We start from the raw sequence: 57,671 nt of genomic DNA on the forward strand, positions 1-57,671 counted from the left end.
TTGGAAGTGTACCTATAAAAATTAATACGGAATAGTTCTAAGCCTATTTCAATATCTTTGCAAAATGAAACAGCCACAGAAAATTGGTCATCGCGGCGCCAAAGGTCATTTAGCCGAAAATACTTTAGAAAGTATAAAATTGGCTTTGGAATTTGGGGTTGATGCCATTGAAATAGATGTTCATAAATGCAAGTCCGGAGAGCTGGTGGTGTTTCATGATTTCACCCTGGACAGAATTACAGATGGTGAAGGTGAAGTTGCTTCAAAATCTTTGGACGAGCTGAAAATGCTGAAGGTAAACGAAAAATTCAAAATCCCATTACTTACAGAGGTTTTGGATCTAATCCAGGGAAAATGTTGGATCAATATTGAATTGAAAGGATTGAATACCGCTGCTAAAACTGTAAGTATCATTCAGCACTATATTAAAAACCTCGACTGGAATCAGGAAGATTTTATAGTGTCCAGTTTTCAAAAAAACGAGTTATTTGAGGTTTACAAAACAAATCCCGATATACAAATAGGCGTTTTAAGCAAAGCCAGCGTAACCGAAGCGCTGCAACTGGGAAAAATGCTACACGCCAAAGCTATCCATCCCTCTTTGGGAATTATAACTCGTGAAAATGTAAAACAAACCCAGGAAGCCGGATTTAAAGTCAATGTTTGGACCGTAAATGAGCAAGCAGACATTTTAAGGATGAAGGATTTTGGGGTAGATGGTATTATTTCAGATTTCCCGGATCTTCTTATATAGATGTGAGATGTGAGATGTGAGATGTGAGATGTGAGATGTGAGATGTGAGATGTGAGATGTGAGATGTGAGATGTGAGATGTGAGATGTGAGATAAATTAAAAAATATTCGTGCATTCGTGGCTAATTAACAAGCGAAAAGGCCTGTAAAAGTCTCAAGTCCTGATTTAACGAAATAACAAATTAACAAATACCCAATTAACGATTTGACCAAACACGATATCATAATATTAGGCGGAGGTGCGGCAGGATTTTTTGCTGCGATCAATGCTGCAGAAATGGAACCGGAAGCAAAGATTCTTATCCTGGAACGCGGGAAGGAAGTTCTAACAAAAGTGCGAATTTCGGGCGGTGGGCGCTGCAATGTTACCCACGCTGAATTTATTCCCGATGAACTCACCAAAAATTACCCACGGGGTGAAAAAGAACTGCGTGGTCCATTTCATACGTTTATGACGGGGGACACCATTTCGTGGTTTGAACAGCGCGGTATTAAATTGAAAATTGAAGACGATGGACGGATGTTCCCGGTTTCAGATTCTTCAGAAACCATCATCGATTGTTTTCTTAAGGAAACACAGCGGCTGGGGATTGAAATATTAAAAAATCATTCGGTTCAAAATATTGAAAAGCTTACAGATTTCTGGAATATAAGCACCAATCACGGGGATTTTCCAGCAAAAAAAATACTTGTTGCAACGGGCAGTAATCCAAAGATTTGGAATTTGATGAAAAAATTAGGTCACAGTATTGAACCAGCTGTTCCGTCACTTTTCACGTTTAATATTAAAGATGATCGCATAAAAGAACTTCCCGGGCTGGCTACAAATGCTGTAGTTAAGGTAACTTTAAGAAATAGCGGGGATTTAATAAGTGAAGGCCCGTTGTTAATCACCCATTGGGGATTAAGCGGCCCTGCGATCTTAAAACTTTCAGCCTGGGGCGCCCGTCACTTGCACGATGTGCATTACAAATTCCAGATACAGGTAAACTGGGTGCCCGGTTTTACTTCTGAAGAAATTCTCGAAAAACTTACCAAATTAAAATTTGAGCACGCCAAACAACAAACTTCAAAATATGCCCAATTTGAACTTCCAAAAAGATTATGGCAAAGTTTGGTAACCGCTTCCGGAATTGAAGAACCTGCAATTTGGGCCGACCTGAATAAAAATCAGCTTCTGGATCTAAAGGAACAATTGATAAACAGTACTTTTAGCGTGGATGGGAAAAGCACATTTAAAGAAGAATTTGTTACGGCAGGTGGCGTGAATTTAAAGGAAGTGAATTTTAAGACCTTTGAAAGCAAGATTGCTGAAAATCTCTTTTTTGCTGGAGAAGTTTTAAATATAGATGCCATTACCGGAGGTTTTAACTTTCAGAATGCCTGGACGGGAGGTTATATTTCGGCAAAAGCTATGACTTCCAAATGATGTTGCCTCTCAGTTTTAATTTAGCCGCCAAATCTCAAAATTAAGTGCTGCCGCATAAAGCACCCAAATCGCATAAGGAATAAGCAGATAAGCAGCAGTATTGCTTATAATTTTAAACCATTTGATGGTTAAAAGTATAGCGATAAACAGGAGGCTGATATTGAGAAGTGCCAAAAAAGGTTCTTTCAGCCCAAAAAACAACAGGGACCAAAACCCGTTGAGCAATAGCTGGAAACCAAAATGATATAGTGCGGTTTGCACCCAAATGTGGTAAAAACCTTTGCTCCAGACAATTCCCGCCGAAATGCCCATTAAAATGTATAAAACGATCCAAACAGGTCCAAAAAGCCAGTTGGGAGGTGTAAAAAAAGGTTTATTAAGAGCAGTATACCAGTCATCAATGCCTGCCTGGGTAGCAACGCCACTCAGAAAACCAAAAAAAAGACAAACAAAAATTGCAATTAAACTGCGGACAAAGAGTTTTTTGGTCATTATTCTAATGATTGAACTACTAAAATAAACAATCAGACGCCTTGGGGCAAGCCCGCAAGGTATGAATTGGTAAATACTTTTAAAAATTCGAGGCAGGCCTCGAAGGAATTAAACCCTCAATGGGGATTAATTTAAAACCATGATTCCTTCCCTGTAACTAAAAAAGTATATTTGCTGAAAGTTCCTTCAGCATGATTGAAAAAGATTTTTTGCCTAATCCTTATACCAGGGAAGTTAACTCTGGAAGTGTAACCTGGGAGTCTCCAAGCAATATTGCTCTTGTTAAATACTGGGGAAAAAAAGAACATCAAATTCCGGCTAATCCTTCGGTAAGTTTTACCCTGAACAATTGCAAGACCACTACCACATTAAATTACAAAAAAAAGAAATCTCCCGGGCAGGATTTTGATGTAGAACTTTATTTTGAAGGAAAAATCAAGGAAGATTTTAAACCGAAAATAATTACCTTTTTTAAAAGAATTGAGCAATATTGTCCATTTTTGAAAGAGTATCACTTCACCATAAAAACTGAAAATTCTTTTCCCCATAGCAGCGGAATTGCATCCTCCGCAAGCGGAATGAGCGCTTTGGCACTTTGTTTAATGAGCCTGGAAAAAGGGTTGACTCTAGGAATGTCAGAAGAATTTTTTGATAAAAAAGCTTCCTTTCTTGCAAGATTGGGATCCGGCAGTGCATGCCGAAGTATAAAGGGACAAATAGTAGTTTGGGGAAAACACGATCCAATAGCATCCAGCAGTGATCTTTTTGGGGTGGAATATCCCGGGAAAGTTCATGAGATTTTTCACAATTATCAGGACACTATTTTACTGGTGGATAAAGGCGCAAAACAGGTAAGCAGTAGTGTTGGCCACAACCTTATGCACGGACATCCTTTTGCGGAAGCACGGTTTAAACAAGCCCATAAAAATCTTGAGGCAATAAGCAAAGTATTTGAAACCGGTGATCTTGATGATTTCATGAAAATAGTGGAAAGTGAGGCCCTGACGCTTCATTCGATGATGATGAGCAGCAACCCCTATTTTATCCTCATGAAGCCAAATACACTGGAGATCATCAACAAAATATGGGAATTCCGGAAAACTACCGGAATGCCTGTTTGCTTCACTTTGGATGCAGGCGCCAATGTTCACGTTCTATACCCTGAAAAACATTCAGAAAAAATTTTAGAATTCATTAAGAATGAGTTGGTTGCGTATTGTGAAAATGAACAGTATCTTTGCGATCGTATTGGCAATGGAGCCAGCAGAATTGAAAATTAAAAAAGTTTTCCTCAGGGATGAAAAAATTTTCTTTTCTTTAAGAGATGAATGGAAAATTGTTTTTCTTTATACTGGTATCCAAAATCATATAATGCTTCAGAAGAATCACTTATGAATTATTCCATTTTCCCCGGTGAATTTGGAATGCATATGAAAGATAGATGAAGATCTAATTATCCTATGGAATGCTTAATTACAACCGGGATTTAAAATACTATCTCTATGAAAGGACCTTTATTTTACTCAAAAATATTACTCTTCGGGGAATACGGAATTATTAAAGATTCCAAAGGTTTATCAATCCCATATAATTTTTATAACGGCGCATTAAAAGTGGATAAGATTCCTTCAGAGGAAGCTATCAAATCCAACGAAAGCCTTGTACGATTCGCCAAATACCTGGAAGAGCTTCAAAAAAGCAATCCTTCCCTGGTGAAATTTGATCTGGATACTTTAAAGATCGATATCGAAAGGGGTATGTACTTTGATTCCAGCATTCCGCAGGGATATGGCGTAGGAAGCAGTGGTGCTTTGGTTGCAGCCATTTATGATGAATATGCACAAGATAAGATCACCGTTTTAGAGAATCTTACCAGAGATAAATTATTAAAACTGAAGAAGATCTTTGGTGAAATGGAATCCTTTTTTCATGGAAAATCTTCCGGATTAGATCCTTTGAACAGCTATTTAAGCATCCCGATTCTTATCAATTCTCAGGATAATATTGAGCCTGCCGGAATTCCTTCACAAACAGAAAACGGAAAAGGCGCCGTGTTTTTACTAGACAGTGGCTCCATTGGGGAAACTGCTCCTATGGTACATATTTTTATGGAAAATATGAAACAGGAGCCTTTCAGAAAAATGTTGAAAGACCAATTTGTAAAACATACCGACGCTTGTGTAGACGATTTTTTACAGGGCGATGTGAAATCCTTATTCGGCAATATCAAGAAACTTTCGCACGTTGTGTTAAACAACTTCAAACCGATGATTCCTGCTCAATTTCATAAATTATGGCAAAATGGAATTGACACAAACGATTACTATCTAAAACTTTGTGGTTCCGGTGGCGGAGGTTATATTCTTGGGTTTACCGAAGATTTTGACAAGGCTCAAAAAGCTCTTAAAGATTATCGATTAGAGATCGTTTACAACTTCTAGACTCCCCTTTTTTAATGGCGGCAGCTAAAAACAAACGTTTATTGCTTAAAATGCTGAGTTTGTTTTCAGTGATTCGCGGCTACAATATTTTGATACTGATTCTGGCTCAGTACCTTACTTCAGCTTTTATTTTAGCGCCCGAATTACCACTAAGGGATGTGATCTTCGACCCTAATTTATTTTTCCTTATCCTTTCTTCTGCAACGGTGATCGCCTCGGGATATATCATAAATAATTTTTACGATAGCGAGAAAGATCTCATCAACAGGCCTAAAAAAACAATGCTCGACAGGTTTGTGAGTCAGCGCACCAAATTATCGGTTTATTTTATCCTCAATTTTGCAGCTATTTTCTTTGCCAGCTATGCTTCCTTTAGAGCAGTTGTATTCTTTTCCCTTTACATATTTGTTATCTGGTTTTATTCCCACCGTTTAAAAAGAATTCTTTTTGTTGGCAACCTGGTCGCTTCGATTTTAGCGATCATTCCTTTTTTTGTGGTTTTCATCTACTACAAAAATTTTGAAACGGTTATTTTCATACACGCTACCTTTTTATACCTGATGATTGTTATGCGGGAATTGGTAAAAGATCTTGAAAACCTGAAGGGAGATCTCATCCTAAATTATAAAACCATTCCTGTTGTTTACGGGGAAAAGTGGAGCAAATTTTTCCTTTCGGTTTTAACGATTTTATCGGTGATCCCAATTTTGCTTCTTACCACGAAATTTGATACCGGGATGATGATTTACTATTTCTATGTATGCTTGTTATTACTGGTATTCTTTGTTTTATTTCTTTATTTCAGCGCTGCAAAATGGCAGTATTTATTGCTTCATAACATCCTTAAATTCATCATTGTTGCAGGGGTTTTTAGCATTCTGCTTATTGACCACGCTGATGTTTTCACCCGTGTATTTTAACTTCCCAATGAATTAGGAAGGTTATGTTTTACAACATTGTGGATGATTTTTTGATCTCAGTTAAGAATTGCTGTTTTGATTCGTTTCTAAATAATTACAAAGCACACCAGGAAAAAACGCCGAGAGCGCAAAGAAAAAAAATGATATTTGAAAATGAACCAATTGGATCATTATTGAATTGAAAATTGGGAAAAAAATACTTGACAGTAGTGCCGAATGAAATACCAAGACTTTACGAACTTTGCGGAAACTTTGAACCCTTAGTTGTAAAGAAGTTTAAAGTTTAGAAGTTAACTGCTGAACAGAAAGCCTTTTGTTCGTAAAAAAATTTAACTACAGAAAGCTCAAGAAAAATCCGCGCAAAGAAAAGAGAACTGAAAACGCGCTGGGAAAGAGAATTTCTCTATGACCTTTGTGTAAACCTTAGGGCTTAAAGAGGGCACCTTTCTGCAATTTCCTAAAACAGAACCATTAGGAACTGCTGCAATAATAAGCCTACGGAAAGTGTCGATATTAAATATTTTTCTCTATATAGCGTATTATAATTTTTGCAATATCCTTTTTGGTTACAGCCTCAATTTGCCGTAAACCCGGAGAAGGGCTCACCTTGAGTATTAACGGGCCCTCATCAGCTTGTAACATATCTACCCCACAAACTCCCAGTTTCATTACTTTGGCTGCCTTTAAGGCACTACGTTCTTCCTCATCTGTAAGTGTTATAATTTGGGTAGTACCGCCAAGATTGAGATTGGACCTGAATTCTCCTTTTTTAGCCTGTCTTTTCATTGCACCCACAACACGGCCATCCACCACAAAAGCCCTAACATCGCTACCGCTGGACTCTTTAAAGAATTTTTGAAAAATAACCCGAACCTTCAATCCCTTAAAAGCTTCCAATACAGATACCGCGGCATTATTGGTCTCGGCAAGTACGACTCCTAATCCCTGTTTTCTCTCCAGTAATTTTATGATCAATGGAGCGTTATCCACAAAATTTAAAATCCCGGAAATATTATTTGAATCATTGGAAATTGCTGTTTTAGGCAAACCCAAATTTGCGCCTGACAAAATTTGTAAGGTTCGAAGCCGGTCTCTGGATCTATTTAATGCCAGAGATCCAACTGTTGAAAAAACCTTCATCAACTCAAACTGTCTAATGACAGCTGCTCCAAAAAAAGTATCAGAAACCCCGATTCTGGGAATGATTGCGTCCACATTTTCAATTTTCCTGCCTTTATAAAAAATATTAGGATCCCTTTTTTTAATTACAAGATCACAATTAAGGGGATTGATTACCGAAATTTCGTGGTTTCTTGCGCGCGCAGCTTCAACCAGCCTTTTCGTGGAATAAAACTTAGCGTTTCTGGATAATATTTTAATTTGCATTTTTAAAAGTTCAGGTTTTGGCCTGAGAAATAAGAAAATCTTCTATTTAAAAAACCAAGTAATACTAAGATAACGGAATTTTAGCTTTTATAAAAAGCATTTAACCTCTTTAACCTCCCTGTATTTTATATTTTCAAACATTGTTGTCCGGTAAACATTGTTGTGAAAGTTAAAAACTTTTTGAATTTTGAACTTTGAACTTTGTTAAATCTTTAAAAAATAACTTAGTCACATCTTAATCAATAAAGTATCTTTGCAAAAAATATCAGCATGAGCAGAAATGAAAAATCTTCAGGGAAATCCTCAAGTTCAAGAAAAGATGGCGGGGAACGCAAGAAAGATATTGCCCGTGGCAATGCCCCTATAAAAAAGCAATCTAAAGGAAAACCGGAAGCAAAACCTGCTTCTAAAGTTGCTTCCAAAGTCGCTCCAAAATCTGATGGAATCCGGTTAAATAAATACATCGCCAATTCTGGCATGTGCTCACGTAGAGATGCCGATATTTTTATAGCCGCCGGAAACGTGAGCGTAAATGGAAAACCTGTAACCGAAATGGGTTACAAAGTGAAATTAAGCGACGATGTAAAGTTTGATGGGATCAAGGTAAACCCGGAGAAGCCAGAATATATAGTATTAAATAAACCAAGAGGTTTTTATACCACAGGAAGTTTGGAAAAAGGTTCCAAAACCGTGATGGACCTTATCTCTAAAGCTACCAAAGGAAAAGTTGTTCCTGTTGGAAAACTGGACAGACAAGCCAGCGGACTTCTTTTATTCACCAACGATGGTACGCTCGAAAAACAATTGGGAAAACCAAAAAACGGAATACGGCAAATTTACCACGTAGAGCTTACGAAACCTGTACAACCGGAAGATCTTGATAAAATTCGGAGTGGAGTTACCCTGGAGGACGGAAAAGTAAAAGTTCAGGAAGTAAGCTTTATTGAAAACCGGCCTCACAATGAAGTAGGGATTGAGACCAATAGTGTTAAACCTCATGTGGTTCAAAGAATTTTCAAAAGCCTTGGGTATGAAGTGGAAAAACTGGACCGCGTTGTATTTGGGGGAATTACCAAAAAAGATCTGCCCCGCGGAAACTGGAGAGTGCTTACAAAACAGGAAATCATCAATTTAAAAGCTTTATAAAACAACCAATCGCTTTTATAAAATAATAACAATAATTTTTTTATACTTTTGTCCTTTAAGAGGATTGATTACCCCCTGAGCTGGGAATGGCTTCAGGGGAATTAAACCCATCCCTTGGAAGAAAAGTATTACAGGTTTTTAAAAAAGAATTCGATTTATTTTATCCATTTTTTCAAATAGAAGGTTGATAAATTCATTTATTTTTATTGATCAACTCCTTCAGATCTACTTCTGCAGGGTCATTGCTGGTATTCAAAAAATCCGCTCAAATTCCCGGGAATCTTCAAATAAATTTTATCTTAACATTAATTTATCAAACAAATCTTTTGATCCATTGATATAAACCCTAATTTTTCATTTTTAATTATATAAAATAAGGCATTGAATACAAAATACACCGACCTAATACATCAAACCTATTATTTCCCTCAGGAAGAGTTTAAATTGGAGGACAATGAGCTTCAGTTTCACGATATAGATTTGATGGCATTAGTAGAAAAATATGGTGCTCCATTAAAATTTACTTACCTGCCAAAAATTTCAGAAAACATTCACAGGGCCAAAACCTGGTTCAATAATGCTATAAAAAAGCATAATTATGAGGGCAACTATAATTACTGTTACTGTACAAAAAGCTCCCATTTTGAACACGTCCTGAATGAAGCACTTAAAAATGATATTCACATTGAAACCTCTTCAGCTTTTGATGTCAATATTGTAGAAAAATTAAAACGTAAAGGAAAAATCACCGATGAAACCTACGTTATTTGCAATGGTTTTAAACGCGACCAATATATTACCAATATCGCAAATTTGATTAATAATGGTCATAAAAACTGCATTCCTATAATCGATAATTATGAAGAGATCGACCTTCTTTCCGAAGAGATAAAAGCTCCTTATAAAATTGGGATCAGGATCGCTTCTGAAGAAGAGCCTAAATTTGAATTTTACACTTCCAGACTAGGCATAGGATACAAGAATATTGTGCCGTTTTTTAACAGAAAGGTGAAGGGAAACCCGGATGTTGAATTGAAAATGCTGCATTTCTTTATCAATACCGGAATTCGGGATACTTCCTATTACTGGAATGAGTTAAATAAATGCTTACAGGTTTATATCAATCTTAAAAAAGTATGTCCTACCCTGGACAGCCTTAATATTGGCGGTGGATTTCCTATAAAAAACTCCCTGCATTTTGAGTATGATTATGAGTATATGGTAGATGAAATCATCAACCAGATAAAACTCACCTGTGAAGATGCTGGAGTTGATACGCCACATATTTTTACGGAGTTCGGTTCTTTTACCGTTGGGGAAAGCGGAGGTGCCATTTATGAGATCCTTTACCAAAAACAACAGAATGACCGCGAAAAGTGGAATATGATAAATTCCTCATTTATCACCACCCTACCAGATACCTGGGCAATTAGTAAAAAGTTTGTGATGCTGGCCATCAATAGATGGAATGATGAATATGAACGGGTTTTACTTGGAGGGCTTACCTGTGATAGTGACGATTATTATAATTCTGAACAAAATACCAACGCAATCTACCTTCCGAAGTATAAAAAAGATAAGCCTTTATATATAGGATTTTTTAATACCGGGGCTTACCAGGAAACCATTGGTGGCTTTGGCGGATTGCAGCATTGCCTTATTCCACAACCTAAACAAATACTTATAAATAAGGACGAAAACGGGAATATTACTACCAGTCTTTTTAGTGAACAACAAACCTCTGAAGACTTGTTAAAGATATTAGGTTATAGTTCAAATAATTAGGTCAAAAAAAAATTATAACTTTAGGCATATTTTTTAAACCAAAAATTTCAAACTTAAGTAATGAACAAAAAGAATTACGCCGGGATACCAGATAAGTATGCGCGCATAGACGAAGCACAAGTGGTATTAATCCCTGTTCCTTATGACGGAACAAGCTCCTGGCAAAAAGGCGCAGATAAAGGCCCTGAAGCCTTCCTGGAAGCTTCAGCAAACATGGAGCTTTTTGATATTGAAACCCGCACCGAGGTTTACAGAAAAGGAATTTACCTGGCTCCTCCTGTTACCGAGAACTCTTCTCCGGAAAAAATGGTGGAAGCTGTACATAAAACCACCAAAAACTATATCAAACAAGATAAATTCGTAACCGTTTTTGGAGGGGAACATTCTGTGTCTATAGGAACAATACGTGCTTTTAATGAAGCTTTTGAAGATCTTACCGTAGTTCAGATAGATGCTCATGCCGATTTACGTCCGGAATATGAGGGTTCTTCCTGCAATCACGCCTGCGCTGTTCATGAAGCCAGCAAAACCACCAATCTTGTTCAGGTAGGAATTCGTTCTATGGATGTTTCAGAACTGGATCATATGGATGAAAATCAGGTTTATTTTGCACATAATCTCTATGAAGACTGGATGGATGATGCTATTGGGCAAATGACACCAAATGTTTTTATCACTATAGATCTGGATGCTTTCGATCCTTCTATTATGCCATCTACAGGAACTCCGGAACCGGGAGGATTGTTTTATTACGAAACCCTGGAATTCCTGAAAATGATGTTCAAGAAAAAAAATGTGGTAGGTTTTGATATCGTAGAGCTTTGTCCCAATGATGTGGATAAATCTTCAGATTTCCTTGCCGCAAAATTATATTATAAAATGTTGAGCTATAAGTTCAAATATTTAAATCATACCCCAGACCAAGATGACGATGAGTAAAGGCGCGATTTCCCAATTTATTGAAAAATATTATTTACATTTTAATTCCGCCGCGCTTGTAGATGCCGCAAAAGGATATGAAAAGCAACTGCAGGATGGCTCAAAAATGCTGGTTTCCCTTGCGGGAGCCATGAGTACTGCCGAGCTTGGAAAGATTTTTGCCGAAATGATCCGTCAGGATAAAGTGCAAATCATTTCCTGTACCGGGGCAAACCTGGAGGAAGATGTGATGAACCTTGTGGCGCATTCCCACTACAAACGCGTTCCTAATTACAGGGATCTTACCCCACAGGACGAATGGGATTTGCTGGAAAAAGGATTAAACCGTGTTACAGATACCTGCATACCAGAGGAAGAAGCTTTCAGAAGGATTCAGGAACATATTGTTAAAATATGGAAAGATGCTGAAGCAGCCGGTGAGCGTTATTTACCGCATGAATATATGTACAAGCTATTGCTTTCCGGTGTGCTGGAGGAATATTATGAAATAGACCTTAAGGATAGCTGGATGTATGCCGCTGCCGAAAAAAACCTTCCAATGGTTGTTCCGGGATGGGAAGACAGCACTATGGGTAATATTTTTGCTTCCTATGTTTTAAAAGGAGAATTAAAGGCGAGTACCATGAAATCCGGGATCGAATACATGACTTTCCTTGCCGACTGGTATACCGAAAATTCCAAAAGCGGAATAGGTTTCTTCCAGATTGGCGGAGGTATTGCAGGGGATTTCCCAATATGTGTAGTACCAATGTTGTATCAGGATATGGAACGAACAGATACTCCATTTTGGAGTTATTTCTGCCAGATCTCAGATTCTACCACGAGTTACGGTTCCTATTCGGGAGCAGTTCCTAATGAAAAGATCACCTGGGGTAAACTGGACATCAATACACCAAAATATATTATTGAAAGCGATGCGACCATAGTAGCGCCGCTGATTTTTGCCTATCTTCTGGATATGTAAAATTTTTCATACAAAAAGCAAGGGCTGTTTTATTTTTGTTGGTTTGCAAGAAACCTTTTCAAAAATAAACAGCCCTTTTTTATTCTTCTGAATAATTTATAGTTCGCAAAATTTTCTCTTTTCTGAAATTAAAAAGCTCATACCCAAAAAGCCCAAAAACCAGTATATATTCTAAAGCGATCAACCAGAAATTCTCCTTGAATTGTGGAGTTGAATAGGCGTAATAGCTTAAAAAGATCAAAAATGACCAAACGAACATATATCTGAACCGCGTAAAAACAGAAAGCAACAAAGGGATCATTAAATACCAGGGATGTATCGTAGTCGATAAAAAGAAATACGCAGTAATCCCCAGCAACATCGTGCTTATAAGCTGCTGTAAAGAACTGTTTTTTCTAAAGAAAGCAAGTCCCGCCAAAACAAGTATCGTGACAAGAGGCAGTACTTTCCCGGCTGTTTCAATGATGTTATAGCCTTTTACCTGGAACCCAATCCATCGTACCACATAATAGATGCTGGCATTGAATTCAAACTTCTGAAACCAAAGCCCAATGCTTCCTGAAAAACTGGAGATAAATTCTGAAGACATAAACGGAATGAATCCAATGATAACAACTATTCCCACAATGAAATAGTACCCGATTAGCCTGGTTAATCCCAATTTTTCCTGATCATTCCTGTTTCTCACAAAATACCTAAAGAGTAATGGAAGAAATAACAAAGGGATTAATTTCAGCAACACCGAAGCTGCAAAAGCAATAGCGCTCAGTATCCATTTTCTGGAATGTAGAAGATATAATGACCAAACCAGGAAAAATGCCATCACGCCTTCAAAATGCAGATTTCCTGTGAGTTCTATAATCACCAGCGGATTTAAAACATACCAGAAAATTTGATGTCCCGGCAACTCAAATTTTTCCAGCAATTTTTTTCCGAAGTAAAGAACTCCTATATCGGCCGCAATTATAACAATGCGCATTACAATTACAGAACCCAGGATACTTTTCCCAGCCAGTAAGCCTGCAAGCGCAAAAACAAGTTGATTAAGCGGAGGATAATTGGTGTAATTTCCGGCACTTAATTCTCCCATCCCTTCATCCAGAAGATTTCCCTGGGATATTGGAACATTAGACTGGGCCAAAAGGCTTTCAGGAAGATATATATAAGGATTCCATCCAGATAACAGCATTCTTCCATCCCAAATAAATCTGTAGAAATCCTGTGAAAGGTTAGGAATTGCACCAAAAAATACCAACCTCAGCAACAGGGCAACTCCGGCAAGGAACCAGAAATTTTTTTGCTCCAGTTGAATTAATTTCCAGCTAAGGAAAAACAAGGCAGCATAAAGTGAAATAAGTTTTTCAAAGTCTGTACGAACAAGTTCATAGGCAAAGGATGCATAGAACAATGCAGCTATAAAAACCAGCAGCAAAGAGATTTTATGAACCCGTAAAAATCTTTCCATAACAGCCAGGATACTTTTAACAGGTTTTTAGTCTACGATTTGCATTTTCTTCAGAAGGAAAGATGCATTCATATTCTGGCAAATCCCATCTTTAAATTTGTAATCAAAATGAAGTTCATCATTGATGATCTCGGCATCAAAATAATGATTTTGTACCTGTGGCAATTCTTCGGAAACTTCGCATAAACTAAGATCATGAGTCGCTATGATCCCGGTAGATTTCGATTTCACCAGTTTCTGGATAAATTTCCGGGAACCAATTGCTTTATCGGTGCTGTTGGTTCCTTTTAATATTTCGTCCAGAATAATAAAATATTTATCGGTTTTAATCTCCCCAACTATATACTGCAAACGCTTCAATTCTGAAAAGAAATAGGATTCATCATCGCTCAGGGAATCCGTGGTACGCATACTGGTAATAAGTTTTATGGGCTGATACTCGCAGGAAGTTGCACTTACGGGAAGTCCGATATTTGCCATAACTATCTGGAGGGAAACGGTGCGTAAAAAAGTGCTTTTCCCTGCCATATTAGCACCGGTAATAATAAAAAACTGCTCATCTTCTATTTTAAAGTCATTCGCGATAACTTTCTCAGGATCAAGCAAAGGATGTGCAAGATTGGCTGCCTTCACCACTATCCCGGATTGGGTAAGTTCAGGAAAAACATACTTTGGATGATTGAATGCGAAGTTTCCCAGGCTGTTAAAAGCATCGGTAAATTCAATTACCTCAAACCAGTCCTTTACATTTTGATGTGAAGCTTTTATCCAGGATTCAAGTTTATAGGACTTTTGAACGTCCCAAAGCAAAAATCCGTTTAACAGAACCCCCAACAGAAAATTATTCCGCTGATCTAATGCGTCTATAGCTTTTGAAAATTCCTTGAAAATGGCGGAAGCTTTCCTGCCTTCAGATTTTATTTTTTTCTTATTCTCCTTCAATATTTTTGAAGAAAATTCGGTATTCTCAAGCATTGCCAGCAATTGATGGTATTGATGGAAGGTATCCTGAACCCTGCTTACACTTCCGGAGAGCAAATTCACTTTTTTAAGGTAGATCCCGGAATATAACAATCCGGCCAGAAACCATAAAAAAAGCTGTATTCCGGTCACGTTATCAGTGAAATAACCAACCACCAATAGTATAGAAACGGCCGAAAACAATGGTGATAACCATTTAATATATTTAGGTGCAAAGCTTATATACGTATTAAACCAGTTTAGAACCTGGGTTGATTCGGTTTCGGTTTTCACCAGGTGTGCCACCGCGGTAAATTCCTGACGCCAGGTTACTTTTTCAGCTAATTCTTTAATGGCTTTCTGCTTTTCGGGAATGTTTTCAATGGAATTTTCTGTAAGAAGATGAGCCAGTCTCCTTTTGCCCTCTTTTAAAGAAGTTCGGTTTAAATACTGAAAGAAAGATCCTTTTCCGAATAAGTCTATATCCTGACTAAAGGAATGCAAGGGATCTTCAAATTCTTTTCCTGTTGGCAAATCTGAAAATTTGCGTTGCAAAACCCTTAATTCCAATTCGTTGATTTGTACAAGTTCTTTAATCTTATCGCGTTTGTGTTTAAGATCTGTATGCCGGGAAACCAGGATTAAAAAGATCACTATTGCAACGGCTGCAATTATACCCGCGATCCTGATTTCACTGAAAAAATAATATACACCGAAGGCTGCGAGCAGAAAAACCATTAAACGGATCAAGCTTGAAATATTGAGCTTTTTGTTGGCTTTTGCCAAAAGATGCTCCTGATGTTCCTTTTCTTTTGTATAAAACCCGAATGCTGTCATGAAAATAGTACTGATTTATCAAAGATTTTCCAGGTCCATTTGCAGCCTTTTATGCAGGCCCTGAATTACCAGATTATAAGAATGGTCTGTGAGGCCGAAGATAAGGGAATTTGGAAGAAATCCATCCAGCACCAGTGTATTCCAGTGCTTTTTATTCATATGATATCCGGGAAGAATGTTATTAGGGTGTTCCTCTCTTAAAGTGATTGCCTCTTCCGGATCACACTTTAAATTTACCCGTAGCGGAACTTCATCAAGAGAAGTCAGGGCAAAAATTTTCCCCATCACTTTAAATACAAGGGTATCCGGGCCAAATGGAAGACCTTCAGCAACGCCTTTTTTCGCCAGGCAATAATTTCTGAAAGTTTCTATGTCCATAAGCAGCCTTCCCTTGTCATCCCAAATAAAGCGGGTTTTTAATGCAGTTGTTTTTGATCTTTTATATTGCTTTCCAGTGCCGTATAATCGAGTTTCCAGCCGATGGTTTCTACTATTTTCTCAATTAGCAGAATAGTCTCCAGGGCTTCTTTTCGTGCTTTTTCCAGCAAGCCACTTTGGGGGATCTTATCCACAATATGCTTTTTGGCGTCGTGACTTATATCGGTAAGATCGGATGTGGTAAAAGGATTTGCCCAGCCTTCACGTTTATCGTAATATTTAAAATCGGTTTCTACGGTAAGCAGTTCAGGATCCGGAAAATTTGTGAGAATGATCCTTTTAGTATCATTATCACTGGACATTCTAATCTTGGTTAGGTCAAAACCTATATGGGCTTTTGCACTGATAAGAACAATGGCTTTCTTTTTTCCCAGAAGCAAACTCACATATTTTTCCTTCAAATTTTCATAATGGTAGATCTCTGAAAAATCGCCTTCTACGGTAATAAATTTACAAACGCTTTTTATCTTATCCATCAAAATCACCGATTGCTCATCGGCACGCTCTTTACTGCGATATTTGTTAAACCTCGCAAAAATAAAATATGCGAGAACGGCTCCGGCCGCAAGTCCTATAAATAGATATTCCATATTCAAATATAAAGAAAAGCAGCAAGAGAATTACCTCTGCTGCTTTTTGCTAATTAACCAACGATATTTACGATTTTCCCCGGAACTATGATCACCTTTTTAGGTACTCTTCCTTCCAGTTGTTTTTGTGTTCTTTCATCGGCCATCACCGTTTTTTCGATTTCCTCTTTACTCATATCCAGCGGCAATTCCATGGTAAACCTCATTTTTCCGTTGAAAGAAACCGGATATAACTTGACACTTTCCACCAAATATTTTTCTTCATAAACAGGGTAGGCTGCATTACTAACAGAACCCGAATGCCCAAGTTTCTCCCATAACTCCTCTGCAATATGCGGCGCATAAGGCGCGATTAAAACAGCAAGTGGCTCCAGAATTTCCCTGCTATCACATTTTTGAGCCGTAAGTTCATTCACACAGATCATAAAAGTAGAAACTGAAGTATTAAAGCTGAAAGCCTCGATATCTTCCGTTACCTTTTTGATGGTTTTATGAAGGGTTTTTAGAGCCTCCCCCGACCCCTCCGAAGGAGGGGAGTTATTTACATAAAAAGAACCATCCGGTCCGTTGTGATACAATTTCCAAAGTTTTTTCAGAAAACTATGTACTCCGGACATTCCTGCGGTATTCCAGGGTTTTGCCTGCTCCAGCGGCCCAAGGAACATCTCGTACATGCGTAAAGTATCTGCCCCGTATTGTTTACAAATCTCGTCTGGATTTACAACATTGTATTTGGATTTGGACATTTTTTCGACTTCGCGGGAGACTTCAAAAGCCCCTCCCGGTCTCCCCGAAGGAGAGGAGTTGGCATTGTAAACTTCACCGTTCTCCAGAATAAATTTGGCATCCTGATATTCCGGGCGCCATTTTTTAAAACCTCCAATATCCAGTTCATCTGAAGTGTTTACCAGAGCAACATCAACATGGATTGGCTGCACCGATTTATCATCAATTAATTTTTTTGAAACAAACTTATTTTCTCCTTCTACCCTATAAACAAAAGCACTCTGGCCCAGGATCATCCCCTGGTTAATCAGCTTTTTAAAGGGTTCTTCAACACTAACCATTTTGCGGTCATAAAGGAATTTTGTCCAGAAGCGGGAATATAATAAATGGCCTGTTGCGTGTTCGCTACCGCCTATGTACAAATCTACATTTTCCCAGTATTTTTGGGCTTCTTCAGATACAAAACGCTGGTCGTTGTCGGCATCCATGTAACGGAACCAGTACCAGGAACTTCCTGCCCAACCCGGCATAGTATTCAGTTCCAGCGGATACACATTCTTTTCTCCCGCTGCAGGCGGAGATACCACTTCATTTGTTTCGGTATTCCAAAACCACTTCTCTGCTCTACCCAATGGCGGTTCACCTTCTTCGGTTGGGAGGTATTTTTCTACCTCAGGCAATCGCAATGGCAAATGCGCTTCAGCTATCATTTGCGGCAATCCGTTGACGTAATACACCGGAAAGGGTTCTCCCCAGTATCGTTGGCGACTAAATACCGCATCTCTTAATCTGTAATTTGTTTTCCCTTTTCCCTGGTCAATTTTCTCGAGTTCTTCAATTGCCTTTTGCAGGGCTTCTTTGTAAGGTAATCCTGTTAGGAAATCGGAATCGGTGATCACGGTTCCCTCTTTTCCTGAAAAAGCTTCTTCAGAAATATCTATGTCTTTGAATATATTTTTGATTGGGATATTAAAATTTTTCGCGAAATCATAATCCCGCTGATCCCCACAGGGAACGGCCATTACAGCTCCGGTTCCATAGCCTGCGAGGACATAATCCCCAATCCAGATGGGAACAGGTTCTTTGGTAAAGGGATGCTGGGCATAAGCACCGGTAAAAACTCCGGAAATGGTTTTAACATCGGCCATCCGCTCGCGCTCGCTTCGCTTTGCACTTGCTTTAACATAGGCTTCCACAGCCTCTTTTTGTTCAGAAGTTGTGATCTTTGCTACCAATTCGTGTTCCGGCGCAAGAGTCATAAATGTAACTCCGAAGATGGTGTCGGGTCTCGTAGTAAAAACCCCAATTTTAAATTTTGAATCTTGAATCTTGAATTCTACCATCGCCCCTACTGATTTTCCTATCCAGTTGCGCTGACTTTCCTTCAAACTTTCACTCCAGTCTATCTTATCAAGATCGGCACGAAGACGCTCGGCATATGCAGAAATCCGCATACTCCATTGGGTCATTTTTTTTCGAACCACAGGATAACCGCCCCGTTCTGAAACTCCGTTCACAATCTCATCGTTTGCCAGTACGGTTCCCAATTGCGGGCACCAGTTCACTTCGGTTTCAGCTAAATAGGTAAGTCTGTATTGTAGTAGTATTTTTTGTTGTTCTTCAGAAGAAAAAGAATTCCACTCTTCCGCCAGGAAGGCGACAATATCATCATCACAAGCTGCTTTTACCCTGGTATTCCCTTCCGCAGAAAAAATATTTATCAATTCGGAGATTGGGCGGGCTTTATCGGCGGTTATATCATACCAGGATTCAAAAAGCTCAATAAAAATCCACTGTGTCCATTTATAATAATTGGAATCACTGGTGCGTACTTCCCTGCTCCAATCGAATGAAAACCCGATTTGATCCAGTTGCTCACGGTATCGTTTTATATTTTCTTCGGTGGTTAATGCGGGATGCTGCCCTGTTTGAATGGCATACTGCTCTGCCGGCAATCCAAAACTATCATATCCCTGCGGATGCAGCACGTTAAAACCCTGGTGCCTCTTGTATCGTGCATAGATATCACTGGCGATATATCCCAGCGGATGCCCTACGTGTAACCCGGCACCTGAAGGATATGGAAACATATCCAGCACATAAAATTTCTCTTTTGAAGAATTATTGGATGCCTTAAAAGTTTGATTTTTGGCCCAGTATTCCTGCCATTTGGTTTCAATCTCGTTAAAATGGTAACTCATTGCTCTATTTTCTGAATAGCTGCAAATTTACAATTTTAAACTTCTTACGGGAATCAATCTTATATAGAAACGTTAAAGATTTCGGGCTTTTTGCTCCATAGGAAGCAAACATTCGTAAATAAATTTGTTAACCGGGGTTGGAATTCCCAGCTGCGCACCTTCCTTTACGATAAAACCATTAAAATTTTCAATTTCAGAAGGTCGTCCATTCATAAGATCCCGTTGTGTAGAAGCGGTAGTATCATAAGGTTGGTTAGCTATTGTTTCAAAAACCTTGTTCACGTGCTCACGGGTTAATGGGATATTTTTAGCATTGGCAACTTCCAGAATCTCCATGGCGGTTTTCTGCATCAAATCGACTAAATATTCACTTTCCCGAATCCTACCAATTGGAACTCTGGTTAACCCTCCTATTCCGCTAATGCTAACTATAAAAAGGAATTTTTTCCAGACTTCCAGCTGAATTTCTTCCGGAATGGTGTTTTGAATTCCCGAGCGATCAAAAATTTCTTTTACGGAATGAATTCTTTTGCTTTGTGAATTATCGATTTCCCCAAAGATAATTTCAGGTTCAAAAGAAGCGTGTTTAATTTTCCCCGGACGCTCTATAAAACTAACGATACGGCATAAGCCCGCGATCACATTTTTTTCGGGAAGCACCTGTAGCAGCTGTTCTACATTATCGGCTCCGTTTTGAAGAGGCAAAACAATGGTATCCTCTTTAATAATCGTTTTTAGAGCAATCGCGGCATCTTTTAGTTGCCAGGATTTAACTCCCAGGATTACCACGTCCGGCGAGGGAACCTGTTGCAAATCATCGGTTGCAACTTTGGGAATTACTTTAAAATCGCCCTTTATACTCTCTATAAACAATCCATTTTGCTGAATCGCTTCCAGGTGTTTCCCCCGGCCAATTATACTAACATCATATCCTGCATCAGCAATCTTTCCGCCAAAATATCCTCCTACTCCACCAATACCATAAATCAAAATTTGCATACTTCTGTTTTCTCAAAGATATTTATAAAAGAATAAAATATAAACTTTGAGCGTTTTAAAGAATGAGTATCATTTACTTTCTTATTTTTACACAAAATCTGCACCCCTGCTATGAGTTCATCTTTTGAAAAGTATCAAAAACGCCGCCTGATATCGTCGTATTTTTCTGTGGTTATCAGTATAGGTTTGGTTTTGTTTTTACTGGGCCTGTTAGGCCTTTTGGTGTTGAATACCAAAAAAGTTGCCGATCATTTTAAGGAACAAATCGCTATGACGGTTTATTTGAAAGATACCGCAAAAGAGGTAGAGATCGAGCAACTTAAAAAAAGCCTTGCACTTGCAGAATATACAAAATCCTCTACCTATGTTTCCAAAGAAGATGCTGCCGAAGCACACAGTAAGGAGATTGGGGAAGAATTTATGGATTTTCTGGGATATAATCCCCTGCAAAATTCCATAGATCTCTATATGAAAGCCGATTTTGTTTCTCCTGAACAAATAGATGAAATTGCTACAGATATCACCTCTAAAAATTTTGTGGATGAAGTGGTATATGATAAACCCTTGATCGCTTTGCTTAACGACAACGTGAAAAAGATAAGTTTTTGGGTCCTGGTCATCAGCGGAGTTTTTACATTTATCGCGGTTTTATTGATCAACAGTTCTATTCGTCTTGCAGTATATTCCAAGAGATTTATAATAAAGACCATGCAAATGGTAGGTGCCACCAAGACATTTATCAGAAGGCCGTTTATCTGGCAAAGCGTGAAACTGGGAATCATAGGTGCCATTCTCGCACTTATAGGAATGGGTGTAGTATTGTATTATTTAAACAGCAGTTTCCCTGAACTTGAATTGCTTGCCGATGCCAAATTGTTGGTTGCACTATTTGTGGGTATTTTAATGATGGGCATATTTATTACCTGGGCAAGTACGTTTTTTGCTACTTCAAGATTTTTGAATTTAAGAACAGATGAATTGTACTATTAAGTTTTAAGAAGCCACGAATTATTTTTGTTTGGTTTTTTCTAAATAAAAGCTATATGATCAAAAAAACTAGCCACGAATACACGAATGTTTTTATTTGGGTTTGCGTATTGCAGCTATAAAATTAATACTCTTCAAAATTATTCTCAATAGCGTTTGGTATTTGAGCAGTCAATTTTTTTAATTATTCGTGCATTCGTAGCTTATGACTTTATTCCATTTTTTTCAACTTTTACTTTTTATAACTATAAAATGATAATTCTCAACATCATTTAGTTTTTGCTCGGTAAAATTCATTAAATTATTTGTGTATTCGTGGCTAATCATTCAATCCCTAATTATTTTCAAAAAAAATTAACGAACAATGGGAAATATTATTCATAAGGATGAAAGCTACCAACTGCTGGGAGTTCTTTTTGAAGTTCACAATGAATTAGGTGGAGGATTTTTGGAAGTAGTTTATTCAGATGCAATAGAATATGAACTGAAGCAAAGAGATATTCAATTTCAACGCGAGAAAAAATATCAGGTAAACTACAAAGACATTATACTACCTCATCATTTTTATGCCGATTTTGTATGTTTTAACAAAATCATTCTGGAAATAAAATCTACTACTCATATTCACGATGCACATATAGCTCAATGCATAAATTATTTAAAAATATCTGGATTGAAATTGGCGATAATTGTGAATTTTGAAGTAGATAAACTGATTCATCATAGGATAGTTCTATAGAAGAAAAACTATTATTAAAAAACACCAGATAACACCTTTTTTATGCCAATCTTCCCAATGCTTCCAACCAAATTTATAAATCATCCTCTAAAATATTCGTGCATTCGTGGCCAACTACAATTAATACCAAAAGAAAATAAAATTCGTTCTTTTATTAATGTTTTGAAAATTAAGAAGGGTTGTAGTTGATTTTGGCTATTTTTGAAGCTGATTAGCAATTATCAGTCATTATAAAAAAAGATTGCACTCAAGGTTAAAAAGATTCCCAGTTATGAGCAAAACCAAGAAACCATTACATAAACAAGACCTGAATTTTATCTTCGGAAAGAAAAATTATATCTTCATGTTTATTGGGCTTGCAGTTATTGCCCTGGGATTTATCCTGATGGCCGGAGGCGGAAGTGATGACCCCAATGTATTTAACGAAGAAATCTACAGTTTTAGAAGAATAAGATTAGCGCCAACCCTGGTCCTACTGGGATTTGCTATTGAAGTCTACGCTATTTTAGTGAACCCCAATAAAAAATAATTTAATTTGAACGAATTTGATGCAGCGATCCTGGGACTTGTTCAGGGTCTAACAGAATTTCTACCGGTTTCCTCCAGTGGCCATCTGGAGTTGGGAAAAGCAATTCTTGGCGACGACAGTATTCCCAGTGAATCACTAATGTTTACAGTAGTGTTGCACGCTGCCACGGCGTTGAGTACCATTGTGGTTTTTAGGAAGGATATCCTTGAAATTTTTCAAGGCCTTTTCAGCTTTAAATGGAATGAAGAGACACAGTTTTCCTTAAAAATCATACTTTCTATGATTCCTGCTGCCCTGGTAGGATTTTATTTCGAAAGTGAACTCGAAAGCCTTTTTGGCGGCGATATTCTCCTGGTTGGTTTTATGCTTATTATTACTGCCCTGCTTTTATGGCTTGCAGACAGAGCTAAATTCACTGGGAAACCGGTGAGTTACAGAAATGCCTTTGTGATTGGGGTCTCCCAGGCCATCGCGATTTTACCAGGAATCTCAAGAAGTGGAGCAACAATTTCAACTTCTGTTTTACTTGGCAATGACAAGAGCAAAGCAGCAAGATTCTCATTTTTAATGGTTGTACCCCTTATCCTTGGCAAAATTTCAAAGGATGTTTTAAGCGGAAATCTGGCTGAAAGCACAACGGAAACTTCCATTTTAGCAATAGGGTTTATAGCCGCATTTATTTCGGGGATTTTTGCCTGTACCTGGATGATCACATTAGTAAAAAAAAGCAAGCTATCTTATTTTGCCATTTACTGCTTTGTAGTTGGACTTATAGCAATAATCTTTGGTTATTATGCAAACTAAATCTATTACTCCCGAAGAATTCAAAGAAGGTCAAATTCTGCTCTTTGATAAACCCTTAGGCTGGACATCTTTTCAGCTTGTAAACAAAGTGCGGTGGCTTATCCGGAAAAGCTGCAACATCAAAAAGATAAAGGTAGGTCATGCGGGAACTTTGGATCCGTTGGCTTCGGGGTTACTTATTCTATGCACCGGAAAATTCACTAAAAAAATCGATGAATACCAGGCTCAGGAAAAGGAATATACCGGAACTTTTACCCTTGGTGCAACAACTCCGTCTTATGATATGGAGACCGAAGCGAATAAAACCTTCGGAGTTGATCATATTTCTGAAGAAAATATTTTTGGTGCTGCACTTGAATTTATTGGAGAGATCGATCAGGTTCCACCGGTTTTTTCAGCATTGAAGAAAGAAGGAAAACGACTTTATGAATATGCCCGCAATGGGGAAGAGGTAGTTATTCCTTCCCGAAAAGTAGAAATCAGGGAATTTGAAATTACCGAAATTCGTTTTCCGGAAGTAGATTTTAGGGTAATTTGCAGCAAAGGAACCTATATTAGAAGCCTTGCGAATGATTTTGGAAAAACCCTGGGAACCGGCGCTTATCTTTCTTCCTTAAGAAGGACAAAAATTGGCGGGTTTATTGTAGAAGATTCATTGGATATAGCATCCTTTGAAAATTTGCTACCTTAACCGAAGAATAAAACCCCTGAATCGGCAGTTGTAATTATATGGATTTTTTCGATAAACATAAAGCCCTTATTATCACTTGCTTAATATACTCTATTGTGCTTCTTGCGCTCTATAATTTCAGTTTGTCCAGCAATAATAAGAAAGCACGGGAGCTCCTTGTGGATCTTGAAAACTTTCAGGCGGAAGAACCTGTTGAACAGGAGCCAGAAAAGGAAGAAATTCCACAGGAAACCAATCGGCAGACAGCCCAAACCCACCAGGCATTTAACGAAAATACGGAAGCAAGGGAAGAAAACTTCAAAAGTCAATTGGATGAGATATTCGAAAAGAACAGCGCCTCCCAATTAGAATCCACGGAGGATGAAAGCTCGGGGACATCCGGCAGTTATAATTTTCAGGAACAAAAAAAAGAAGTTGTAAAAAGATCAGATGGAAACCAGACTACGCGTGCTACTTCAACCAAATCGGGCGGTATGGATCACAGTTCTATTTCCTTTTCACTCTTGGGAAGATCGGCCAGGGAAATTCCAAATCCCGTTTATACCTGCGATACGCCAGGAAAAATTGTTGTAAATATTTCGGTAAACGCCCAGGGAAGAGTAATTTCTACTTCCATAAATAAAAGCAGTTCCAGCACCACCAATGAGTGCCTTACAGAACAGGCGTTGAAATATGCTGCACAGGCTGTTTTTAGCAGTTTACCCGGCAGAAATTCACAGCCCGGAACAATTACTTATCAATTTAAACCATAAGCTATGAGTGAGCTAAAACGTTGCGGATGGTGTGTTGGAGATTCCCTTTATGAAGCCTATCACGATGCCGAATGGGGAGTTCCAGTTTATGATGATGCCTTGTTATTCGAATTTTTGATCCTGGAGACTTTCCAGGCCGGACTTAGTTGGATCACCGTATTGCGAAAACGAGAGAATTTCAGGGAAGCTTTTGATGATTTTAATTATCATAAAATATCGGGTTATTCCGAAGAAAAAATTGAAGCTTTATTACAAAATGCCGAAATCATTCGAAATAAACTGAAGGTTCGGGCAACCGTTTCCAATGCGCAGGCATTTATTAAAATTCAGGAAGAGTTTGGTAGTTTCAGTGATTATGTATGGGGATTTGTAGATGGAAAACCCATACGAAATATGGTAAAAGATTATAAAAAAGCTCCGGCAACTACCGAAATAAGCGATAGATTAAGCAAAGATCTCAAGAAAAGGGGTTTTAAATTTGTTGGCTCCACCGTTATGTATGCCCATATGCAAGCCACCGGAATGGTGAATGATCATGAGGCGGATTGTTTCAGGAATAATGAGGTGTCCCAATTTTCACGATAGAAAATCCAAAAAATCATTGCGGGAAATCTCTTCTGCACCAAGGCTTTCCAAATGCGCCGTGTAAACCTGGCAATCTATTAGTTTTACCCCTTCCAGTTTTAGTTGTTCCACCCATTTTATAAATCCGAATTTGGAAGCATTGCTCACGGTTGCAAACATACTTTCTCCGCAAAACACCTTTTTTTCTTTCAAATAAATTCCATAGAGTCCGCCTACCAATTCCTCATTTTGCCAAACCTCAACAGATTTCACAATACCCAGATGAAATAATTCCAGATAAGCCTTTTTCATTTCAGGGGTAATCCAGGTTCCGTTTTGCCCATCTCTTTTTACTGCTGCGCACTTGTTGATCACTGCTTCAAAATCCTGATTAAAAGAAACCCTAAAACTATCCTGCCGAACTATTTGCTTCATGCTTTTCGAGATCTTCAATTTTTCGGGAAACAGCACCATCCTCGGGTCCGGGCTCCACCACATTATTGGCTGGGAAGCTTCATACCAGGGGAAAATTCCGCGATTATAAGCATCCAAAAGCCTTTTTACCGAAAGATCACCTCCAATAGCAAGAAGGCCATCTTCATTAGCTTTTTCTACGGGAGGGAAATTTTCATATAATTTGAATACGCTCAATTTCAGGTTGTTTTAATTTTGAAAAGTTTCGTAAAAAAGAATTCTAATTTAAGGGTAAAAAATAGCCGATATTAATTTCAGCAAGAAAATTTAAATCCCTTTTGCATTAAAATAAGAAATAACCGACCATTAAAAAAGCTTAGCTTCAAATTATGAAACTAAGCTTTTTTTATTGTTTTTATGTCACATTCCAATAAAAGCGGAAAGGATTAAAGTTGCTTCCTAGAACGGAAGATCGTCATAATCTTCATCTTTTAGATCTTTAGCCGGCTCAAACTGATCTGCTGGTGGTGGTACATTTTGACCATCAGGACTTCCAGCCTGTAAATTTTCAATTCTCCAACCCTGGATAGAATTGAAATATTTTGTTTCTCCCTGTGGATTAACCCATTCCCGACCTCTTAAGTTCACTCCGATTTTCACCGGTTGACCTACCTGAAAACTATTCAGTAAATCTGTTTTATCCTGAACAAATTCCACCATAATATGCTGCGGATATTGTTCTTCTGTGGTGACAACCACTTCTCTTTTTCTAAACCCATTACTACCAAATGTTTGGGTTTCTCCTATCATTTTGATCTTACCTTGTACTTCCATGTTGTTACTTTTTTGCTAATAATAATTTCCAGGCTTTCGCCGGTTCGTCTTTCTCTAAATATAATTGTGCCTGCAAATGAATTTTTTCAGGATCACCAGATTTTAAAATTTCTGCAGCTTCCAAATCTTGATTAAAGAATGCATTGATCTCTTCTTCCAAAGGCAAAGCTTCTACATTACCCAGTTTACCGAGATCATTTCCGGTTAAAACTTTACTGCTTTTTATTTCCTGCGGAATTTGATCCACACCTATTCCCAATTTAGAAAGTGGTTTTGGTACTTCAAACATCCCCATATTTGCGCGGGTATACCAATTACCGCCCATTCTTGCCACCTGATCTATTTTATGCTGATCTATAAATCCCTCTTCATCTAAAATAGTTTCATCAAAATGCATTTTAACGACTTCGCAAATCACAAGGTTTCCGGCGCCACCTTCAGCTCCCAATTCGATGACATCTTTGATCTTACACTCGAACTGAACCGGAGATTCTGCAACCCGGAATGGTTTTACCAAATCTGATTTCAGCATTGTGAAACCAGCTTTTTCAAATTCATTCACTCCTTCGGCATACTCTGTACTTGCCAATGACATTTGCTGAACGATTTTGTAATTTACAATATTAATCACAACTTCTTTTGTCGCTTTTGCATTTAAATAGGTGTGCTTAACAGTATTATCACGACCGCGTCTGGCAGGGGAAAAAACCAAAATTGGTGGATTTGCGCTAAAAACGTTAAAAAAACTAAAGGGCGATAGATTAGGCCTTCCGTTTTCATCAATGGTACTGGCAAAAGCAATTGGTCGGGGACCAACAGCTCCCAATAGATATTGATGGCGTTTTCCAGTGCTTATTTCCTTTGGATCTATACTGAGCATTTTCAATTTTTGACAAAGGTAACGAATCACTTCAGTAATGAAAAACCCGATAACAACAATAATATTAACAGAAAACGGTTATATTTAAATTTCCTAAATGGACTCCATGAATTTTTCATCTGAACGAGATCTTGCCCGTTGGTTTATAATTATTTCTTCTTTGCTTATTGTGGGTCTTATCTTATGGAATACCTCTATATTTTTTGAACGTCTAAAAAATGACGAACGGGACAAAATGAAAATTTGGTCTTCTGCTCAGGCATTTCTTGACAAGGCCGATGATAATACCGATATTGAGCTCACTCTTAAAATCTTAAATAGCAATACCAGCATCCCCACTATTTGGGTAGATGAGAATGAAAATATAATCGACGGCTTAAATCTTACTATTGAAACCCGCAACAATCCTGAAAAACTCCAGCAATATTTTGAAGATTTAAAACAGGAAAACGAGCCCATAGAAATGGTTCTTGGGGAGAACAGGGTACATAAAATTTATTATGGCGATTCCCCGTTGCTCACCAAGATCAAGTATTATCCTATTGGACTGATGCTTATAATTTTTCTTTTTATAGGCGTGGTATATTTTTTCTACACCACCACTAAATCAAGTGAACAAAATAAGCTTTGGGCAGGAATGGCAAAGGAAACAGCTCATCAAATAGGGACTCCCCTTTCCTCCCTGATAGGCTGGACAGAAATCCTGAAGGAAGAAAATGTGAATAAGGATTATATTTCTGAAATAGAAAAAGACATTGAACGATTAAGAACCATTACCGAAAGATTTTCCAAAATAGGATCGGCTCCAATTCTTTCAAAAACGGAGATCAACAAGGCAACTAAAGAAAGTTATACCTATATAAAAAACCGAAGTTCTGATTTGATAGAATTTCAGATAAAAACTCCACATACTCCTATTTTTGTACATTTAAATGAATCGCTTTATAGCTGGACCATAGAAAATCTGGTGAAAAATGCAATTGATGCCATGCGCGGAAAAGGCAAAATAAGCATCGAAATCAAACAGGACCTTCATTGGGTATACATCTATATAAAAGATACCGGAAAGGGAATTCCAAAAAGTAAATTTAGACAGGTTTTTGAACCCGGATACACCTCAAAAAAACGGGGCTGGGGGCTGGGACTCTCCCTGGCAAGAAGAATAATTGAACAATATCACAGTGGAAGAATCAGGGTTTTTCAAAGTGAGGTAAATAAAGGAACCTCCTTCCAAATCGCTCTAAGAAAAATTTAATAATGGCTCATGATCTCCCTGAGATCTTCAGGAATAGCATAGGTGCTTTCAGAATTAAAATCATAACACACCGCTACATCTCTTCCCTCTGCACAAATTTCATGATTTTCATTCAGAATGAGATGATCCAAACCAAAACTGGAATTTTTAAGGTAGGCCAGTTTTGTTTTCACGATAGCTTTCCCTGGGTATTGCAGGGATTTTTTAAAATCACAATGCGTAGAGACCAACATAGGTCCTCGATTGGTTTTTTCATAAAGCACACCAAGCCCTGTTGCCTCCCAAAAATTAACACGGCCAGATTGCAGAAATCTTATAAAAGTGAGGTTGTTAACGTGTTGGTACATATCCAAATCGCTCCAGTCAATACGCATTTCCAGACTTAGTTTATATCCCGGGAAATCCATTACAGGTTGGCTTTGATGTCTTCAGCCAATTTCCCGAACTCCTCTTTCGTGAAATCCACCTTATTGCTAAAATCCATATCTTTCATCTTATTTAAAGGGATAAGATGCACATGAACGTGCGGCACCTCAAGTCCGATTACCGCCATTCCAACTCGTTTACAGGATACCGATTTTTCTAAAGCCACTGCGACCTTTCGGGAAAACTCCATCAAATCCTGATAGGTTTTGGGATCAAGGTCAAAAATTTTATTCACCTCTTGTTTTGGAATGCATAAGGTATGACCTTTTGCATTTGGATTGATATCCAGAAAAGCAAGAAAATCATCTGTTTCGGCTACTTTATAAGCCGGAAGTTCACCGCTTATTATCTTAGAAAATATAGTTGCCATAGTTATGATTTAGATTTTATAAAAATACTGTAAGGAACATTTAGATCACTCTCTCCAAATCTCAAGGATCTCAAATTTCATCTTCCCATTGGGAACTTCAACCTCTGCGGTATCGCCCACAACTTTTCCAAGTAACCCTTTTCCAATAGGAGAATCTACCGAAATTTTCCCGGTTTTTAAGTCGGCTTCACTTTGGGCTACAAGTTTATATTTAACTTCAGTTCCATTGTCCACGTTTTTAATTCGTACGTGAGAATGTACCAAAACCTTGGAAGTATCCAATTGAGACTCATCTATAACCCTTGCCCCGGAAACCACTTCTTCCATTTTTGAGATCCGCAATTCCAGTAAACCCTGTGCTTCCTTTGCAGCGTCATATTCTGCATTTTCACTCAAATCCCCTTTATCCCGGGCATCTGCAATAGCCTGTGATGCTTTAGGTCGTTCTACGTCTCTCAATTTGTTTAATTCATCCTTTAGTTTTTTTAAACCTTCAGGAGTATAATAAGATACTTTGCTCATAATATTATCGTTTATAAATCGTGATAATGAGTATTTAGCTCACATTCAAATTGTGTCGTCAAATTTTGTGATATTTTAAAAAATACAGCAGTATTATTGCAGAAGAATTCAGCAAACCCAATCAGGGTACATAATTGCTTTTAAATTCTCAAAGGTCAATAAATACAAAAAATCCCATTCGCGACGGGATTTATCTAAACAAATATAATAAATTTAAACGTTGAAAGCAATAATAATCTTTCCGCTTAAAAGCCCGAAAAATGATCAAAAAAATAACCCTTAGCCTACTACTTGTTGCTTTTCTTTCTTCCTGTACTCCAGATGAAAATGAGCGAACCAACAACCCATATCTTACCAACATTAGTTTTATACTGGACCTGAATCTTAATCTTCCGGAATATAATTCCCTTAACTTTCCCGGAAACAGCTATGTTACTTATAATTACGGCATCAATGGAGTGGTTGTGTATAACGTCAACAATTCCCAGTACACTGCTTTTGAATTAAGCGACCCTAACCACGCACTTTCCGCTTGCTCTACCTTGAGCGTTTCTGGGATTATTGCAACCTGCAATTGTAATGACGGAAACTCTTATAATATTCTTACCGGTGAGATCACTGAAGGTTCCGGCCAATATTCCCTGAAACCTTACCGGGTTAGAAAATCCGGGAATGTTTTGGAGGTATACAATTAAAAGAAATCCCGCCCAAACGTAACGGGCGGGAATAGCAGTTTGAAACCCTCTTTGAGGGATTAAAACTTCAAAGTTACTCCTGCAAGAAAATTGATCCCTGCCTGCGGATAATAGCCTGCCCCTTCAACAGTTGTTACTGTTCCCGGATTTGAAAAATCATCCTCATAAGTGAAGAAATATCCGTTGGAGACATATTTCACATCAAATATGTTATTGATCAATCCTGAAAACACCATCGATTTAAATAACGGAACAGTTTCCAATTCATAATAAACATTAAAATCATTTATAAAAAAGCTGTCCAAAAGAGAGGCTTCACTATCTATATTACCCATATACTGTTCCCCAACATATTTAGTAAGAAAACCAAGCTGAAGATTAGATATAGGTTGGTATACTAACATATTTGAAGCCACCACATCCGGAGAAAAGGAAATATTGGTTGTTCCCAATTCCTTTAAAGATCCATCTATAGAAGCCACGAAATCCCTGTTTTTATTGGAGCTCAGTGCCAGGTTTGGTCTTAAACTCCATTGTTCGCTCAATATAATTTCTGCATCTATCTCGAGGCCCAGCCTGTAACTGTTCCCGCTGGTGGTTCTTAAGGGTGCACCTACATCATTCAATTCTCCCGAAAGCACCAACTGATCCTTATAATCCATATAATAGATATTGGAATTCAGTTTAAATTTATCGGAAGTAAAGCGGTAACCAAGTTCATAATCATTCAGTTTTTCCGGGGTGGAAATACCCTCCTCAAAATCATTTCTTGTAGGTTCTCTATGGGCTCTTCCGAAGTAAGCAAACAACTGATTGGATTTATCAATTTGGTACGTTAATCCCATTTTCGGATTAAAAAAACTGAAATTTTCATCTACATCTATCGGAATTACATCTGAAGTGATACCAGCTGTTTTATAATTGATAAATCGGCCCTGTAAATCGACAAATAGCTGCCATTGGTTATTGATACGCCAGGTTGCTTTGGAAAAAACCGTAAACTCATCTTTGGAGGCATCGCTAAAATAATACCGATCCCCGAAATCAGAATCTGAAGCAAATCTGGCCCAGATAACCTCTCCAAAATGATCCCCTTTATAATGGCTGTAAAAAGCCCCTGAAGTTACTTCCAGCGTATTGTTTTTATAGGTCGCATTCGCATTGATGACATAAAAATCATTATCCAGCCATCTACGACGAATAAGATTGGTCCTGTTTATGGTTTCGCCTGCAACTTCTAAAGGTTCAAAACCATAGGTTGAGAAGCGGTCATTTTCGCGGTATTGTTCAAAAAAACCTCTTCCGTAGGTATAATTTAGGCCCAGATTGGAAGACCAGTTATGGTTATAACGCTGATTCCAGTGAAGTTGATAATGATCCTGTTTATAATCATCTACTTCATTATCGTGAAAACGGATATTCCCCTGGGCATCCGTAAACATTCCGGCGGAATTAAAAGTGCGGTTCTTCTCCAGAGTTTCCTTGTCTATTCCATTCCAGGCTTGGTAAGTAACTTCATGTCCTCCAAAAGCAATGGCCTTTATAAGCGTATTATCGTCTACATACGAGGCCTGCAGGAAATAGGATTTCAAATTGGAACTTGCACGATCAATATAACCATCGGAAGCGATGACGGAAAGTCTTCCGGCGATTTCCACGCGGTTATTAAGCAACCCCGTACTAAATTTAAGATTATGCCTCCTTGTATTGAATGATCCGTAGGAATTAGAAATTTCTCCATGGGCCTCTTCGGAAACCGCATCGGTAAGTAAATTCAAACTCGCACCAAAAGCTCCGGAACCGTTTGTAGATGTCCCAACACCCCGTTGTAATTGTAAATTTTGAACAGAAGACGTGAAATCCGGCAGATTGACAAAAAATGACCCCTGACTTTCAGCATCGTTAAACGGAATTCCATTTAAAGTCACATTGATTCGTGAAGCATCACTTCCACGTACGCGAAATGAGGTGTATCCCACTCCTGCTCCAGCATCGGAGGTACTAACTACAGAAGGCAGATAATTGAGCATGAACGGAAGATCCTGACCTAAATTCCTTTTCCGGAGCTCTTTTTTACCGATATTGGAATGGGTTACAGGAGAATCGGCATCAACCCGAACAGCCCGAACAAGAACTTCCTCAAGCACTTCCCTTGGTTTGGAAACAGTATCAGGATCTTGTTGGGAAAAACCAACTAATGAGATAAGAAAGGTTGCTGGTAAAATAAAAAATTGTTTCATTCGTAAGAGTTAAATTTTACGAATAAAAGGGGCTATTATTCTTTGATTAATTAATAGCTTAAAAAAATGCATAAAAAAACCCTATTAAAATCTCTCGAGCGATTTAACAGGGGGTTTCATACATTTTCGAAATCCTTGAAGATTTCGTTTCCCTTGGCAGCATTACCTGCCCAGGTTCTTTGGGTATAATCTCAGCCTCGGCCTGAAACAAATTCAGGATTTGACACCCCTTTGAGATGTGGGGCAAAAGTACTAAGCTTTTTTTGATTTCCTAAGTAAATCTTCCAATTTAAAAGAATTGGCTTAATTTTGGTGTTATTTAGATAATGAAAAATACCAAGCGATCAATAACTTTAAAGGTGCTCCTGGGATATTTACTTGTTGCCGCCCTGGCAGCTCTGGCAGTCTGGTTTATATACACCCAGGTGGTAAAGTTTTCCTCGCTGGCCCAGTCCGGGGAGCTTAACAACCAGCAACTGGTATTGGTAAGTGAAATAACCACTGAATTATCTGAAACAGAAAATATAGGAAGGCGCTTCATTCAGTCGGGAGACACTACAGATCTAAACAGGTATTCCGCACAAATAGAGCTTGTTCAAAAAAATCTGGATTCCCTGAAGCAGACCTATACAGATAACATCATGCAAACTGAGCTGGACAGTATTTCTATACTGCTGTCACGAAAAAGTGAGAACCTCAAGGAACTGTTAAATCTTCGGTCCAGGGATAGAAATACCAGTTATTACCGGGAAGTAATTCAGGAATTACAAAAAGTGGATGCTTCTTTTAACGAGAACAATTATGAAAGGCGCTTTTCCAACCTGGAACCGCACCAAAGAAGCGTTTTAATTCGCCTGCTGGAATTTTCCAAGGAAGAGACACCCGGGCAATTATCAACCTTAAGCGCAGATTCCCTGGTGATTGCCGTGAAAAATGTTTTGAGCGAACTGGAAGCACAAAACCAGCAATTCCGTGAGGTAATCAATAAAAAAGAAGATGAGTTGTTGGAGAATGATATGATCCTCAACGAACAACTAAGAAATTTGCTGAGCCTTATTGAACATCAGGAAAGACAAAATTCGCTTGCCAGGGTAGAAAATTCAGAAACCCTACTGAAGGAAGTATCCTCCATTATAATTTTTGTAGGAATAGCAAGTGTTTTGATCATTCTGTTCTTTCTTTTCCTAATTGTTCGCGATGTTTCAAAAAGTCAGCGGTATCGAATTCAGCTTGAAGAAGCCCAAAGTTTTACAGAATCATTGATGAAGCGAAGGGAACAATTCATGGCAACCATTACCCACGACCTGCGCTCGCCGTTAAATACCGTAATTGGCTATACGGAATTGATGGGGAAATCTAATCTTAGCAATAAACAAAACCGATACCTTTCCCATCTCCAAAAATCTTCAGAATACATACTTCATCTCGTGAATGATCTTTTAGATCTTTCAAAACTGGAGGCCGGAAAAATGCTTATTGAAAAGTTACCCTTCAATCCGAAGAATTTAGTGGAAGAAACCTTTTACAATACCATCCCTGAAAATGATAAGAAGTACTTAAAATTCAACTTTCTTGCTGAAGAAAATACCGATTGCCAGGTAATAAGTGATCCTTTCAGGATAAAACAAATCCTTTCAAACCTAATCAACAACGCATATAAATTTACTGATGAGGGGGAAATTACGGCTTCGCTATCCATGAGAAAGGAAATAGAGGATAGCTATTCCCTTGAAATTTCTATTAAAGATACCGGGATTGGGATCTCAAAAACAAAACAGGAGGATATCTTCGAGGAATTTTCCCAGGAACACGGGGAGATCGAGAAGAAATATGGCGGAACCGGATTGGGGCTTGCCATTACCAAACAAATTACCGATTTATTAAAGGGATCTATTCAACTGAAAAGTAAACCGGGAAAAGGAAGTGAATTCATCATTATAATTCCGGTAATAAAATTGAAGGAAGCAGAAAAACTTATCGAAATTCCCGAAATATCCAAATTGAACCTCAGCGGAAAAAATATTTTGGTGGTAGACGATGAATCTTCTCAACTGGCGCTTTCCAAAGAGTTGATAAAATCTGTTGGGATGAATTGCGATACGGCAGCCGATGGAGCAGAAGCGCTCACTAAATTAGAAAGCAGGAAGTATGACCTTGTTTTAACCGATATTCAAATGCCAGAAGTAGATGGTTTCCAATTGGTAAAGGCAATAAAAGAAAGTCCCAAATATGCTCAAACCCCGGTACTTGCCGTTTCCGGAAGAACAAATGTAAGTTCTAATGCCTACTCCGCTGCAGGGTTTTCAGGGAACATAATAAAACCTTATAAACCTTCGGATTTACTATTGGAAATTGGTAAAATTCTTCATCTGGAATTAAAAAACAACTATCCACACTTAAAGAAGGTGTCTTTGAATTCCAGCTATTCTTTGGACGAAATAGCATTGTTTGCGGGAGATGACCAGGAGGCATTGAATACGATCCTGAATGCTTTTATAAATAGCACTGTGATCAATTTAGAGGAAATAAAAAAGGCGGTGGAATATAAAGATCCGGAAAAGGCGGGCAATATAGCTCACCGAATGCTTCCTATGTTCAAGCAACTTAAAACAAAGGGGATTATTGAAAAATTGCAACTTTTGGAAGATAAACAATTTGAGAAATGTAATTTCCCTGGACTATTAAATGAAATAAAAAGTTTACTTCAGGAACTGCAAAAAGAGATCACAGTTTAATATCGTATTGTTTTAACTTGTTATAGAGTGTTTTCCGGTCTATTGATAAGTACCTGGCTGCTTTACTTTTATTACCATTTGCTTTTTCCAGGGCATCCAGAATTAAGCTCTCCTCATTTTTACTTTTAAACAAATGATAGGAATCATCAGTTTTGGTTGCTGCAGCTATTTCGTAAGGAAGTACCTTTAAGGAAATAATAGAATCCTGGGTTAGTAAAACCGACCTTTTCACCATGTTTTTGAGCTCCCTAAGATTCCCCGGCCAACTGTAATTTTGAAAAGCCTCAATAGCCTCATCACTAAAGCCTATAACATCCTTTTCGAGTTCGGCATTGGCTTCATCCAGAAAATATTCAGAAAATAACATTAAATCCTCTCGTCGTTCCCGCAATGCCGGGACCTGAATAGAAAATTCATTCAGCCTATGATAAAGATCTTCCCGGAAATTCCCTTCCTTCACCGCTTTAAAAAGATCTTCATTGGTGGCTGTAACCACCCGGATATCTACTTTAATTTCATTATTTCCGCCCACAGGTTTAATTTTTCGTTCCTGTAAGGCCCTTAACAACTGCACCTGAAGATCGTATCCCAAATTCCCAATTTCATCCAAAAACAGTGTCCCACCATTAGCTGCTTCAAAATGGCCGGTTTTATCCTGAATCGCTCCGGTAAAGGAACCTTTTAAATGGCCAAAAAATTCGCTGGAGGCAATTTCCCTGGGAATCGCACCACAATCTACAGCAATAAAAGGCTTGCCTCTCCTTTTGCTTTTATCGTGAATACTTTTTGCAACCTGTTCTTTTCCGGTTCCGCTTTCCCCCATGATCAATACAGACATGTTCGTGGGAGCAACCAAATCTATATAATCACTTAGTTTTCTTGCCGCATCACTCACTCCTTTTACAAATCCGGAAGAAATTAAGCCCTCCTTGGATTTTTCTTTCTCTTTTGATGTTGATTTAGGAGTGCTTATTTTTTCCGGCGCGACCGTGTCGGAACTGAGCGCATTTTTTATGGTTTGCAGGATCGCTTCAGGCTGAAATGGTTTTGAAACATAATCGAAAGCACCATTTTTCATCGCCTTAACCGCCATATTGATCTCGGCATAATTCGTCATTACAATTACCTGGGTATCTGGATATTTTTCTTTTACTTCCAGCAGAATCTCCAATCCGTCTTTATCTGGCAACCTCACATCGGTAAGGATCACCTCAAAGGATTGTGTCATCAATTTTTTAAAAGAATCACCGGCTGTAAAAGCAGTCTCAACCTTATAATCCCTTTTTTCAAAAAAGGTTTTAAGCATTGTAGCAAAGGCTACATCATCTTCAATTATAAGAATTGAGTTCATAATCGTATTCGTATTTGCTGTAATTAACAAATTTACGAATTATGAACCTTTGGCGCCCCACTTATTAACACAAAAAAAAGCTGCCAAATTTGACAGCCTTTTTTCATTCTAAGAACGAAAGCTTAATAAGCCTCTTTCTGCTTATACTCTTTTTTTATCCAGTTACCTTCAGCATCTGCATAAACTTTTTTCTCTTCGCCGTTTACATCTAGTTTAATTTTGTAAACCTTTTTCCCTTCTTCTTCCTTAACCCAGACTTCTTTTGCAGTAGCTCCTGCAAAGTCTGTTTCAATTGCAAGTGTTATGGCGGCAGGAAGTTCGGCAACATCTAATTTTGTATACTCATCCTGTACCGCAACAGCAACTTCTACTTCGGTCAAAACCTCTGCCGAAGCTTCATTTTCTTCCTGAGCCTGAGTGGTAGTTGCAAAAAATAATCCAATTGCGGCAAATGTTAATCCTAACTTTTTCATAATCTTAAAATTTATAGTTATTATTTCTAATATTGGTTATTGTCCATAGAGGAAAGATTATGCCAAGGATATTGCAATTGATAAAACCGGGTGGAACCCTTATAAAAGGCGCATATTTAAATTCATAAAACACTCATTAACAGAATATTATGTAGATTTTTAGAGGGATTTACAATTGGGATGTGGAAAAAATCCACATTTCTCATCTTTTAAATAGACTGGATCGATGCTTCTAAAAGATATTTCAGGAAAAACGAGACTTATTACAAAGGAGGCTTTTGCCTGGTTATCTTTTTTTCTGATTTTATCTTCTTGGAACGCAATCGCTTTAATTTTGAAGCTTTGGTTGGTCGGGTCTTTTTTCTGGGTTTTTCCTTTTTGAGGGCCTTTTTAATCAGTTGAAGGAAACGGATGGTTACCAATTCTTTGTTTTTATGCTGACTCCGGGTTTCTCCACTTTCCAGAATAATTTCTCCAGAGTTCGTAATTCTTGAAGCAAGTTTTATTGAAATTCTGGATTTTTCTTCTTCGGAAAGCGCGTGGGAATTCTCAAGATTAAAATTCAGGATGATTTTTGATGCGGTTTTATTAACATGTTGTCCACCCGGGCCTGAGCTTTTAACGGCTTTAAAAATCAATTCTGCTTTAAGGGCTTCATAATCGGGCATGTCCTATTTTACTTGATGGGAGTGTTTCAAAAGATCAGTAACTTTTTTTACCGGATTAAAAGTAGATACAGGAACTTCCACAAAAACGGTATTCCATTTTGCCATTGCACCGTTCCAAAGTCCGGGCAATTCGAGTGCTTTTAAAGGCTTTCCGTCCTTATTTTTTTTAGCGATAAAACTCGTTGCAGGATCTACAAATTCGTTTAGGTCAAAAGAGGTTCCCTCATGATTTTTTAACCCACAAACAATATCTACAGGATTAAAATGAGTTGCGTTTTCCGCGATCTTTTTTTGATCGGGATTGTTTTTATCTATTTGGGCTCCTTCAATAATTTGCAGGGAACTTTCTCCATTTTCCATTTTTACAAGAAAAGGGCCTCCCCCGGGTTCCCCTTCATTTTTTACCATTCCGCAAACCCGCAGTGGACGATTCAGTTTTTCTTTTAGATATTGAAGTTTTTGCTCTTCTGAAAGCCCTTCAAAGTCGGACTTAAATCCGAGAAACAACTCATTTTTCAGAAATTCTGAAATTTCCCTGATAAGCGCTTCTGAAGAATTTTTGGTTTCAAGATCTTTCAAAAATTTAAAACAGCGTTCCTGAAGTTTTAGCAGCTTGCCCGCAAGTACTTTTTTATATTTCGCAACTTCCTCCACCTGAGTTTCTATCACTACATTGTCTATATTTTTAATAAAAACAACAACTGCCTTGAGCTCATTCAGGTTATTGATTAATGCCCCATGTCCACCAGGCCTGAAAAATAATTTCCCTTCTTCAGTCCTGAAGGGTTCATTTGAATCGTCAACCGCTATAGTATCGGTTTTAGGATTTTGATACGAATAGGTTATTTCAAATTTAACCTGAGCCTTTTGAGCTATTCTTTTTTTAATTGAATCAAATTCAGCTTCAAATTTCTCCTTATGACCTTCAGAAACTGTAAAGTGTAGTTTTGCAATCCCATCAATGGCTGCATATTTTGAAGATTCAATTAAATGCTCTTCAAAAGCTGTGGCAACATGATCGCCATAGTCATGAAAAGGCACCAGGCCTTTTGGATAGTCGCTTAAATTAAGACCGGGAGCATATAATATAGTACGAACCAGGGTGTATTTTTTTGCATCATCAGAAAGGCTATGAAATCCCGGCTGACTTTCTATGGCATTATTCACCGCTCTTTTATAAAATGGCAGTTTTTCCATTTCGGAAAAAAATCGGTTTAAATTTTCATTTTTATGCTGGGATAAAAAATTTGAAATCGATTCTTTTTCAGCATCAAATTCTTCCAAAAACTTGTGCAGATCTTTGAACATTCGGGTTGCAGCTCCCGAAGCAGGTATAAATTTTATTATATCAAAATCAAACTTTTTAGCATCGTAATATGTTGCAAGGTCATTTATTTGAGCTTCAGAAAATTGCTGAATTCCGTTTCCAACAGTTGCGGCTGCAAGTATATTTACAGAAATATTTCCTCTTTCAAAAATCCTTAATTGCTCCTCAACTTTTCCCTCTGTTAATCCTTTATCTTCAATTTGTTTTAAGTCTTCTTCTCTGGTAATCACTTTTCTCGTTTTAATAGTTCATCAATCGCAGAAACGGCCGTTTCAAAGCGTTCATTCTCATTCCCCGTTAAAGTAATATAGGGTCTTCTATTAAGCTGTAGGGTGCTTTTAAATTTTTTGAACATTCCTTCTCTGTCATCAGGTTTATCCCTCAAATCGTCTGGAATCCACTGGTTGTCAATATTAGTTAAAAAGTAGATGTCGTACCAATTGTTTAACGCAGCTTTAAGAAGCCAGGGGTTGCAGTAGCCATGGTAATATGCTTCAGAATAAACTTTTAATTCCAGTAGATCTGTATCACAAAAAAGAATTTTATCAGCGATTTTCGCCTGCTTATTTTCCCGCTTCATCTGGCCCTTTGCAATTGGAACAAGATCCTGTGGTTCACAGGTTTTCTTTTCCTTATCCCATTTTCGCTGAAGATAATCCCGCATATATTCCGGAACCCAGGCGGTCTCATAGTGCTTTGCAAGCCTTTCGGCCAATGTGGTTTTCCAGGTTGATTCTGGTCCAAAGAGAACTGCTTTCAGACAGTTTGCAGGTTCTTGTTTAAGCTTTTCTTCCATGCGAAATAACCGTAAAAGGCGATAATTGTAAATAAAAAGTATTGAAAACTCGTGAGGGTCAACCCTTTATAGAAATATAAAGGTACAGAGATTAAATCTCCTATGATCCAGAAGATCCAGTTTTCCAGTTTTTTCTTTGCCATAAGGAACATTCCAACGAAAAATATAGCCGTGGTGAAAGTGTCCAGATATGCAGTCCAGTCTGTCCATTTATCAAAGTAATTATAAACTCCATAAACAAAAAGCAAGGTTCCCAAAAACAACCAAACCGCATTTAAATGTTCTTTTTTAGTCATAGTGGTTACCGGCGTAAAATGGATGGCATCCACTTTTCGTGTCCAAATATACCAGCCGTAGATACTCATTGCAAAATAATAGGCATTAATCATCATATCTCCCAATAGTCCCCATTGCCAAAGCAGGTAGACAAATATCAATGTGCTGATGATCCCGGTTGGATATACCAGTATATTTTCCTGTTTAGAAAACCAAACCGATAAAAACCCAAAGATTACCGCAATTATCTCCAGTATAATAAATAGGGTCCTGTAACCATAATACTGTTCAAAAAAGAAATCAAAAATCGGCTGCATAGTCGCTACGATCAGATTTTACGATTTTTATATATATCAATCCACGGTCTATGGCCTCAAAGGCTGTTTTTATTTCCTTGTTAAGAACTTTCATAACCTCATCGTAATCGCCATAAACCTGGGTGCTTAAAGGATTTTCTTTTACGATTAATCCTGAATTCCGCATTTGTTTGATAAAGTTGATAATTGCTGGTTCGTAATTATCCTGAATAGGTGTAAGGGTAAGTTCTACTGAAATTTTCATTTAATAATGGAATTAGCAAATTATACACGAATGTTTTAATTGTTATCAAAGTTAGGAATTTGAAGTTGAAGTTTTGTCATTCTGAACGAGCTTGTTTAGGACTGTCCTTGCGAAGGAGGCTTTGGGCCGACTGAAGCAATCTAATGTAGGGCGGAGTGATCAAGTTTAAGAACGTTTATGCCTTTGGTGACCCGTCCAATGAGAACGCAGGATTCTTCGCTATCGCTCAGATTGACAGACCATACTGTTCAAAAGCAGTCCCAATCACCACCATATCGGCACCCGCATCATACGATTTCATGAGTCGCTGTTGTGTGCGGATGCCGCCACCCACTATCAACGGAATATTTATCGCATCCTTAACCGCCGATATAATTTCTTCGGAAACAGCAATTTGAGCGCCACTGCCCGCTTCCAGATAAATGAGCTTTTTCCCGGAGAACTGACCTGCCAATGCAGTATTGATAATAAGATCTACCTGATTTTGTGGAATAGGCAGGGTTTGGCTGATGCGGTGTACGGCACATTGATTACCACCATCAATAAGAATATATCCCGTTGGGATTATTTCCAGGGTTGAATTCCGAAGTTTTTCTACTGATTTTACCTGCTGTTCAATTAAATACTCAGGGTTTCTGCCGGAGATCAAACTTAAAAACAATAAGGCATCGGCTTGTTCTGTTATCTGGGTGTGATCTCCCGGAAATAAAACCACGGGCAAATCTGAAAACAGCTTAATTGCCCGAACACTTTTTTGCGTTTTATCAGGGGCTACCGTACTTCCCCCAACAAAAATATGGGTGGTATCACCAGGTAATCCGGATAAAAAGCATTCTGCTTCAGATTCGAGGAATTTATCAGGATCTATAAGTACCGCCAGTTGTTTTTCTCCTCTTTCAGCAGAAAGATCCAAAGTTGTATAGATTGAAGAAGTGAGGATCATTTGTCTTTAGCTTCAGTAAGTTGTCGAGCATATACACAGGTAAATCCTGCAAATTCCAGAAAATTTAGCTTAAAACGGGATTTTTCTCCCTTAAATAATACAGTTCCGGTGGTTTCTGTGGCCTCAAAATCAAAATCGGTAATATTGATGTGCTGCAGGAAACCAAGTCCGGGTTCGGCCATAAGTTTATAAATAGATTCCTTTCCGCCCCAAACGATCGTGAGTTTTCGAATTAAAGCCTCCTCATTGGCAACCGTATGATATTCTTCTAAAGGGGTGAATTTATTGGCGATCTTGAGTATTTTATCGCGTTGCATTTCAATATCTATCCCCACTTCTTCATCACTTACAATTATACCGGTAAAATTAAAAGAATGGGTTATGGAAATATGTTTACCATCTTTTAAATGTGGTTTTCCCAAATCATCATAATAAAGGTCCTGATCCACATAACCAGCTTCGGCTAAAAGATGACGAATACTCATAAATCCACGTTGATGTATTTCAGATTTCATCCCATCAACCCGCACCTGGCAATTCGTAGTGAGTTCTATTCCTTCGCTTAGCCATGTCAAAGGCTCCTCGACCTTCCAAATGAAGACTTTAGTATGTTCATCAACTGTTATTCTTTTGTAAAGGGGCATAAATTTCTGTTAGATAATGATTACTTTTGAAACTGAAAATTTCTATAAATCAAATATAATAATATGTCTACTAAAACGGTGCCTTATACGGCCTATAAAGTGAAAGATATTTCCCTTGCAGATTGGGGAAGAAAGGAAATTGAACTTGCAGAAGCTGAAATGCCAGGCCTAATGTCCTTACGCGAAGAATTTGGTAGCGAGCAACCTCTAAAAGGTGCCCGTATTGCAGGTTGTTTGCATATGACCATTCAAACTGCAGTTTTAATTGAAACATTGACGGCTTTAGGTGCAGAGGTTACCTGGAGTTCTTGTAATATATTTTCCACTCAGGATCAGGCTGCTGCTGCTATTGCGGCTGCCGGAATTCCGGTTTATGCGTGGAAGGGTATGACTGAAGAAGAATTCAACTGGTGTATAGAGCAAACTTTATTTTTTGGAGAAGATCGTAAACCACTGAATATGATCCTTGATGATGGTGGGGATCTTACCAATATGGTGTTGGATAAATATCCTGAAATGGCTGAAGATATTAAAGGCCTTTCTGAAGAAACCACTACAGGAGTGCACCGTTTATATGAGCGCGTAAAAAATGGAACACTTCCAATGCCTGCTATAAATGTGAATGATTCTGTTACCAAATCAAAATTTGACAATAAGTACGGATGTCGCGAAAGTGCAGTAGATGCCATTCGTCGTGCTACCGATGTTATGTTGGCCGGGAGACGCGTAGTTGTTTGCGGATATGGAGATGTAGGGAAAGGTACCGCAGCTTCCTTTAGAGGTGCGGGGTCTATTGTAACAGTTACAGAAATCGATCCTATTTGTGCGCTGCAAGCTGCAATGGATGGATTTGAAGTTAAAAAACTGGAAAATGTCCTTGAAAAAGCAGATATCGTAATTACCACTACAGGAAATAAAGATATCGTTCGTCCTGAACATTTTGAAGCGATGAAGGACAAGACAATTGTAGCCAATATTGGCCATTTTGATAATGAGATTGCTGTTTCCTGGTTGAATAAAAACCACGGAAGCACTAAAGTTGAGATCAAGCCTCAGGTTGATAAATATACCATCAATGGAAAAGACATTATTCTTTTAGCTGAAGGAAGACTGGTGAACCTTGGTTGCGCAACCGGTCACCCTAGTTTTGTGATGAGTAATTCATTTACCAATCAAACCCTGGCTCAAATTGAACTTTGGAAAAATTCAGATAAATATGAAAATGACGTTTATATGCTTCCGAAGCATTTGGACGAAAAAGTAGCCAAGCTTCACCTGGAAAAAATAGGAGTAGAACTTACCGAATTATCCCAGGAACAAGCTGAATATATAGGGGTTACTGTTGATGGGCCTTTCAAACCGGAATACTACAGGTATTAGATATGAGATTTCAGATTTGAGAATGGAGAAAATCCTCTTTGATTAAATTCAGGGAGGATTTTTTTATGCTTTTTAATTATGGGTTCATAAACCACATGATAAGGAATGCAACAATAATTAATACGAGCGCAGCCAAAAAAATGAAGATCCATTTTCTGGCAGGTTGGTTCCTTCGTTGTTTCTTCAAATCATCTTTCCATTCCCCTAAATACCCTATCTGTTTCAGAATTGTTTTTGCCTTAACTATCTGAGATTCCTGTACCTGAATCCGCATTCCTTCACCTCCCATTCCTGCGATTCCAGCGGAGGAACTGGTATGTTCATCAAGTATTTGATAATTTAGTTTCTCTTCTTCAAATTTGTGTTTGATTATCGAGACCTCTGCACTATCGTGAGTTCTGTAAATAGTAGAATAATCCATATATCTTTAGTATTTAACTTTTAAGATACGAAAAAACCCTTTCAGATTACTCTGAAAGGGTTTTTTAAATATTTAAAAAAGAAATCCACAATTCCCCCATCGTGGGTTAGGGGGCTTTAAGCTTCATACGGTTCAATAGAAACGTATGACTTATTGTTTTTCTTTTTTGTGAATTTTACAAGACCGTCTACTCTCGCATGTAAAGTATGGTCTTTTCCTCCATACACATTCTCTCCAGGATTGTGTGTATAACCTCTTTGTCTAACGATGATGTTCCCGGCGATTGCGGCCTGTCCTCCAAAGATCTTAACACCTAAGCGTTTTGATTCAGATTCCCTACCGTTCTTGGAACTACCAACTCCTTTTTTGTGAGCCATGGCTTAAAGTTTTTCTAGTTAATTCTTATTTGTTCTTAAGCAATTCTTTTGCCTGCTTCACCCATTCGTCAGATTCGATCTTATCACGGGTAATACCTTCAAGAGCAGAAAGTTCTTCTCTGTCGGCTGCTTTAAGTTTGCTAATTTGCTCATAAGTATAAATACCTATGTCATTCAATTTCTGTTCGTAAACCGGTCCAATTCCGTTGATAAGTTTCAAATCATCGGCATCAGATTTTGGAGCAGTACCAACACTGTGAAGAAGTTTATCAACATTTATTTCAATGTTTCCTTCTTCAGCTCTGTTTTCAGCACGACTTACCAAATTTTCACTTACTTCAACTTCTTTTTTAGCAGAAGGAGTTGCAGCGGTTTTTTTGGTTTCTGCCTTAGGAGCAGCAGCTTTATCTTCCTTTTTAGCAGAAGAAGCTTTTTTACCACCCGGCAACGTTATACCTACGATAGAAATTTCAGTTAAGGATTGACGGTGACCATTTTTGACACGGTATCCTTTTCTTCTTTTCTTTTTAAAGACAATAACTTTGTCTCCTTTAAGGTGTCTGGTGATTTTAACATCTACCAAAGCACCGCTTATAGCTGGGGCGCCTAAAGTAATAGTATCACCATCTCCGGTAAGAAGAACTTTATCAAAAGACAAACTGTCTCCTTCTTCTCCCGCAAGGCGGTTTACAAATACTTTCTGGTCTTTTGCAACTTTAAATTGCTGCCCTGCTATCTCTACAATTGCGTACATAGCGTATTTATTGATTAATTTATTTAATAGAAAACCCGCCTTCATTTTTTTAAAGACGGGTGCAAATATACTCTTAAATAATTAATTAGCAAAGGCTTTGTAGATTTTTACAATTGCTGCTTCCTGACTTCCTTTGTGTTCCAGGAATCCTTTAATAACTGCATAAATGCCAACGTTAATACCACTGTTGTTGCAAATCCCATTATTGCAACCGTAAAAAGCACCATTCCTAAACTTATATGCCAGCTTGTATCCCAAACCGAAAGCAGTTCATTTATGAATCCCGGATTCAATTCAGTAGAATAAACTCCGAAGAAAATTGTAAAAAGTATGGTGGCAATAAAACCGGTTTTTAGCCCTATTTTAAAGCCTTTCTGATATTTATATTTATTGCCCATCTTTCTTTTTGAAGCAATAATGGCCAAAAACAAACCTATTCCCACAATAACCGGATTGAACAAGCTAAACACAGGGTTTGCATGAAGTCCAAAAAGAGAAAGTATCAAAAAATACGCTATCAAACCAATTGCAATCACAATTCCATATAAAAACGGAACACCTAACTTTTTCATTTTAAATATTTTTTGTTCGTAGTACCTAAAGTTCTTAAAAATTACGCATAACATCACTTAAGAGCCTGTTAATTTTAAAATTCTTCACTGCCAAATGTGCCAAAAAACATAAAAATATTTTTTCGTGATACTCTGTAACAATCAGGTGGTTTGGCATACTAATAGAACACATTAATAAAAAACTTTAAAAATGATCAACAAAATTAAATTAACAGCCTGTGCTTTGATCCTGGGGGTTTCGGGGATTGCACAAGAAGTTGAGTTTACAGAATATGATTTAGATAACGGACTACATGTTATTTTACATCAGGATAACACTGCCCCAGTTGTTACAACTTCAGTAATGTACCACGTCGGAGGAAAAGACCGACAAGATGGAAGAACCGGATTTGCTCACTTTTTTGAGCATTTACTATTTGAGGGAACTGAAAACATACCAAATGGGAAATGGTTCGAAATTGTAAGCAGCAATGGAGGAACAAACAACGCGAACACCTCTAATGACAGGACTTACTACTACGAAATTTTCCCTTCTAATAATTTAGAATTGGGGTTATGGATGGAGTCCGAGAGAATGATGCATCCAATAATTAAACAAAAAGGAGTAGACACCCAAAATGAGGTTGTAAAGGAAGAAAGAAGATTAAGTTATGACAATAGACCTTATGGGAATTTATTGCAAGCTGTCTCTTCCAACTTATTTGAAAAGCATCCATATAAAGATCCAAATGTTGGATATATGGAAGATTTAGATGCTGCTACGTTAGAAGAATTTAAAAATTATTTCGATAAATATTATGCTCCTAATAATGCGGTTTTAGTTGTTGCCGGAGATATAGACATTTCCAAGACCAAAAAAATGATACAGGATTATTTTGGGCCAATCCCTAAGGGAAATCCTGTAGTGAGAGACATGCCTAAAGAAACTCCTATTACTACAGAAATCAAAGCGACAGCTTACGATGCTAATATTCAATTACCCGCTACTGTTTTAGGATACAGAACTCCTTCTTTTACCGATAAAGATTCATATGTTTTAAATATGATTTCTGATTATTTAAGCAATGGTAACAGTTCAAAACTTTATAAGAAGTTGGTAGATGATAAAAAAGAAGCACTGGCTGTTCAAGCTTTCAATCTGGAACAGGAAGACTACGGAATGTATTTAATATTTGCGATCCCACAAGGAGATACTTCATTAGAGACATTGAATAGTGATATGGAAGAAGAAATAGCGAAAATTAGAACTGATTTAATTTCAGAAAAAGATTTTCAAAAACTTCAGAATAAAGCAGAGAACAACTATGTGAATTCGAATTCCAGCGTAGCGGGAATCGCAAATTCTTTGGCGAGCAATTATTTATTATATGGCAATACTGAATTAATAAATGAAGAGATAAACATTTATAGATCTATTACCAGAGAGGATATAAAAAGAGTTGCTAAAGAGTATTTAAACCCAAATCAGCGAGTTGTTTTAGAATATTTACCAAAAGCTGAAGAAGCAAAACAATAAAAATTTACAAAATGATTAAGATGAAAAATAATATAATAGCTTTTGCTGCAATATTGTTTCTTTCTGTTGGAGTGAATGCTCAAATAGACCGAACCAAACAACCGGAAGCAGGTCCTGCTCCAAAAATTAATATTGAAGAACCCGATAGTTTTACTTTAGACAATGGTCTTAAAGTAATGGTGGTTGAAAACCACAAACTTCCAAGAGTGTCGATGTCTTTAAGATTAGATAATCCACCAATACTTGAAGCAGAAAAAGCCGGAGTTTCCAGTTTATCAGGTCAATTACTTGGAACAGGAACTCAAAAAATGTCTAAAGACGATTTTAATGAGCGTGTAGATTATTTGGGAGCTAGTCTTAATTTTTATTCTAGTGGAGCAGCTGCCAATACTTTATCGAAATATTTTCCAGAAGTATTAAAACTTATGGCAGATGGAGCTATAAACCCGAAATTTACTGAAGAAGAATTTATCAAAGTAAAAGATCGTGAGATCGAAGGTTTAAAATCCAATGAAAAAAATGTCGCTTATAATGCAAGCAGAGTAAGATCTGCCTTGGCATTTGGGAAAGATCATCCATATGGAGAATTTTCTACAGAAGCAACAGTGGGGAGTTTAAATCTTGCCGATGTACAATCTTTTTACAAGACTTATTTTACACCACAAAATGCATATTTAGTGATTGTTGGAGATGTGAAATTTGAGGAGGCTAAAAAGTTGGTAAAAGAAAATTTTTCCAACTGGAAAGAAGGGACTTTGCCTGATTATACCTTGCCAAAAGTTGCTAATTTGGAGAGAACTGAAATTCAATTTATCGATATGCCTAATGCAGTTCAAAGCGAAATTGCCTTGGTAAATACTATAGATTTAAAACAAAAAGACCAAGATTATTTCCCGGTTTTAGTGGCAAATAAAATTCTTGGTGGCGGTGGAGAAGGCCGTTTGTTCTTAAACTTAAGGGAAGATAAAGGATACACTTATGGAGCATATTCAAGAACTGGAAATAATAAATATGGGGCTGCAACTTTTGTTGCAAGCGCAAGTGTTAGAAATGCTGTAACCGATAGCTCTGTGGTTGCTTTCTTAGATGAAATCTATAGAATTAGAAATGAAAAGGTTTCAGATAAAGAGCTTGCTAATGCAAAAGCTAAATATACCGGAGATTTTGTATTGTCTTTGGAACAGCCAGCTACTATTGCCAGATTGGCTTTAGATGTAGAAACTGAAGATCTTGATGAAGATTTTTATGAAGATTATCTTAAAAATATCAATGCTGTATCAGTAGAAGATGTGCAACGGGTTGCGAAAAAATATTTCCTGGCAGACAATTCCAGAATTGTTATAGTGGGAAAAGGAAGCGAAGTTGCTAAAGGCTTGGAGAATCTTTCTTACAACGGAAAAGCAATTCCGGTAAAATATTTTGATAAGCAAGCCAATCCTATCGAGAAGCCTGAGTTTAACAAAGCAGTAGATCCGGCAGTTACTGCAGAAGCTGTTTTAGATAAATATATCCAGGCAATAGGCGGAAAGCAAGCCTTAGATAAAGTAAGCAGCCTGCTAATGAATGCATCTGCAGAAATTCAAGGTCAAAAATTGGATCTTGAAGTTAAAACCACTGCAAATGGAAAATCGCTACAAGTGGTTTCTATGGGCGGAAATGCCATTAGTAAGCAAGTGTTTGACGGAACTACAGGATTTGCGGTTATGCAGGGCCAGAAAGTACCATTTACTGAAGAGCAAATAGCCGATGTTAAAGCGGAGTCCATACCTTTCCCAGAATTAATCGTGGAAGATGCCAGAGTAATGGGTATTGAAGCTGTTGAAGGAAAAGACGCTTATGCAATCGCATTAAACGATAAAACTACCGCTTATTACGACGTGGAAACCGGTTTAAAAGTGAAGTCTGTAAAAACTGTTTCCCAGGGTCCGCAAACTATGGAAGTTCCAACCGGATATAGCAACTACAAGGAAGTTAATGGAATTAAATTCCCGTTTATGATGACCCAATCTTTTGGGCCGCAATCCATAGAATTTACCGTTAGTGAAATCAAATTAAACCAGGGAATTGAAGACAGTGATTTTATAGAATAAAGATTTTTTATTAATGTAGAAACGACCGGCTCTTAAAGGCCGGTCGTTTTGTTTGCGGTATATAAGTTCTTGGTACGGTTCACTAAAAACACCCCTAACAAAATAACAAGAGCTGAAATAAGCTGAAGATAACTAAACACCTCACCATCTAAAAATCCCCAGCCCAGGGCAACCAACGGGATGGTATATGTAACCGAAGTGGAAAAAACAGGATCGGAGATTTGGATAAGCTTGTTAAAGATGATCATGGCAATTCCGGTTCCTACCACTCCTAAAATCAGAACATATAGCAGGGAACGAGAGAGCACAGGATTTACAGCAACCTCACCTAAAGAAAACCCGGTAAAATACAGTACAATTACCGATGGAATTAATAATACAAGGAAATTTCCCGTTGTGATACCCAGGGCAGAGATATCATGCATATATCTCTTGATGATGTTTACGTTTATTGCATAACAGGCAGAAGCCACAATCACAAGGCCCGAATAGAAATAATTCTGGTCCGGATTAACTTGCGCACCGCTAAAAATAAGCCCCAAGGTCCCCAGCAATCCTATGATAACCCCCAAAGCCTTATTCTGGGTAAAGACAATTCTAAAGAATAAAATGCCGAATATAAGGGTCATCAAAGGTGTAGTAGAATTTAAGATAGAAGCAATGGCACTATCTATTTCAGTTTCAGCAAAAGCAAAGAGATAAACGGGAAAAAAAGAACCTAAAAAAGCAGAGAGAAAGATCCATCTCCATTGACTTCTGTTAATTTTCAGAAGACTTTTAAAACCAACCATTACCAAGAAAAGCGCTGCAAAAATAATTCTGAAGGAGCCTAATTCCAAAGGGCTTAAACCTGCAAGTCCCTTTTTAATAAGGATGAAAGAACTTCCCCATACCAGTGAGAGCAGGATTAGGTAAATCCATTTAATATTTTTTAATGGCATTGATTAAATTGGAATAGAAAATATTGGATAATTAGTGCCAAATGTAAAATAAAAACGGGATAAAAAGTATGAAAATGAAAAAAGGTCCAATGTGCTTTAAAAATGCAAATTGGACCTTTTTTGTTAAACAACTAAAAACTAAATACTACTCATTTTCCGTAAGGGGAATTGGGAATTTGGAAAAAACATCATCCCCTGCCCTGTCTATTGGAAGTGTGTTGAGAATATTATATCTACGGGCATCGATCCACCTGTGGCCTTCCCCATACAATTCGTATCTTCTTTGCTTCAGCATTTCAGCCGTTAACGCAGCCTGTGTTTGAGGGCCAGAATAATCTGGTAGTGATGCAGCGTTTCTAATTACATTGAAAGCTTCTACCGCTTCAGTAGGATTTGCGGTAATATTTGCTTCAGCATATAAAAGTATTAGTTCCGCATTCCTAATTACGGGTATTTCCTGAGTTCTGGTGGTATAAAGAAAAAAGTCATAGTCACCAGATAACCCATCGAAAGTAATGGTTTCCTCCCGAAGGCTAATCTTTTCATCTACCCTGTTATCACCAGCTTCCGCTTCAGAAATAAATTTGGGTTGTACAATCCTGGCACCGGCAGCAGATGCATTTTGTTGAAAAAATACAGGATTTATCAAATCATTTTGATTTTCGGAAAAAACATAATAAACACCGGTATCAAGATCACCATTTAAATCTAAAAAGGAATCTTCAAGAAAGCTTAGCACTGCAGGGAAATTCCCCTGATATGCAGCTACCCTGGCAGAAAAAGCCTTATTTATTTCTAAAAATCCTTGAGGCGTGTTAAATTCGGAAAAACCGGAAGTCATTACAAATGGAAACTCGCTACCTCCACTTGCAAGATCTGTAGCCGCGCCCGTCAATAAAGATTGAATTACAGATAAAGCTTCAGCTTTGGATACAATCGGCCCTAAATTATCGGGATTATTCACATCCAGTCGAATACCATTTTCATCGGTAAGGTTCAAATTCAGCAACAGTTCATAAGCCTTGATTGTATTTAGAAATCCACGGGTAGCACTTAATTCCTCCGTGCTAAAATCGGCCGTAGTGTTATTTAATCCCTCCAGGATAATATTTGTATTTTTTACGCTTCTATACCTGGCAGCCCAGGGAGTTGTGATATAGAAGGTATTATTATCAAGCACCGCATTTTGCTTGCCCAATAAATCGGCGGTAAACCGGGGATCGGAGCTGGAAAACCTATAAAATTCCCTTCCAATAACCCCCACATCATCGTAATAGGTACCTAATCCCACTCTCATACTATAGAAAACACCTCCCACGAGGTCTTGTAAATCTCCTCTGGATAAATCTTCTACCAAAGCATCTACTTCAGGACCATTTAAATCGGAAAACTCTTCCACGTCACATGAAGTGGAAAGTATTCCAATGGCCATAAAAATCATCACTTTATTTATAATTTTCATATTCATCTCTTTTAAAAGTTAAAGGCTACGTTAAACAAGAATCTTTTGGAAGCGGGAAAAGGAGTAACTTCTACCGCATTGAAAATTCCTCCTCCACCAAAATTGGAGACTTCTGGATCGTAGCTGTTATAATCAAAAATGTTTATTAGATTGGTTCCGGAAAAACCAAGTTTGATTCGTTCAAAGGTGCCATTCATAATTCGATTGGTAAATTGTTGAGGAATGGTGTAGTACAATCCTACTTCCCTCAATCTCAAATATCCTGCATCTTCCACGAAAACCCCTGCGGAAGATCCCAGTTGACTAACCCTATATCTTCCATTTCCAAGTAATCCTTCAGGATCAAGGTCTAGTGTGTCATAATCGTGACTTGTCCCACTTAAATCAGTTAAAAGGGCTGTAAGGTTAATATTATCCCCTCCCTTTTTCCATTGCCACAAAAAGGAAAGATCAAAGTCCTTATATTTCAATTGATTATTAAATGCCATTTGAAAATCGGGTTCCGAATCTCCAAATTTCTGAAGGCCATTAGGACCAGGGTTTAGTCCAATCCCAACAATTTGTGTGGCACTTTGTCCCTCTTCTATTCTGAAAGTTCCTAAAGTCGCACCAAAAGCTCCTACATTAAAAGCAGGAACATCAAGTTTTGTAATTTCCGATTCGTTTTTAAAGAAGTTTACGCCAAAATCCCAGGTGAAATCCTTATTGTTAAACAAGACAGCATTTAGTCCAATTTCAATTCCTTTATTCTGAAGGCTTCCCGCATTTACAAATTCGGATGTAAAACCGGAAGAGGGTTGTTTAGCGGCTTGCAGGATTAAATCGTCTACCGTTTTTATATAATAAGTAATGGACCCTGTCAAACGATTTGAAAACAAACCGAAATCAATCCCGGTTTCAAACTCCTTTTGTCTTTCCGATTTCAAATTCGAGTTCCCTTTCACTCCTCCCAAACTGATTCCTTTTAGGGTAGCTCCGTTTAATCCAATACTTGAAAAGCTGTTATAGGAAGTAAACAATGCTCCAATTGGTGGAAAGTTCCCCGCCTCTCCATAGGCAGCCCTTAACTTGAATTGGTTGAGAACAGAACTGTCATTCCAAAAATCGAACTCATTCAAATTCAAAGCAACAGAAGCTTTGGGATAATAGGATAATTCATTAGCATCCCCATTATTAGAGGATTTATCGCCCCTAATACCCACAGTTGCAATTACTTTATCCTGGAAATTGACTTCTTCCTGCACAAAAAACCCGGCATCTTCCTGTTTCTGGCGGGTTTGATCTACACCGGTATTGGTAGCCTGATCTACATTGCTTTCTGAAGCTACAAGATCAGTAGCTGTGATAAGGTAACTATTTCTATCGAAATACTCACGGGTTAACCCGGCCTGAGTCCTGAAATTTATATCGTTGTCGGTAAAAAAATTATGAACCAGGAAGGCCGATAGGTTATAGTTTTGGTTTGCGGTACTTCCCTGGACCGACACTCCATTTTGACCCCGGTTAGAGGGTTTTTGAAACTGAAGTTCTTTTGGAAAGAATGCAAAAGTGTTGAAGCCATAATAATCTACCCCACCGCGAAGGATGAGTTCAAGATTTGATTTTTCTGCTTTATAAATATCGATATTGGCGGTTCCCCCCATTATCAACCTGTTGTTTTTTTCATTGTTAATTACAAGTTCCCTGGTTTGAAGAATGTTTGAAGCACCCAATGGGTTATCAGGAAAGTTCCCGTTTTCATCCGGAAATAAGTCTAACCATGGCACTGTTCCGGTCAATGCTACTCCCATGGAAGTTCCAGTGTTATCATTGTTAAAATATCCACGATTTGATGATGAATGGATATAATTGGTACTCAACGAAAGTTTGATAAAATCATTTGCCCTATGATCCACATTCAATCTCAGGGAAATTTTTTCATATCCGGTATTCTTAACAATCCCTTCTTCGGTATTATGGGTAACTCCTGCAAAAAATCTGGTTTTATCTCCCCCACCACTGGTACTAAAATTAGTAATGGAAATCATTCCTTTTTCTCCGAACAGTTCCTTTTCATAATCTATAAGCCTGTTTTGATCCCGGGCTGTGATAAAATCCTGTACGGCATCTTCCCCAAAACTTGCTAAAACCCTTTCTTCAGTATAATCTCTTACTCCCAAGAGATTGCTTACCTCTGTCCATCCTACAGATTGGGAAAATTTATAGCTGGTTTCACCGGCAACTCCCCTTTTGGTAGAGATAATTACCACTCCTGCAGCAGCGCGACTTCCATAAATAGCAGCAGCAGATGCTCCTTTTAAAATTTCAATATTGGCGATATCCTCCGGATTAATATCGGCGATCCTGTTGGTGGGATTATCCTGATTAGATGCACTACCCCCGGATGCAGCCGCAGAAACCGCATTTAAACCCGCTGCAATCGATGAGTTATCCACATAAACTCCATCTATAATATAAAGCGGTTGGGTATTGCCCTGAATAGAAGTTGCTCCTCTTAATTTAACCGATAGTCCACCACCTGGTGCACCTGAGGTAGCACTTACTACTGCTCCGGGAAATTTTCCGTATAATGCTCCATCCAAAGTAGCAGGAGTGGTTGTTCCTACAAGTTCTTCAGAGCTAATAGAAGCTACAGCATTTGCAGAGTTCGTTCTTTTTATGGAAGTTGCCAATCCGGTGACTACTACTTCATCCAGGGAGGACATCGCTTCAACAAAAGGTATTGCTAAAGGAGCATTGTTGATTACGCGAACTTCCTGTGATTCAAAACCTATATAGGAAAACACCAAAGTTGTAGGAAGTGAGGCTACCCTTATGGAAAACTCTCCATCAATGTTACTTGTAGTACCATTGTTAGTACCCTTTTCAATTACGTTTACAAAGGGGACTGATTCCCCCGTAGCCTGATTCACTATTTTCCCGGTTAAAGTTTCCTGCGCAAAAAGCGACAATGGCAATAATAACAGGAAAAGCATTATCGAAATGCGATTAGAATGAATTTGCCTCATAGTTTTTTAATTTTTTGATTCAGCTGACCAAAATATAAAAAAACTTAAGGATTTCCTCAATTAGTTAATTTTAATTTAATATTCTTTTACAATTGTTAAATTAAGATTAGGTTTCAGGATTAAAGTATCCATTTTCGTAAATTATTTCCACCGAAGCGTTTCCATCAAATGTTTAATATCTTTCTTTAAAAACTCCGCAGCAGGCATAATAGAATCAAAATTAGGTTTTTGATTGAAATACAGGGATCCTGTAATAAAGTGTGAAGTGCTGTCGGTAAGGTAAAACTGCGCCTGGGAAGCTGCATTTCCTTCAACTTCATATAGCATTCCATAAGTTTTATGAACAGGGTTTTTATACACGTCTCCCTCAATAAAATCGGCTTTTATGGTATGTTGCAAAGGGAGTTTTTGAGCGTCCATTAAAAGGGAACCCAGGTTGTTATTAACATCCTGATAGGTGATAAAAAGCGTTGCATTCAGCAATGGATAATTAATGTTTATCCAACAATTTCCGCTGCCCTTAGCATCTAAAATTCGGGAGATCTCATTGATTTCAAATTCATAAGGACAGTCCAGGTTTGCCTGTGTGTAGGTGGCTTCGGGAAATTCCAATGCAAGAAAAGCCTTCGGTTTAGGCAGGGTTTCGTCTTTGCAACTAAAAATAAAAAGAAGGAGTGAAAAATATAAAATAAGTTTCTTCATCGGTATAATTTATTCTGAAGCAATTATCCTTCGTTTAGACTGGCTCAATACTAAGTTTGATTTGCTTAATACGCTTATCATCAATAACCTCTATGGTAAACTTATAATTGAGGAAGGTGATGATCTCGTTCTTTTTAGGGAAACCTCCGGAGATCTCCAGTAAAAAGCCAGCCAGAGTTTCCGATTCTCCTTTCTTTCCTTCAAAAGCTGATGGATCCTCCAGTTTAATTATCTTGTAAAAATCCTTTAAAGGAGTCTTACCTTCAAAAACAAAATTAGAATCATCCAGTTTTGAGAAGATGAGATCTTCATCGTCAAACTCATCATTTATATCCCCCACGATTTCTTCTATAATATCTTCCAGGGAAATGAGTCCGCTGGTTCCTCCGTATTCATCTACCACAATTGCAAGATGATTTTTTTTAACCTTGAATTCATTCAGCAAATCATCCAGCTTTTTATTTTCCGGAACAAAGTAGGGATCCCTCACCAAGCCCGCCCAGTCAAATTCCTTTTTGTCTATAAAAGGCAAAAGATCCTTTACGTATAAAATGCCGGTTACATTATCGATGTTTTCCTTGTATACAGGAATTCTGGAATACCCGTTTTTAATAATTTCGGGAACTATTTCTTTAAAACTTTGAGTTTCATTTAAGGCGAAAATATCCATCCGGGGTTTCATTACCTGCTTTGTGTCTGTATTTCCAAAGGATACAATTCCTCTTAATATCTTTTGCTCTTCATGGGAAGTTTCTTCTTCCCTTGTAAGCTCCAGCGCCTGTGATAATTGATCTATACTAATATAACTGCGTTGTTTTCCCAATCTCTCATGTATAAAAAGGGTTATGGACCGCATTGGAATGCTTAACGGCGCGAATAAAGTATCCAGCACATTTAGCGGATACGCCATAAAATTTGAGAATTTCACGTTATTCCTGCTAGCATATACCTTCGGAAGGATCTCTCCAAACAATAGTATAAGGAAAGTAACTACCCCAACTTCAATTACAAACTTAAAATCGATCCCAAAAACCAGGGTGTTCATATTTCCGAAGAATTCATCGGTGAGGGAATCAAAAAGCAACACGATGGCAATATTTATGGAATTATTGGCAACGAGAATGGTGGCCAATAATTTTTTAGGTTTTTCGAGCAGCTTAACGACTATTTTTTGTGCATTGCTCCTTTTTCCATTTACCGTAATAAAATTTGATGGTGTGAGAGAGAAAAAAGCCACTTCGGCTCCGGAAATAAGCGCCGAACCAATAAGCAGGACAAAAACAGCAATTATGCCCCCTATTTGTGAGACATCGTAAGATAATAATAATAAGATTAAACTGGGAGGATCCGGATCCAATTGCTATATTTTTAGTTAAACTTAGAATGGAAGATCATCTTCTTCTTCCTTTCCCAAAGGTTGATTTTGATTTGCAAAAGTATCATTTTTTGATTCGGAAACAGTTGTGGGAGAAGCTGAATTTTTTGGAGCCTGAGTTCCGGT

The 57,671-nt window shown here is 37.9% G+C and carries 56 protein-coding genes (1 of these 56 only partly in view); 22 read left to right on the forward strand and 34 right to left on the reverse strand.

What is annotated here, in order from left to right; all coding sequences use genetic code 11:
- Positions 1 to 64 precede the first annotated feature (64 nt).
- Positions 65 to 754, forward strand: a complete 690-nt coding sequence (locus ACKGJN_RS01585) for a glycerophosphodiester phosphodiesterase (protein ID WP_409537664.1) — start codon at positions 65 to 67, stop codon at positions 752 to 754.
- A gap of 204 nt (positions 755 to 958) precedes the next feature.
- Positions 959 to 2,182: a BaiN/RdsA family NAD(P)/FAD-dependent oxidoreductase gene (locus ACKGJN_RS01590; RefSeq protein ID WP_409537665.1), complete on the forward strand. Its 1,224-nt coding sequence runs from the start codon at positions 959 to 961 to the stop codon at positions 2,180 to 2,182.
- Between the two features lie 15 nt (positions 2,183 to 2,197).
- Here ACKGJN_RS01590 and ACKGJN_RS01595 read toward each other — a convergent pair whose 3' ends face one another.
- Entirely contained in the window at positions 2,198 to 2,674 is a 477-nt protein-coding gene (locus ACKGJN_RS01595) for a TspO/MBR family protein (protein ID WP_409537666.1), read from the reverse strand.
- A 191-nt stretch (positions 2,675 to 2,865) separates the two neighbouring features.
- Here ACKGJN_RS01595 and ACKGJN_RS01600 point away from each other — a divergent pair, with 191 nt between their 5' ends.
- The 3 genes from ACKGJN_RS01600 (at position 2,866) to ACKGJN_RS01610 (ending at position 6,035) form a co-directional block, all read left to right on the forward strand.
- Positions 2,866 to 3,954, forward strand: coding sequence for a diphosphomevalonate decarboxylase (locus ACKGJN_RS01600; RefSeq protein ID WP_409537667.1), 1,089 nt, complete (start codon positions 2,866 to 2,868; stop codon positions 3,952 to 3,954).
- A gap of 222 nt (positions 3,955 to 4,176) precedes the next feature.
- Complete coding sequence (locus tag ACKGJN_RS01605) at positions 4,177 to 5,115, forward strand: mevalonate kinase family protein (protein WP_409537668.1); 939 nt, start codon at positions 4,177 to 4,179, stop codon at positions 5,113 to 5,115.
- A 14-nt stretch (positions 5,116 to 5,129) separates the two neighbouring features.
- On the forward strand, positions 5,130 to 6,035 hold the full coding sequence (locus ACKGJN_RS01610; protein WP_409537669.1) for a geranylgeranylglycerol-phosphate geranylgeranyltransferase: 906 nt from the start codon (positions 5,130 to 5,132) through the stop codon (positions 6,033 to 6,035).
- Between the two features lie 513 nt (positions 6,036 to 6,548).
- Here ACKGJN_RS01610 and ACKGJN_RS01615 read toward each other — a convergent pair.
- Entirely contained in the window at positions 6,549 to 7,421 is an 873-nt protein-coding gene (locus tag ACKGJN_RS01615; RefSeq protein ID WP_409537670.1) for a RimK family alpha-L-glutamate ligase, read from the reverse strand.
- 270 nt (positions 7,422 to 7,691) lie between these two features.
- Between ACKGJN_RS01615 and ACKGJN_RS01620 the strand changes: the two genes are divergently transcribed.
- From ACKGJN_RS01620 to ACKGJN_RS01635, 4 genes are all read left to right on the forward strand, one after another.
- On the forward strand, positions 7,692 to 8,567 hold the full coding sequence (locus tag ACKGJN_RS01620) for a pseudouridine synthase (RefSeq protein WP_409537671.1): 876 nt from the start codon (positions 7,692 to 7,694) through the stop codon (positions 8,565 to 8,567).
- A gap of 381 nt (positions 8,568 to 8,948) precedes the next feature.
- The gene (locus ACKGJN_RS01625) at positions 8,949 to 10,352 is read left to right on the forward strand and encodes an arginine decarboxylase (RefSeq protein ID WP_409537672.1); all 1,404 of its coding nucleotides are present in this window, start codon (positions 8,949 to 8,951) and stop codon (positions 10,350 to 10,352) included.
- A gap of 60 nt (positions 10,353 to 10,412) precedes the next feature.
- Positions 10,413 to 11,291, forward strand: coding sequence for an agmatinase (speB, locus tag ACKGJN_RS01630; protein WP_409537673.1), 879 nt, complete (start codon positions 10,413 to 10,415; stop codon positions 11,289 to 11,291).
- Positions 11,284 to 12,255: a deoxyhypusine synthase family protein gene (locus tag ACKGJN_RS01635; protein WP_409537674.1), complete on the forward strand. Its 972-nt coding sequence runs from the start codon at positions 11,284 to 11,286 to the stop codon at positions 12,253 to 12,255. The genes speB and ACKGJN_RS01635 overlap by 8 nt, the downstream gene beginning before the upstream one ends.
- Before the next feature lie 79 nt (positions 12,256 to 12,334).
- On the opposite strand, the gene ACKGJN_RS01640 is transcribed toward ACKGJN_RS01635, so the two are convergent.
- From ACKGJN_RS01640 to ACKGJN_RS01665, 6 genes are all read right to left on the reverse strand, one after another.
- Positions 12,335 to 13,720, reverse strand: coding sequence for a mannosyltransferase (locus ACKGJN_RS01640; RefSeq protein ID WP_409537675.1), 1,386 nt, complete (start codon positions 13,718 to 13,720; stop codon positions 12,335 to 12,337).
- A 27-nt stretch (positions 13,721 to 13,747) separates the two neighbouring features.
- Positions 13,748 to 15,517 (reverse strand): MutS-related protein, encoded by a 1,770-nt coding sequence (locus ACKGJN_RS01645; protein WP_409537676.1) that lies wholly within the window; start codon positions 15,515 to 15,517, stop codon positions 13,748 to 13,750.
- Positions 15,518 to 15,535: 18 nt separating this feature from the next.
- A complete protein-coding gene (locus tag ACKGJN_RS01650; protein ID WP_409537677.1) occupies positions 15,536 to 15,895 on the reverse strand; it encodes an MmcQ/YjbR family DNA-binding protein in 360 nt (119 codons plus the stop codon).
- Positions 15,896 to 15,933: 38 nt separating this feature from the next.
- A complete protein-coding gene (locus tag ACKGJN_RS01655) occupies positions 15,934 to 16,545 on the reverse strand; it encodes a DUF4230 domain-containing protein (protein WP_409537678.1) in 612 nt (203 codons plus the stop codon).
- A gap of 53 nt (positions 16,546 to 16,598) precedes the next feature.
- Positions 16,599 to 19,472: a leucine--tRNA ligase gene (locus tag ACKGJN_RS01660; RefSeq protein ID WP_409537679.1), complete on the reverse strand. Its 2,874-nt coding sequence runs from the start codon at positions 19,470 to 19,472 to the stop codon at positions 16,599 to 16,601.
- A gap of 72 nt (positions 19,473 to 19,544) precedes the next feature.
- Complete coding sequence (locus ACKGJN_RS01665; RefSeq protein WP_409537680.1) at positions 19,545 to 20,471, reverse strand: ketopantoate reductase family protein; 927 nt, start codon at positions 20,469 to 20,471, stop codon at positions 19,545 to 19,547.
- A gap of 111 nt (positions 20,472 to 20,582) precedes the next feature.
- Here ACKGJN_RS01665 and ACKGJN_RS01670 point away from each other — a divergent pair, with 111 nt between their 5' ends.
- The 7 genes from ACKGJN_RS01670 (at position 20,583) to ACKGJN_RS01700 (ending at position 25,558) form a co-directional block, all read left to right on the forward strand.
- Entirely contained in the window at positions 20,583 to 21,461 is an 879-nt protein-coding gene (locus ACKGJN_RS01670; protein WP_409537681.1) for a cell division protein FtsX, read from the forward strand.
- 361 nt (positions 21,462 to 21,822) lie between these two features.
- Positions 21,823 to 22,197, forward strand: a complete 375-nt coding sequence (locus tag ACKGJN_RS01675) for a GxxExxY protein (RefSeq protein WP_409537682.1) — start codon at positions 21,823 to 21,825, stop codon at positions 22,195 to 22,197.
- Positions 22,198 to 22,468: 271 nt separating this feature from the next.
- A complete protein-coding gene (locus tag ACKGJN_RS01680) occupies positions 22,469 to 22,726 on the forward strand; it encodes a DUF3098 domain-containing protein (RefSeq protein WP_409537683.1) in 258 nt (85 codons plus the stop codon).
- 6 nt (positions 22,727 to 22,732) lie between these two features.
- On the forward strand, positions 22,733 to 23,530 hold the full coding sequence (locus ACKGJN_RS01685; RefSeq protein WP_409537684.1) for an undecaprenyl-diphosphate phosphatase: 798 nt from the start codon (positions 22,733 to 22,735) through the stop codon (positions 23,528 to 23,530).
- Complete coding sequence (gene truB / locus ACKGJN_RS01690; RefSeq protein WP_409537685.1) at positions 23,520 to 24,221, forward strand: tRNA pseudouridine(55) synthase TruB; 702 nt, start codon at positions 23,520 to 23,522, stop codon at positions 24,219 to 24,221. The genes ACKGJN_RS01685 and truB overlap by 11 nt, the downstream gene beginning before the upstream one ends.
- A gap of 38 nt (positions 24,222 to 24,259) precedes the next feature.
- Positions 24,260 to 24,973, forward strand: coding sequence for a TonB family protein (locus ACKGJN_RS01695; protein ID WP_409537686.1), 714 nt, complete (start codon positions 24,260 to 24,262; stop codon positions 24,971 to 24,973).
- 3 nt (positions 24,974 to 24,976) lie between these two features.
- Entirely contained in the window at positions 24,977 to 25,558 is a 582-nt protein-coding gene (locus ACKGJN_RS01700) for a DNA-3-methyladenine glycosylase I (RefSeq protein WP_409537687.1), read from the forward strand.
- On the opposite strand, the gene aat is transcribed toward ACKGJN_RS01700, so the two are convergent.
- The 3 genes from aat to ACKGJN_RS01715 form a co-directional block, all read right to left on the reverse strand.
- Positions 25,550 to 26,188, reverse strand: a complete 639-nt coding sequence (aat, locus tag ACKGJN_RS01705) for a leucyl/phenylalanyl-tRNA--protein transferase (RefSeq protein ID WP_409537688.1) — start codon at positions 26,186 to 26,188, stop codon at positions 25,550 to 25,552. The genes ACKGJN_RS01700 and aat overlap by 9 nt on opposite strands.
- A 222-nt stretch (positions 26,189 to 26,410) precedes the next feature.
- On the reverse strand, positions 26,411 to 26,785 hold the full coding sequence (locus ACKGJN_RS01710) for a DUF3127 domain-containing protein (RefSeq protein ID WP_409537689.1): 375 nt from the start codon (positions 26,783 to 26,785) through the stop codon (positions 26,411 to 26,413).
- 4 nt (positions 26,786 to 26,789) lie between these two features.
- Positions 26,790 to 27,665, reverse strand: coding sequence for a flavin reductase family protein (locus ACKGJN_RS01715; RefSeq protein WP_409537690.1), 876 nt, complete (start codon positions 27,663 to 27,665; stop codon positions 26,790 to 26,792).
- A gap of 106 nt (positions 27,666 to 27,771) precedes the next feature.
- Between ACKGJN_RS01715 and ACKGJN_RS01720 the strand changes: the two genes are divergently transcribed.
- Positions 27,772 to 28,920, forward strand: a complete 1,149-nt coding sequence (locus ACKGJN_RS01720) for a sensor histidine kinase (RefSeq protein WP_409537691.1) — start codon at positions 27,772 to 27,774, stop codon at positions 28,918 to 28,920.
- On the opposite strand, the gene ACKGJN_RS01725 is transcribed toward ACKGJN_RS01720, so the two are convergent.
- Genes ACKGJN_RS01725 through greA form a run of 3 tightly spaced genes read right to left on the reverse strand, consistent with a single transcriptional unit; the run spans position 28,917 to position 30,238 of the window.
- Positions 28,917 to 29,327 (reverse strand): acyl-CoA thioesterase, encoded by a 411-nt coding sequence (locus tag ACKGJN_RS01725; RefSeq protein ID WP_409537692.1) that lies wholly within the window; start codon positions 29,325 to 29,327, stop codon positions 28,917 to 28,919. The genes ACKGJN_RS01720 and ACKGJN_RS01725 overlap by 4 nt on opposite strands.
- Positions 29,327 to 29,716, reverse strand: a complete 390-nt coding sequence (locus tag ACKGJN_RS01730) for an HIT family protein (RefSeq protein ID WP_409537693.1) — start codon at positions 29,714 to 29,716, stop codon at positions 29,327 to 29,329. Before ACKGJN_RS01730 ends, ACKGJN_RS01725 begins: the two co-directional genes overlap by 1 nt.
- Positions 29,717 to 29,761: 45 nt before the next feature.
- Positions 29,762 to 30,238 (reverse strand): transcription elongation factor GreA, encoded by a 477-nt coding sequence (gene greA, locus ACKGJN_RS01735; protein ID WP_409537694.1) that lies wholly within the window; start codon positions 30,236 to 30,238, stop codon positions 29,762 to 29,764.
- 260 nt (positions 30,239 to 30,498) lie between these two features.
- On the opposite strand from greA, the gene ACKGJN_RS01740 reads away from it, so the two are divergent.
- A complete protein-coding gene (locus ACKGJN_RS01740; protein WP_409537695.1) occupies positions 30,499 to 30,933 on the forward strand; it encodes a hypothetical protein in 435 nt (144 codons plus the stop codon).
- Positions 30,934 to 30,992: 59 nt separating this feature from the next.
- On the opposite strand, the gene ACKGJN_RS01745 is transcribed toward ACKGJN_RS01740, so the two are convergent.
- Complete coding sequence (locus ACKGJN_RS01745) at positions 30,993 to 33,173, reverse strand: TonB-dependent receptor (protein ID WP_409537696.1); 2,181 nt, start codon at positions 33,171 to 33,173, stop codon at positions 30,993 to 30,995.
- A 326-nt stretch (positions 33,174 to 33,499) separates the two neighbouring features.
- Here ACKGJN_RS01745 and ACKGJN_RS01750 point away from each other — a divergent pair, with 326 nt between their 5' ends.
- Positions 33,500 to 35,908: a hybrid sensor histidine kinase/response regulator gene (locus tag ACKGJN_RS01750; protein WP_409537697.1), complete on the forward strand. Its 2,409-nt coding sequence runs from the start codon at positions 33,500 to 33,502 to the stop codon at positions 35,906 to 35,908.
- On the opposite strand, the gene ACKGJN_RS01755 is transcribed toward ACKGJN_RS01750, so the two are convergent.
- The 9 genes from ACKGJN_RS01755 to ACKGJN_RS01795 form a co-directional block, all read right to left on the reverse strand.
- On the reverse strand, positions 35,898 to 37,259 hold the full coding sequence (locus tag ACKGJN_RS01755; protein ID WP_409537698.1) for a sigma-54-dependent transcriptional regulator: 1,362 nt from the start codon (positions 37,257 to 37,259) through the stop codon (positions 35,898 to 35,900). The two genes, ACKGJN_RS01750 and ACKGJN_RS01755, sit on opposite strands and share 11 nt — an antisense overlap.
- Before the next feature lie 122 nt (positions 37,260 to 37,381).
- Positions 37,382 to 37,732, reverse strand: coding sequence for a hypothetical protein (locus ACKGJN_RS01760; protein WP_409537699.1), 351 nt, complete (start codon positions 37,730 to 37,732; stop codon positions 37,382 to 37,384).
- A 263-nt stretch (positions 37,733 to 37,995) separates the two neighbouring features.
- On the reverse strand, positions 37,996 to 38,400 hold the full coding sequence (gene arfB, locus ACKGJN_RS01765; protein WP_409537700.1) for an alternative ribosome rescue aminoacyl-tRNA hydrolase ArfB: 405 nt from the start codon (positions 38,398 to 38,400) through the stop codon (positions 37,996 to 37,998).
- A 3-nt stretch (positions 38,401 to 38,403) separates the two neighbouring features.
- A complete protein-coding gene (locus ACKGJN_RS01770; protein WP_409537701.1) occupies positions 38,404 to 39,957 on the reverse strand; it encodes a DUF4301 family protein in 1,554 nt (517 codons plus the stop codon).
- On the reverse strand, positions 39,954 to 40,523 hold the full coding sequence (locus ACKGJN_RS01775) for an AAA family ATPase (RefSeq protein ID WP_409537702.1): 570 nt from the start codon (positions 40,521 to 40,523) through the stop codon (positions 39,954 to 39,956). Before ACKGJN_RS01775 ends, ACKGJN_RS01770 begins: the two co-directional genes overlap by 4 nt.
- Positions 40,484 to 41,116, reverse strand: coding sequence for a nicotinamide riboside transporter PnuC (gene pnuC, locus ACKGJN_RS01780; RefSeq protein ID WP_409537703.1), 633 nt, complete (start codon positions 41,114 to 41,116; stop codon positions 40,484 to 40,486). The genes ACKGJN_RS01775 and pnuC overlap by 40 nt, the downstream gene beginning before the upstream one ends.
- Complete coding sequence (locus tag ACKGJN_RS01785; protein WP_409537704.1) at positions 41,100 to 41,360, reverse strand: thiamine-binding protein; 261 nt, start codon at positions 41,358 to 41,360, stop codon at positions 41,100 to 41,102. The genes pnuC and ACKGJN_RS01785 overlap by 17 nt, the downstream gene beginning before the upstream one ends.
- Positions 41,361 to 41,586: 226 nt before the next feature.
- The gene (locus tag ACKGJN_RS01790; RefSeq protein WP_409537705.1) at positions 41,587 to 42,303 is read right to left on the reverse strand and encodes a phosphoglycerol geranylgeranyltransferase; all 717 of its coding nucleotides are present in this window, start codon (positions 42,301 to 42,303) and stop codon (positions 41,587 to 41,589) included.
- Positions 42,300 to 42,947, reverse strand: a complete 648-nt coding sequence (locus ACKGJN_RS01795) for a 4'-phosphopantetheinyl transferase family protein (protein ID WP_409537706.1) — start codon at positions 42,945 to 42,947, stop codon at positions 42,300 to 42,302. Before ACKGJN_RS01795 ends, ACKGJN_RS01790 begins: the two co-directional genes overlap by 4 nt.
- Before the next feature lie 63 nt (positions 42,948 to 43,010).
- Here ACKGJN_RS01795 and ahcY point away from each other — a divergent pair, with 63 nt between their 5' ends.
- Positions 43,011 to 44,327, forward strand: coding sequence for an adenosylhomocysteinase (gene ahcY, locus ACKGJN_RS01800; RefSeq protein ID WP_409537707.1), 1,317 nt, complete (start codon positions 43,011 to 43,013; stop codon positions 44,325 to 44,327).
- A 76-nt stretch (positions 44,328 to 44,403) separates the two neighbouring features.
- Here ahcY and ACKGJN_RS01805 read toward each other — a convergent pair whose 3' ends face one another.
- From ACKGJN_RS01805 to ACKGJN_RS01820, 4 genes are all read right to left on the reverse strand, one after another.
- Positions 44,404 to 44,748 carry a putative signal transducing protein gene (locus ACKGJN_RS01805; RefSeq protein ID WP_409537708.1) on the reverse strand — a complete coding sequence of 115 codons (345 nt, stop codon included), beginning with the start codon at positions 44,746 to 44,748 and terminating at the stop codon, positions 44,404 to 44,406.
- Positions 44,749 to 44,864: 116 nt separating this feature from the next.
- Positions 44,865 to 45,125, reverse strand: coding sequence for a 50S ribosomal protein L27 (gene rpmA, locus ACKGJN_RS01810; RefSeq protein WP_409537709.1), 261 nt, complete (start codon positions 45,123 to 45,125; stop codon positions 44,865 to 44,867).
- Positions 45,126 to 45,150: 25 nt separating this feature from the next.
- Entirely contained in the window at positions 45,151 to 45,879 is a 729-nt protein-coding gene (gene rplU, locus ACKGJN_RS01815) for a 50S ribosomal protein L21 (RefSeq protein WP_409537710.1), read from the reverse strand.
- Between the two features lie 107 nt (positions 45,880 to 45,986).
- Entirely contained in the window at positions 45,987 to 46,451 is a 465-nt protein-coding gene (locus ACKGJN_RS01820; protein WP_409537711.1) for a DUF4199 domain-containing protein, read from the reverse strand.
- A 190-nt stretch (positions 46,452 to 46,641) separates the two neighbouring features.
- Here ACKGJN_RS01820 and ACKGJN_RS01825 point away from each other — a divergent pair, with 190 nt between their 5' ends.
- Both ACKGJN_RS01825 and ACKGJN_RS01830 read left to right on the forward strand, forming a co-directional pair.
- A complete protein-coding gene (locus tag ACKGJN_RS01825; protein WP_409537712.1) occupies positions 46,642 to 47,967 on the forward strand; it encodes a M16 family metallopeptidase in 1,326 nt (441 codons plus the stop codon).
- A gap of 20 nt (positions 47,968 to 47,987) precedes the next feature.
- Entirely contained in the window at positions 47,988 to 50,057 is a 2,070-nt protein-coding gene (locus ACKGJN_RS01830; RefSeq protein ID WP_409537713.1) for a M16 family metallopeptidase, read from the forward strand.
- A gap of 32 nt (positions 50,058 to 50,089) precedes the next feature.
- Here ACKGJN_RS01830 and ACKGJN_RS01835 read toward each other — a convergent pair whose 3' ends face one another.
- From ACKGJN_RS01835 to ACKGJN_RS01860, 6 genes are all read right to left on the reverse strand, one after another.
- Positions 50,090 to 50,998 (reverse strand): DMT family transporter, encoded by a 909-nt coding sequence (locus tag ACKGJN_RS01835; protein ID WP_409537714.1) that lies wholly within the window; start codon positions 50,996 to 50,998, stop codon positions 50,090 to 50,092.
- Between the two features lie 145 nt (positions 50,999 to 51,143).
- Positions 51,144 to 52,460, reverse strand: coding sequence for a RagB/SusD family nutrient uptake outer membrane protein (locus ACKGJN_RS01840; RefSeq protein WP_409537715.1), 1,317 nt, complete (start codon positions 52,458 to 52,460; stop codon positions 51,144 to 51,146).
- Positions 52,461 to 52,471: 11 nt separating this feature from the next.
- Entirely contained in the window at positions 52,472 to 55,468 is a 2,997-nt protein-coding gene (locus tag ACKGJN_RS01845; protein ID WP_409537716.1) for a SusC/RagA family TonB-linked outer membrane protein, read from the reverse strand.
- A gap of 141 nt (positions 55,469 to 55,609) precedes the next feature.
- Positions 55,610 to 56,170 carry a gliding motility lipoprotein GldD gene (gene gldD / locus ACKGJN_RS01850; RefSeq protein WP_409537717.1) on the reverse strand — a complete coding sequence of 187 codons (561 nt, stop codon included), beginning with the start codon at positions 56,168 to 56,170 and terminating at the stop codon, positions 55,610 to 55,612.
- Between the two features lie 34 nt (positions 56,171 to 56,204).
- Positions 56,205 to 57,527, reverse strand: a complete 1,323-nt coding sequence (locus ACKGJN_RS01855; protein WP_409537718.1) for a gliding motility-associated protein GldE — start codon at positions 57,525 to 57,527, stop codon at positions 56,205 to 56,207.
- A 21-nt stretch (positions 57,528 to 57,548) separates the two neighbouring features.
- On the reverse strand, positions 57,549 to 57,671 hold the 3' portion of the coding sequence (locus tag ACKGJN_RS01860; protein ID WP_409537719.1) for a single-stranded DNA-binding protein. The gene runs 378 nt beyond the window's last position; only the last 123 of its 501 coding nucleotides appear in the window; its start codon lies off the right edge, out of view; its stop codon occupies positions 57,549 to 57,551.

Source organism: Gillisia xinjiangensis (assembly GCF_046298265.1).
GTDB lineage: Bacteria > Bacteroidota > Bacteroidia > Flavobacteriales > Flavobacteriaceae > Gillisia > Gillisia xinjiangensis.

Bases quoted from the DNA above. Each gene is read 5' to 3' on its own strand.
- ACKGJN_RS01585 (WP_409537664.1), top strand. From the start codon at position 65: ATGAAACAGCCACAGAAAATTGGTCATCGCGGCGCCAAAGGTCATTTA.
- ACKGJN_RS01595 (WP_409537666.1), bottom strand. From the start codon at position 2,674: ATGACCAAAAAACTCTTTGTCCGCAGTTTAATTGCAATTTTTGTTTGT.
- ACKGJN_RS01600 (WP_409537667.1), top strand. From the start codon at position 2,866: ATGATTGAAAAAGATTTTTTGCCTAATCCTTATACCAGGGAAGTTAAC.
- ACKGJN_RS01605 (WP_409537668.1), top strand. From the start codon at position 4,177: ATGAAAGGACCTTTATTTTACTCAAAAATATTACTCTTCGGGGAATAC.
- ACKGJN_RS01610 (WP_409537669.1), top strand. From the start codon at position 5,130: ATGGCGGCAGCTAAAAACAAACGTTTATTGCTTAAAATGCTGAGTTTG.
- ACKGJN_RS01615 (WP_409537670.1), bottom strand. From the start codon at position 7,421: ATGCAAATTAAAATATTATCCAGAAACGCTAAGTTTTATTCCACGAAA.
- ACKGJN_RS01620 (WP_409537671.1), top strand. From the start codon at position 7,692: ATGAGCAGAAATGAAAAATCTTCAGGGAAATCCTCAAGTTCAAGAAAA.
- speB (WP_409537673.1), top strand. From the start codon at position 10,413: ATGAACAAAAAGAATTACGCCGGGATACCAGATAAGTATGCGCGCATA.
- ACKGJN_RS01635 (WP_409537674.1), top strand. From the start codon at position 11,284: ATGAGTAAAGGCGCGATTTCCCAATTTATTGAAAAATATTATTTACAT.
- ACKGJN_RS01640 (WP_409537675.1), bottom strand. From the start codon at position 13,720: ATGGAAAGATTTTTACGGGTTCATAAAATCTCTTTGCTGCTGGTTTTT.
- ACKGJN_RS01645 (WP_409537676.1), bottom strand. From the start codon at position 15,517: ATGACAGCATTCGGGTTTTATACAAAAGAAAAGGAACATCAGGAGCAT.
- ACKGJN_RS01650 (WP_409537677.1), bottom strand. From the start codon at position 15,895: ATGGACATAGAAACTTTCAGAAATTATTGCCTGGCGAAAAAAGGCGTT.
- ACKGJN_RS01655 (WP_409537678.1), bottom strand. From the start codon at position 16,545: ATGGAATATCTATTTATAGGACTTGCGGCCGGAGCCGTTCTCGCATAT.
- ACKGJN_RS01660 (WP_409537679.1), bottom strand. From the start codon at position 19,472: ATGAGTTACCATTTTAACGAGATTGAAACCAAATGGCAGGAATACTGG.
- ACKGJN_RS01665 (WP_409537680.1), bottom strand. From the start codon at position 20,471: ATGCAAATTTTGATTTATGGTATTGGTGGAGTAGGAGGATATTTTGGC.
- ACKGJN_RS01670 (WP_409537681.1), top strand. From the start codon at position 20,583: ATGAGTTCATCTTTTGAAAAGTATCAAAAACGCCGCCTGATATCGTCG.
- ACKGJN_RS01675 (WP_409537682.1), top strand. From the start codon at position 21,823: ATGGGAAATATTATTCATAAGGATGAAAGCTACCAACTGCTGGGAGTT.
- ACKGJN_RS01680 (WP_409537683.1), top strand. From the start codon at position 22,469: ATGAGCAAAACCAAGAAACCATTACATAAACAAGACCTGAATTTTATC.
- truB (WP_409537685.1), top strand. From the start codon at position 23,520: ATGCAAACTAAATCTATTACTCCCGAAGAATTCAAAGAAGGTCAAATT.
- ACKGJN_RS01695 (WP_409537686.1), top strand. From the start codon at position 24,260: ATGGATTTTTTCGATAAACATAAAGCCCTTATTATCACTTGCTTAATA.
- ACKGJN_RS01700 (WP_409537687.1), top strand. From the start codon at position 24,977: ATGAGTGAGCTAAAACGTTGCGGATGGTGTGTTGGAGATTCCCTTTAT.
- ACKGJN_RS01710 (WP_409537689.1), bottom strand. From the start codon at position 26,785: ATGGAAGTACAAGGTAAGATCAAAATGATAGGAGAAACCCAAACATTT.
- ACKGJN_RS01715 (WP_409537690.1), bottom strand. From the start codon at position 27,665: ATGCTCAGTATAGATCCAAAGGAAATAAGCACTGGAAAACGCCATCAA.
- ACKGJN_RS01720 (WP_409537691.1), top strand. From the start codon at position 27,772: ATGAATTTTTCATCTGAACGAGATCTTGCCCGTTGGTTTATAATTATT.
- ACKGJN_RS01725 (WP_409537692.1), bottom strand. From the start codon at position 29,327: ATGGATTTCCCGGGATATAAACTAAGTCTGGAAATGCGTATTGACTGG.
- ACKGJN_RS01730 (WP_409537693.1), bottom strand. From the start codon at position 29,716: ATGGCAACTATATTTTCTAAGATAATAAGCGGTGAACTTCCGGCTTAT.
- greA (WP_409537694.1), bottom strand. From the start codon at position 30,238: ATGAGCAAAGTATCTTATTATACTCCTGAAGGTTTAAAAAAACTAAAG.
- ACKGJN_RS01740 (WP_409537695.1), top strand. From the start codon at position 30,499: ATGATCAAAAAAATAACCCTTAGCCTACTACTTGTTGCTTTTCTTTCT.
- ACKGJN_RS01745 (WP_409537696.1), bottom strand. From the start codon at position 33,173: ATGAAACAATTTTTTATTTTACCAGCAACCTTTCTTATCTCATTAGTT.
- ACKGJN_RS01750 (WP_409537697.1), top strand. From the start codon at position 33,500: ATGAAAAATACCAAGCGATCAATAACTTTAAAGGTGCTCCTGGGATAT.
- ACKGJN_RS01755 (WP_409537698.1), bottom strand. From the start codon at position 37,259: ATGAACTCAATTCTTATAATTGAAGATGATGTAGCCTTTGCTACAATG.
- ACKGJN_RS01760 (WP_409537699.1), bottom strand. From the start codon at position 37,732: ATGAAAAAGTTAGGATTAACATTTGCCGCAATTGGATTATTTTTTGCA.
- arfB (WP_409537700.1), bottom strand. From the start codon at position 38,400: ATGCCCGATTATGAAGCCCTTAAAGCAGAATTGATTTTTAAAGCCGTT.
- ACKGJN_RS01775 (WP_409537702.1), bottom strand. From the start codon at position 40,523: ATGGAAGAAAAGCTTAAACAAGAACCTGCAAACTGTCTGAAAGCAGTT.
- pnuC (WP_409537703.1), bottom strand. From the start codon at position 41,116: ATGCAGCCGATTTTTGATTTCTTTTTTGAACAGTATTATGGTTACAGG.
- ACKGJN_RS01785 (WP_409537704.1), bottom strand. From the start codon at position 41,360: ATGAAAATTTCAGTAGAACTTACCCTTACACCTATTCAGGATAATTAC.
- ACKGJN_RS01790 (WP_409537705.1), bottom strand. From the start codon at position 42,303: ATGATCCTCACTTCTTCAATCTATACAACTTTGGATCTTTCTGCTGAA.
- ACKGJN_RS01795 (WP_409537706.1), bottom strand. From the start codon at position 42,947: ATGCCCCTTTACAAAAGAATAACAGTTGATGAACATACTAAAGTCTTC.
- ahcY (WP_409537707.1), top strand. From the start codon at position 43,011: ATGTCTACTAAAACGGTGCCTTATACGGCCTATAAAGTGAAAGATATT.
- ACKGJN_RS01805 (WP_409537708.1), bottom strand. From the start codon at position 44,748: ATGGATTATTCTACTATTTACAGAACTCACGATAGTGCAGAGGTCTCG.
- rpmA (WP_409537709.1), bottom strand. From the start codon at position 45,125: ATGGCTCACAAAAAAGGAGTTGGTAGTTCCAAGAACGGTAGGGAATCT.
- rplU (WP_409537710.1), bottom strand. From the start codon at position 45,879: ATGTACGCAATTGTAGAGATAGCAGGGCAGCAATTTAAAGTTGCAAAA.
- ACKGJN_RS01820 (WP_409537711.1), bottom strand. From the start codon at position 46,451: ATGAAAAAGTTAGGTGTTCCGTTTTTATATGGAATTGTGATTGCAATT.
- ACKGJN_RS01825 (WP_409537712.1), top strand. From the start codon at position 46,642: ATGATCAACAAAATTAAATTAACAGCCTGTGCTTTGATCCTGGGGGTT.
- ACKGJN_RS01830 (WP_409537713.1), top strand. From the start codon at position 47,988: ATGAAAAATAATATAATAGCTTTTGCTGCAATATTGTTTCTTTCTGTT.
- ACKGJN_RS01835 (WP_409537714.1), bottom strand. From the start codon at position 50,998: ATGCCATTAAAAAATATTAAATGGATTTACCTAATCCTGCTCTCACTG.
- ACKGJN_RS01840 (WP_409537715.1), bottom strand. From the start codon at position 52,460: ATGAAAATTATAAATAAAGTGATGATTTTTATGGCCATTGGAATACTT.
- ACKGJN_RS01845 (WP_409537716.1), bottom strand. From the start codon at position 55,468: ATGAGGCAAATTCATTCTAATCGCATTTCGATAATGCTTTTCCTGTTA.
- gldD (WP_409537717.1), bottom strand. From the start codon at position 56,170: ATGAAGAAACTTATTTTATATTTTTCACTCCTTCTTTTTATTTTTAGT.